At 41.7% G+C, this 57,671-nt stretch carries 42 protein-coding genes (2 of these 42 cut by a window edge); 20 read left to right on the top strand and 22 right to left on the bottom strand.

Annotation, left to right across the window (positions count from 1 at the left end):
- The 3 genes from ACQ2HE_RS15510 to ACQ2HE_RS15500 form a co-directional block, all read right to left on the bottom strand.
- Positions 1-450 carry part of the coding region annotated (locus tag ACQ2HE_RS15510; RefSeq protein WP_430902467.1) for a hypothetical protein on the bottom strand (this coding region is incomplete at its 3' end). Its footprint begins 679 nt before the window's first position, so 450 of the 1,129 annotated nt are shown.
- A gap of 80 nt (positions 451-530) precedes the next feature.
- A complete protein-coding gene (locus ACQ2HE_RS15505; protein ID WP_430902466.1) occupies positions 531-1,958 on the bottom strand; it encodes a hypothetical protein in 1,428 nt (475 codons plus the stop codon).
- Positions 1,959-2,354: 396 nt separating this feature from the next.
- Positions 2,355-3,404 carry a response regulator gene (locus tag ACQ2HE_RS15500; protein WP_430901027.1) on the bottom strand — a complete coding sequence of 350 codons (1,050 nt, stop codon included), beginning with the start codon at positions 3,402-3,404 and terminating at the stop codon, positions 2,355-2,357.
- Positions 3,405-3,553: 149 nt separating this feature from the next.
- Between ACQ2HE_RS15500 and ACQ2HE_RS15495 the strand changes: the two genes are divergently transcribed.
- From ACQ2HE_RS15495 to ACQ2HE_RS15460, 8 genes are all read left to right on the top strand, one after another.
- A complete protein-coding gene (locus ACQ2HE_RS15495; RefSeq protein WP_430901029.1) occupies positions 3,554-5,962 on the top strand; it encodes a heavy metal translocating P-type ATPase in 2,409 nt (802 codons plus the stop codon).
- 230 nt (positions 5,963-6,192) lie between these two features.
- Positions 6,193-6,360: a cbb3-type cytochrome oxidase assembly protein CcoS gene (ccoS, locus tag ACQ2HE_RS15490; RefSeq protein WP_430901031.1), complete on the top strand. Its 168-nt coding sequence runs from the start codon at positions 6,193-6,195 to the stop codon at positions 6,358-6,360.
- A 27-nt stretch (positions 6,361-6,387) separates the two neighbouring features.
- Entirely contained in the window at positions 6,388-8,547 is a 2,160-nt protein-coding gene (gene ccoN / locus ACQ2HE_RS15485; protein ID WP_430901033.1) for a cytochrome-c oxidase, cbb3-type subunit I, read from the top strand.
- A gap of 17 nt (positions 8,548-8,564) precedes the next feature.
- Positions 8,565-8,723 carry a CcoQ/FixQ family Cbb3-type cytochrome c oxidase assembly chaperone gene (locus ACQ2HE_RS15480; RefSeq protein WP_430901035.1) on the top strand — a complete coding sequence of 53 codons (159 nt, stop codon included), beginning with the start codon at positions 8,565-8,567 and terminating at the stop codon, positions 8,721-8,723.
- A 13-nt stretch (positions 8,724-8,736) separates the two neighbouring features.
- Positions 8,737-9,927, top strand: a complete 1,191-nt coding sequence (locus ACQ2HE_RS15475; RefSeq protein WP_430901037.1) for a cbb3-type cytochrome c oxidase N-terminal domain-containing protein — start codon at positions 8,737-8,739, stop codon at positions 9,925-9,927.
- Positions 9,928-9,939: 12 nt separating this feature from the next.
- Positions 9,940-11,388 (top strand): cytochrome c oxidase accessory protein CcoG, encoded by a 1,449-nt coding sequence (ccoG, locus tag ACQ2HE_RS15470; RefSeq protein ID WP_430901039.1) that lies wholly within the window; start codon positions 9,940-9,942, stop codon positions 11,386-11,388.
- Positions 11,389-11,400: 12 nt separating this feature from the next.
- Positions 11,401-11,844 (top strand): FixH family protein, encoded by a 444-nt coding sequence (locus ACQ2HE_RS15465; protein WP_430901041.1) that lies wholly within the window; start codon positions 11,401-11,403, stop codon positions 11,842-11,844.
- 2 nt (positions 11,845-11,846) lie between these two features.
- Entirely contained in the window at positions 11,847-12,548 is a 702-nt protein-coding gene (locus ACQ2HE_RS15460; RefSeq protein ID WP_430901043.1) for a sulfite exporter TauE/SafE family protein, read from the top strand.
- A gap of 62 nt (positions 12,549-12,610) precedes the next feature.
- Here ACQ2HE_RS15460 and ACQ2HE_RS15455 read toward each other — a convergent pair whose 3' ends face one another.
- Positions 12,611-14,158 carry a sensor histidine kinase gene (locus tag ACQ2HE_RS15455; RefSeq protein ID WP_430902465.1) on the bottom strand — a complete coding sequence of 516 codons (1,548 nt, stop codon included), beginning with the start codon at positions 14,156-14,158 and terminating at the stop codon, positions 12,611-12,613.
- 651 nt (positions 14,159-14,809) lie between these two features.
- Between ACQ2HE_RS15455 and trmD the strand changes: the two genes are divergently transcribed.
- Positions 14,810-15,487 (top strand): tRNA (guanosine(37)-N1)-methyltransferase TrmD, encoded by a 678-nt coding sequence (trmD, locus tag ACQ2HE_RS15450; RefSeq protein ID WP_430901047.1) that lies wholly within the window; start codon positions 14,810-14,812, stop codon positions 15,485-15,487.
- Between the two features lie 92 nt (positions 15,488-15,579).
- Positions 15,580-17,763: a carbohydrate binding family 9 domain-containing protein gene (locus ACQ2HE_RS15445; RefSeq protein ID WP_430902464.1), complete on the top strand. Its 2,184-nt coding sequence runs from the start codon at positions 15,580-15,582 to the stop codon at positions 17,761-17,763.
- Between the two features lie 141 nt (positions 17,764-17,904).
- Here ACQ2HE_RS15445 and ACQ2HE_RS15440 read toward each other — a convergent pair whose 3' ends face one another.
- Positions 17,905-18,576, bottom strand: a complete 672-nt coding sequence (locus ACQ2HE_RS15440) for a class I SAM-dependent methyltransferase (RefSeq protein ID WP_430901051.1) — start codon at positions 18,574-18,576, stop codon at positions 17,905-17,907.
- A gap of 213 nt (positions 18,577-18,789) precedes the next feature.
- Here ACQ2HE_RS15440 and ACQ2HE_RS15435 point away from each other — a divergent pair, with 213 nt between their 5' ends.
- Positions 18,790-20,223 carry a Gfo/Idh/MocA family protein gene (locus ACQ2HE_RS15435; protein WP_430901053.1) on the top strand — a complete coding sequence of 478 codons (1,434 nt, stop codon included), beginning with the start codon at positions 18,790-18,792 and terminating at the stop codon, positions 20,221-20,223.
- Positions 20,224-21,041: 818 nt separating this feature from the next.
- Here ACQ2HE_RS15435 and ACQ2HE_RS15430 read toward each other — a convergent pair.
- The 4 genes from ACQ2HE_RS15430 to ACQ2HE_RS15415 all read right to left on the bottom strand — a co-directional run bounded on the left by ACQ2HE_RS15430 (position 21,042) and on the right by ACQ2HE_RS15415 (position 28,954).
- A complete protein-coding gene (locus tag ACQ2HE_RS15430) occupies positions 21,042-24,173 on the bottom strand; it encodes a WD40/YVTN/BNR-like repeat-containing protein (RefSeq protein ID WP_430901055.1) in 3,132 nt (1,043 codons plus the stop codon).
- An 88-nt stretch (positions 24,174-24,261) separates the two neighbouring features.
- A complete protein-coding gene (locus ACQ2HE_RS15425; protein WP_430901057.1) occupies positions 24,262-27,354 on the bottom strand; it encodes a WD40/YVTN/BNR-like repeat-containing protein in 3,093 nt (1,030 codons plus the stop codon).
- Between the two features lie 57 nt (positions 27,355-27,411).
- Entirely contained in the window at positions 27,412-28,122 is a 711-nt protein-coding gene (locus ACQ2HE_RS15420; protein WP_430901059.1) for a LolA-like protein, read from the bottom strand.
- A 28-nt stretch (positions 28,123-28,150) separates the two neighbouring features.
- Complete coding sequence (locus ACQ2HE_RS15415; RefSeq protein WP_430901061.1) at positions 28,151-28,954, bottom strand: LolA-like protein; 804 nt, start codon at positions 28,952-28,954, stop codon at positions 28,151-28,153.
- Positions 28,955-29,056: 102 nt separating this feature from the next.
- Between ACQ2HE_RS15415 and ade the strand changes: the two genes are divergently transcribed.
- The 3 genes from ade (at position 29,057) to ACQ2HE_RS15400 (ending at position 32,885) form a co-directional block, all read left to right on the top strand.
- The gene (gene ade, locus ACQ2HE_RS15410; protein WP_430901063.1) at positions 29,057-30,715 is read left to right on the top strand and encodes an adenine deaminase; all 1,659 of its coding nucleotides are present in this window, start codon (positions 29,057-29,059) and stop codon (positions 30,713-30,715) included.
- A 43-nt stretch (positions 30,716-30,758) separates the two neighbouring features.
- The gene (locus ACQ2HE_RS15405; RefSeq protein WP_430901065.1) at positions 30,759-31,373 is read left to right on the top strand and encodes a Crp/Fnr family transcriptional regulator; all 615 of its coding nucleotides are present in this window, start codon (positions 30,759-30,761) and stop codon (positions 31,371-31,373) included.
- A 69-nt stretch (positions 31,374-31,442) separates the two neighbouring features.
- Positions 31,443-32,885, top strand: coding sequence for an amidohydrolase (locus ACQ2HE_RS15400; protein WP_430901067.1), 1,443 nt, complete (start codon positions 31,443-31,445; stop codon positions 32,883-32,885).
- 368 nt (positions 32,886-33,253) lie between these two features.
- Here the strand turns inward: ACQ2HE_RS15400 and ACQ2HE_RS15395 are convergent, their stop codons facing one another.
- Together ACQ2HE_RS15395 and upp are read right to left on the bottom strand one after the other, a co-directional pair.
- Positions 33,254-34,276, bottom strand: coding sequence for a PorP/SprF family type IX secretion system membrane protein (locus ACQ2HE_RS15395; RefSeq protein WP_430901069.1), 1,023 nt, complete (start codon positions 34,274-34,276; stop codon positions 33,254-33,256).
- Positions 34,277-34,389: 113 nt separating this feature from the next.
- Positions 34,390-35,040 carry a uracil phosphoribosyltransferase gene (upp, locus tag ACQ2HE_RS15390; protein WP_430901071.1) on the bottom strand — a complete coding sequence of 217 codons (651 nt, stop codon included), beginning with the start codon at positions 35,038-35,040 and terminating at the stop codon, positions 34,390-34,392.
- Positions 35,041-35,125: 85 nt separating this feature from the next.
- Here upp and ACQ2HE_RS15385 point away from each other — a divergent pair, with 85 nt between their 5' ends.
- Positions 35,126-36,208: an anhydro-N-acetylmuramic acid kinase gene (locus ACQ2HE_RS15385; RefSeq protein WP_430901073.1), complete on the top strand. Its 1,083-nt coding sequence runs from the start codon at positions 35,126-35,128 to the stop codon at positions 36,206-36,208.
- Between the two features lie 178 nt (positions 36,209-36,386).
- Here the strand turns inward: ACQ2HE_RS15385 and ACQ2HE_RS15380 are convergent, their stop codons facing one another.
- From ACQ2HE_RS15380 to ACQ2HE_RS15365, 4 genes are all read right to left on the bottom strand, one after another.
- A complete protein-coding gene (locus ACQ2HE_RS15380) occupies positions 36,387-37,760 on the bottom strand; it encodes a RagB/SusD family nutrient uptake outer membrane protein (protein ID WP_430901075.1) in 1,374 nt (457 codons plus the stop codon).
- Positions 37,761-37,784: 24 nt separating this feature from the next.
- The gene (locus tag ACQ2HE_RS15375) at positions 37,785-40,748 is read right to left on the bottom strand and encodes a SusC/RagA family TonB-linked outer membrane protein (RefSeq protein ID WP_430901077.1); all 2,964 of its coding nucleotides are present in this window, start codon (positions 40,746-40,748) and stop codon (positions 37,785-37,787) included.
- A gap of 179 nt (positions 40,749-40,927) precedes the next feature.
- Positions 40,928-42,448, bottom strand: a complete 1,521-nt coding sequence (locus ACQ2HE_RS15370; RefSeq protein ID WP_430901079.1) for an SLC13 family permease — start codon at positions 42,446-42,448, stop codon at positions 40,928-40,930.
- Positions 42,449-42,454: 6 nt separating this feature from the next.
- Positions 42,455-43,081 carry a DNA-3-methyladenine glycosylase gene (locus tag ACQ2HE_RS15365; protein ID WP_430901081.1) on the bottom strand — a complete coding sequence of 209 codons (627 nt, stop codon included), beginning with the start codon at positions 43,079-43,081 and terminating at the stop codon, positions 42,455-42,457.
- 72 nt (positions 43,082-43,153) lie between these two features.
- Between ACQ2HE_RS15365 and ACQ2HE_RS15360 the strand changes: the two genes are divergently transcribed.
- Positions 43,154-43,915: an EI24 domain-containing protein gene (locus tag ACQ2HE_RS15360; protein WP_430901083.1), complete on the top strand. Its 762-nt coding sequence runs from the start codon at positions 43,154-43,156 to the stop codon at positions 43,913-43,915.
- A gap of 10 nt (positions 43,916-43,925) precedes the next feature.
- Complete coding sequence (locus ACQ2HE_RS15355; RefSeq protein WP_430901085.1) at positions 43,926-44,633, top strand: SAM-dependent methyltransferase; 708 nt, start codon at positions 43,926-43,928, stop codon at positions 44,631-44,633.
- 6 nt (positions 44,634-44,639) lie between these two features.
- Here ACQ2HE_RS15355 and ACQ2HE_RS15350 read toward each other — a convergent pair whose 3' ends face one another.
- Entirely contained in the window at positions 44,640-45,035 is a 396-nt protein-coding gene (locus ACQ2HE_RS15350; RefSeq protein WP_430901087.1) for a hypothetical protein, read from the bottom strand.
- 33 nt (positions 45,036-45,068) lie between these two features.
- Positions 45,069-46,439 (bottom strand): M28 family peptidase, encoded by a 1,371-nt coding sequence (locus ACQ2HE_RS15345; protein WP_430901089.1) that lies wholly within the window; start codon positions 46,437-46,439, stop codon positions 45,069-45,071.
- Positions 46,440-46,548: 109 nt separating this feature from the next.
- On the opposite strand from ACQ2HE_RS15345, the gene bshA reads away from it, so the two are divergent.
- Positions 46,549-47,682, top strand: a complete 1,134-nt coding sequence (bshA, locus tag ACQ2HE_RS15340; RefSeq protein WP_430901091.1) for an N-acetyl-alpha-D-glucosaminyl L-malate synthase BshA — start codon at positions 46,549-46,551, stop codon at positions 47,680-47,682.
- Positions 47,683-47,900: 218 nt separating this feature from the next.
- Here the strand turns inward: bshA and ACQ2HE_RS15335 are convergent, their stop codons facing one another.
- The 5 genes from ACQ2HE_RS15335 to porU all read right to left on the bottom strand — a co-directional run bounded on the left by ACQ2HE_RS15335 (position 47,901) and on the right by porU (position 55,577).
- Positions 47,901-49,166 (bottom strand): murein hydrolase activator EnvC family protein, encoded by a 1,266-nt coding sequence (locus ACQ2HE_RS15335; RefSeq protein ID WP_430901093.1) that lies wholly within the window; start codon positions 49,164-49,166, stop codon positions 47,901-47,903.
- Between the two features lie 121 nt (positions 49,167-49,287).
- Complete coding sequence (gene lolB1 / locus ACQ2HE_RS15330; RefSeq protein ID WP_430901095.1) at positions 49,288-50,118, bottom strand: lipoprotein insertase outer membrane protein LolB1; 831 nt, start codon at positions 50,116-50,118, stop codon at positions 49,288-49,290.
- Positions 50,119-50,234: 116 nt separating this feature from the next.
- On the bottom strand, positions 50,235-50,714 hold the full coding sequence (ispF, locus tag ACQ2HE_RS15325; RefSeq protein WP_430901097.1) for a 2-C-methyl-D-erythritol 2,4-cyclodiphosphate synthase: 480 nt from the start codon (positions 50,712-50,714) through the stop codon (positions 50,235-50,237).
- A gap of 93 nt (positions 50,715-50,807) precedes the next feature.
- Positions 50,808-51,971, bottom strand: coding sequence for a type IX secretion system outer membrane channel protein PorV (porV, locus tag ACQ2HE_RS15320; RefSeq protein WP_430901098.1), 1,164 nt, complete (start codon positions 51,969-51,971; stop codon positions 50,808-50,810).
- A 180-nt stretch (positions 51,972-52,151) separates the two neighbouring features.
- Positions 52,152-55,577: a type IX secretion system sortase PorU gene (gene porU, locus ACQ2HE_RS15315; RefSeq protein ID WP_430901099.1), complete on the bottom strand. Its 3,426-nt coding sequence runs from the start codon at positions 55,575-55,577 to the stop codon at positions 52,152-52,154.
- A 167-nt stretch (positions 55,578-55,744) separates the two neighbouring features.
- Between porU and ACQ2HE_RS15310 the strand changes: the two genes are divergently transcribed.
- On the top strand, positions 55,745-57,322 hold the full coding sequence (locus tag ACQ2HE_RS15310; RefSeq protein ID WP_430901100.1) for an SUMF1/EgtB/PvdO family nonheme iron enzyme: 1,578 nt from the start codon (positions 55,745-55,747) through the stop codon (positions 57,320-57,322).
- A 101-nt stretch (positions 57,323-57,423) separates the two neighbouring features.
- Positions 57,424-57,671, top strand: the start of a protein-coding gene (locus ACQ2HE_RS15305; RefSeq protein ID WP_430901101.1) for a UDP-N-acetylmuramoyl-tripeptide--D-alanyl-D-alanine ligase. Its footprint extends 1,030 nt past the window's final position; the window shows 248 of its 1,278 coding nt (coding positions 1-248); its start codon is at positions 57,424-57,426; its stop codon lies off the right edge, out of view.

Raw genomic sequence — 57,671 nt, 5'->3', positions numbered from 1 at the left:
ATTATAGTTCGCGAAGAGATTATCTGTAGAAGGCAAATTCCAAGAATTATTTCCTGTGTAATAATTACCAATTAAATCCGGATTCCCCATCACACTCCGCGTAACAACACCGCCTGCTGAAAACGTCCAGCCCGCACCAGCCCATGTAGGAATATCTTGCGGTTTGAATCCAGAAGCACTGTACGAGAGACTTACTCCCACGCTCAACGATGCACCTTTCAAATCATCTAATGGAACGCTTATTCTCGGTGTACCAGTAAACAAACTTACAGGTACATTACCAAACTGCCCAAGCGCAGCGGCTTCAGGAGCGGGGGGCACTACCCGCTTCGCTTTAAACTCCATTTTTGAAACCGCTAATGCGTGATCCGCATCAGACCATGTGTTAGATTGAGCGAAAAGCTGTCCGCTTAGCAATAGAGCCGCAATAAATTGAACTAGTTTTAACATGATCTATATTCTTTAAAATAAACGCTTCTTACCTAAATAAGCGATAAAGTAACCTCCAAGTACTTCCTAATACGCTTATATCAAAAGGAATACCCTACCCGAAACAAAATTGGCTGCGTTTCGGGAACGTGTTGTCTGTATAAAAAATCAAATAACAATTTAATATCTGTCTTCATTTTCTTCTTTACAGCGATCTTCTTCGATAACCCCAATAACCCACTTTGTTGCCAGTAGTCGGTCTGTTTTAAAAGACTAATGTTTTCAATTCGCTGTCTATAATTTTGCTCATAACCTCCCGACAAATAAAAAGATCCTTTCAACCTCCAGTCAATGTAGGAGCGTAACCCCAAACCTTCATGTGTTATTTTAATATTACGAATATCCCTTCCCCACCCCAACTTATAACTAGCACCAAGTCCAATAACACTTCGATCATTTAGTTTAAATCCAAGTCCTAATCCGATATCTGAGGTGGTAGGCCAAAAGGGGGTGTTCCTCGTTGACTGAATATTAGCATTGTATTCAAGTCTTTTTGCAAAGGGTTTTCGGCGCATCGAATTCGGTGTAAAATCCGGTACTTCCATTTCAGAGTTACCCGATGTCATTTGACTCAATTTCTGTTTCAATTGCTTCAACTCTTGCTGAGCCTGTGTAATCTGTTGCTGAAGAGCGTTTATTTGAGCGGTGCTGGCACCTTGCAATTGGCCCTGGATCCCTTGCCGCACCATTGCAGTGGTTTGCAGACCTACTAATCCGGCGGCGGTCCCGATATTTCCATTATTAGGGAACAAAGAAGCTAGTTCAGAATGCTTGGAAAAAAACTCCGAAAACATCGGAACTTTTCGAATCACCTTTAACACCAACTCTTGTTGCTTTAATGGATCGTTCAATACCTGTTTGTAGTCTGCTACCATTTGACCATAATAATAATAGTCCTTGCTTAGCTTCTTTAGTTGTCGATCTAAGCCAAACTTTGTCGAATACTGCTTGAGCTGATTTCGTTGCTGCTTTAGAAATGCACCAACAGACCCGGCATCTTTATACGATTGCTTCAGTGATGAAATACTCTTAATTCCATTAGAAATGCTAGCCAACTTTTCATTAGATGAAATATCAAAATTCTTTGTAATGCAGGCTAGACCGGTTTCAAGGCTGTCGAGTTTAGTTAAGTAGTTGTCGAGTCCGAGTGTTTCAAGCCTTCCGGAGCGGAGTCTACTCTTCATTGCTGCATACTTCTCCTTGGATTCTTTGAGCAGCGAGTTTCCAAGAATAGAGTCCTTCAAAGCAATCTTACGCAGTGCCTTTTTTTCTATTCTTTCAAACTTATCTAATTGCTTTTGTGATTTTTTGTGAAGCTTCGATGCTAGCTTATCGGCTTTCGAGGAAAGCTTATCTATGGCTTTGTCGGAGAGACTTGCCAGCGTTGAATCAGTCTTTGCCACCTGGGCAGTAGATATCTGACTCAACAGCACCATGCATACAATTGTAAGCAAATGCCTGATTCGCATAAGAAGCTAGTAAAAGGTTTAAGGTTATTATATAACGTTACCGTTATAACTCAAATATACAAACGATACCAATACAAAAATCAACTAAATAATTTATTAACATTTGCTAATGGTTAACACTTATCGAGTGAGTTAAGAAAAGCTTGTTTTGAGTTGTCTAAAAAAAGAATTCCCACCGAAATAGCCATCAAATAAATGCCTTGAATTAAAATAAAATTGAATATTACTTTACACTTTAAGAATCCTAGCCCAGTCTTGGTCTTCGGAATCTAGAATACTTGCTGTACTATAAGGAAAAGATGTCTTCATTTACGAAGTATAAGATAAATACCTAAGTCTTAGTTTTAAATTAATCCGAAACTGTAATGTAACCAACTAAGAAAATCCTTCTCAATCCTAGTACAAAAGGTTCTTCAGTTTCTCCTCATTCGCAATTCGAATCTTTCCTTCTTTAATTTCAACCAATCCCTCTGATTTGAAATCGCTGAGGGTACGGATAAGAGACTCCGTGGCTGTGCCCACGTATTGGGCAATGTCTTCGCGAGAAATATCAATTTGTTGGTGCCCACTGGCTTTGTTGAATTTTTCATGAATGCTCACCAGGGCTTTGGCTACCCTTTTGCGGAGCGAATCGTAAGCTAGATGCAGAAGACGATCTTCTTTTTCTTTCACATCATGAGTAATGAGCTTAATGAACTTGCCCGCAATAGAAATATCTTTATAAACCGCATCTAAGAAATCATCTTTAGGAATAGCCACTACCTCTGCATCTTCCAATACTTCAGCACTGTCTTCATAGCTGGAATTCTCCAACAAAGCAGTATATCCTAAGAAGTCGCCTTCACTGTATAAATTGGTAATGTATTCCTTCCCGTCTTCATGCACTTTAAAGGTTTTCACTTTCCCTGCTTTCACGAAGTACAAGAACTTTGGTCTTTTAGTTTCTGAATAAATCAATTGCTTTTTTGCATGGAAACTGCTGTCGTACTGATCGGGATTGAGCGTAATGATGCCGCTTTCATTCAAGTTCTTCAACAAGTTATTTACCGAACCTGCTGCACTGGCTTCTTTCAATAAATCGGATTTCTTCAATCTGATTTCAATGGCATTCAACAATTCAATATCATCAAAGGGTTTTGTGATATAATCGTCGGCTCCCATTTCCATACCTTTTCTAAAATCGGAACGTTCTGTTTTAGCAGTAAGAAAGATAAATGGAATGTTCTCTGTAGCGCTGTTCTTTTTCAATAAATGGAGGACTCCGTAACCGTCGAGATCCGGCATCATGATATCACATACAATTAAATCGGGCTGGTCTTGCATGGCCGATTCAACGCCTTTTTTCCCATTGGGAGCTGTGGCTACTTGATAGCCTGCTAACGTTAAAATTTCGGCTGTGTTTTCTCTGATGTCTGTATTATCGTCGATTACTAGAATTTTTCGCATAACAGCTATTTATTATATTAAATCCGATCTCTTCAAAATTAAACAATATTTCCTTTGCCCTCAGTAAATTGACGAATATCAAGAATTGGTTTGACGTGGCTCATTTCTTTCCCTTTTTAGGAAAAATACCTTCGCCCAAACTGATTTTTATGGCAAGTGTTACGGCCGGCTCTACTACAACCTGCGCGCATTGCGGCGAATCTTGTACCACCAACGATTTGATGTGGACAGACAAACATTTCTGCTGCGATGGATGCAAAATGGTGTATCAACTGTTGCAAAAGAACGGATTGTGCGAATACTACTCACTCAATAACAACCCGGGAATCAACCAACGTAAGCAAGTACGTTCAGGGAAATTCGCCTTCCTAGACGATGCCGAAATCAGTAACAAATTGATTCAATTCAAAGACAGCAGTCAGGTTCATGTGAACTTCTATCTCCCACAAATGCATTGCAGTAGTTGTTTATACTTATTAGAACACCTGCACCAAATGGAACCTGCCATCATTCAATCGAAAGTAAATTTTGTAAGCAAAGAAGTGGTGGTGGTATTTGATCCTTCTCAATTCAGTATAAGAAAAACAGCCGAATTGCTTACTGCTATTGGGTATGAGCCTTATATCAGTTTAAACGACCTAAAAGAACGCAAATCCAAATTCAACAAAGCGCTGATTTATCCATTGGGCGTAGCCGGATTTTGCTTCGCCAATATCATGCTTTTGAGCTTTCCGGAATACCTTGGGTTGGAAGACGCGGAGAAACAGCTCCAGGGCATCTTCCGATTGATTAATGTATTGCTCTCACTTCCGGTAGTATTCTTCAGTGCTACCCCATTTTACAAAAGCGGTTGGAAAGCGCTGCGTCATGGCTACTTGAACATCGATGCTCCTATTGCGCTGGCAACCATTGTAACGTTCATCAGAAGTATGTACGAAGTGACTACAGGTACCGGTTCCGGCTACTTTGATTCCATGACAGGAATCGTTTTCTTCATGCTCATTGGTCGGGTGCTTCAAGACAAAACCTACGAACAACTTTCATTTGAAAGAGATTATACCAGCTATTTCCCCATCGCAGTAACAGTTTTAACGGAAGAAGGAGAAAAACCAACTTCTTTACCCAATATTAAAAACGGCGACACCATTAAGATCCACAACGAAGAACTGATACCGGCCGACGGTATTTTAACCCGAGGCAAAGCGCTGATTGATTATAGTTTTGTGACAGGGGAAAGCGTGCCTGTTTTGAAAGAAATGGGAGAAATCATCTACGCCGGTGGCAAACAAACAGGTGGCGCCATTGAGCTATTGGTGATCAAAGAAGTGACCCAGAGCTATCTCACCAAACTTTGGTCGGGTGATCAATTCAAAGAAACAGAAACCTCAAAACGTCATTCTTTTGTAGATGCCTTGAGCCGCTATTTCACGGTGGGACTGTTTTCTTTGGCAATTGGAGCCGGCATCTATTGGTGGTTGAATGATCCTACAAAAATGTGGCATGTGATCAGTTCTATTTTGATTGTGGCCTGCCCCTGCGCCTTACTGCTTTCCAATACGTTTACCAATGGAAATATCTTACGCATTATGGGGAGAAAGAAGATGTACATGCGCAATGCCATGGCCATTGAACAACTATCTGAGATCACCCATATTGTATTCGATAAAACCGGCACCATTACCAATCCAAAAGAGCAGGAAATACACTACACCGGAAAAGAGCTTTCACACAACCAGATCAAACAATTGATATCCTTGGCTGCTCAATCGAGTCACCCGCTAAGCAAATCCATTGTTCGCTATTTTGGTCAGTACAGTCCAAACATGTCTGTGACGGGCTATCAAGAATTACCCGGAAAAGGCATAGAAGGATTTGTAGACAATGAATTGGTAGCCTTGGGCTCTAAAAGTTACATTACCGGTCAAAACGATAAATACGACCCAAGCACCCAAGTGTGGATTGCATTCGAGAATACTGCACTTGGCTATTTCACCATCCAAAACAAGTATCGTGAGGGCTTGCCGAAACTAATGCAAGATTTGGGCAGGAACTATAAAATATCAATTTTATCCGGTGATCATTCCGGAGAAAAAAACAGATTGGAAAAAATGATCCCGAAGGGCTCTCATTTATTGTTTGAACAAAGTCCACAAGACAAACTGAGCTATATTCAGAGCCTTCAATCGAAGGGAGAAAAAGTAATGATGATTGGCGACGGACTAAACGATGCGGGGGCCTTAAAGAAAAGCGATATTGGCATCGCCCTCACCGACGATAGTAACAATTTTACTCCAGCCAGCGATGCCATTCTAGAAGCTTCACAATTAAAAGCGTTGCCTCAATTCATCAAGCTCAGTATTGCCAATAAAAGAATTGTGTGGACAGCCTTTATTGTAAGCATTATCTACAATTCCATTGGTCTTACCATTGCAGCTAAGGGACTTCTCTCTCCAATGGTTGCCGCTATTCTTATGCCTGCCAGTACTATTAGCATTCTGCTGATCACATTCGGCTTGAGTAATGTGGCGGGGAAGAGGCTGTTTACTAACCACAAATAATTAAGTTTTTGAGTGGTTTAGTTGTTGAGTAGTAAAAACTCAAAATATTGCTATGTTATATAAAAGGCTCTTGATGCAAGAGCCTTTTTTGTTTGATACTAAAGAACTAAAAACTAAACAACTTAAAAACTTGTCTCTTAACTGACCAAAGTCATCTTTTCCTTTGAGACCTGTCATTTATCAAGCCGGCATCCATAGATAGCTTTACACCCGATTCTAAATTTCAATCTATGAGTGCTATCATCATCCTACTAGTCGTCAGTATATCGGTTGCCAGCCTCTTCCTCTTTGCGTTTTTGTGGAGTGTGAAGTCGGGGCAATACGACGACGAGCTTTCGCCTCCACTCCGAATGTTATTCGATGACAAACCCAAAGAATCCACTTCCACCAAGCAATAACCAATACCAACATAGAAACTAAATTGTATGCAATTAGAAAAGTTTTATTACGACAACAAGATTGTGAAAGCCTTTGGCTTTGCTACTGTTCTTTGGGGAATTGTAGGCATGCTAGCAGGGCTGTTGGTAGCGATCCAGTTTTACTATCCGGCCGCTACGTTCAATTTTGCCCCTACCACCTTTGGTAGATTGAGACCTGTACACACCAATGCTGTCATTTTCGCCTTCGTGGGAAATGGTATGTTCGCCGGTGTTTATTATTCATTGCAACGCCTTTGTAAGGCTCGTATGTTCAGCGACAAACTGAGCTGGCTTCATTTCTGGGGTTGGCAAAGTATCATTGTAGCTGCGGCACTCACCTTATTCGCCGGATTTACTACCGGAAAAGAATACGCTGAGTTAGAATGGCCGGTTGACATCATGATCACCCTTGTTTGGGTGGTATTTGGTATCAACTTATTTGGCACCATTATTAAGCGCCGTGAGAAGCACTTGTACGTAGCCATTTGGTTTTACATTGCCACTTGGGTTACCGTTGCCATGCTTCACATCGTGAACTCTTTTGAAATTCCTGTATCCTTATTCAAAAGCTATAGCATGTATGCGGGTGTTCAAGACGCCCTTGTACAATGGTGGTATGGTCACAACGCGGTAGCGTTTTTCCTTACTACTCCAATTTTGGGTATCATGTACTATTTCCTGCCAAAAGCAGCAAATCGTCCGGTTTACTCTTACCGTCTTTCTATCATTCACTTCTGGGCGCTCATTTTTATCTATATCTGGGCTGGCCCACACCACTTATTATACACCGCTTTACCCGATTGGGCACAATCTCTCGGATCAGTATTCTCTGTGATGCTCATCTTCCCAAGTTGGGGTGGTATGTTGAACGGTCTGTTCACATTAAGAGGTGCATGGGATAAAGTTCGTGAAGAACCCGTATTGAAATTCTTTGTGGTAGCTGTTACCTGTTATGGTATGAGCACCCTTGAAGGTCCCTTATTAAGTATCAAGAGCATCAATGCCATTTCCCACTTTACCGATTGGACCATTGCACACGTACACATTGGCGGTTTGGGATGGAATGGATTTATTGCCTTTGGTATGCTGTACTATTTGATACCAAAGATGTGGAACACTCCTTTGTACAGTAAAAAATTAGCAACCAATCACTTTTGGCTGGGAACGATTGGTATTGTGATCTATGCAGTACCGATGTATTGGGCAGGGTTTACTCAAGCACAGATGTGGAAGACCTTTACAGAAGAAGGTACCTTGAAGTTCCAGTTCTTGGAAACAGTAACGCACATCATCCCTATGTACATCACTCGTAGTATTGGTGGATTGTTGTACCTCGTTGGTGCATTGATCATGGTGTACAACCTAGTTAAAACTGCGAAACAAGGAAGCTTTATTGCAAACGAAGAAGCTGAAGCAGCTCCTCTTCATGACGAAGTACCTCACGGTAAACGTCACTGGCACAGCTGGATTGAAAGCCGCCCTCTTACCATGTTAGTATTCAGTTTGATTCTTGTAGCAATTGGTGGATTGTTGGAATTGGTTCCTACTTTCTTAATAAAATCAAACGTTCCTACCATCGCCAGTGTGAAACCTTATACACCGCTTGAATTGCAAGGAAGAGACATTTATGTGAGAGAAGGTTGTTATACCTGCCACTCTCAAATGGTTCGTCCGTTCCGCGATGAAGTAAAACGTTACGGTGAATATTCAAAAGCCGGTGAATTTGTGTACGACCATCCATTCCAATGGGGTAGTAAACGTAGCGGACCCGATTTAGCTCGTGAAGGAGGCAAGAACCCGAACAGCTGGCATTTCATGCACATGTTCGATCCACGTCAAACCGACGAAAACTCCATCATGCCGGCTTACGCTTGGTTATACAAGAATGATCTAGATATAGAATCTACCCCAGCAAAAATCAGAGCCATGCAAACATTAGGGGTTCCTTATGAAGCAGGCTATGATCAAAAGGCAACAGCAGAACTAGAAAAACAAGCAAAGGAAATTGAAAAAGACCTGAGTAGCGATGATAAAGTACGCAAGCTGATCCTTATGGAAAACATGCAGGATTTGCATAAGAAAGAAATAGTGGCATTGATCGCTTACTTGCAACGCTTGGGCAAAGACATCAAATTGGCTCCTAAAGCAGAAACCGCATCTAATTAACCATCAAAAACAGCAGTATGAAATTCGTTCATTATCTCGAAAAAATACGCCACGTTGATGTGTATGCGCTTAGTTCTTTTGCCATTTTCGCAGCCATTTTTTTGGCAGCACTGGTTTATGTGGTGAAAACGCCTAAGAAAACCTTCGACAAACTCAGTGAAATTCCTTTAGACTAAAAAACACAACACTATGTTGCTAAACTTCTTAAAACATCGATATACAAAACGGAGCTTTTTAGCCACCGTAGCAGCTGTGATCGCCTCTCCTGTTTGGGCAGCCGGTCCACCTGCAAAGCAAAGCATCTCTGATCCCGTAGTAATATCACTGGTGCTCCTAAGTCTTTTGCTTTTATTAGTTATTGGCATTCTTGCAAATGTATTGTTGGGTGCTGCCAAATACGAAGTAGAAGAATACAAAAAGAAGAATGTACCCAAAGTCGCTGCAGTACTTGCCATCGGCTTACTTACAAGCATTTCAAGTTTTGCCCAGGATACTAAAGACGCTGCAGCTGCAGCAGTAGCTGACGATGGCTTGATCGCCGGAATGGACAGCACTACTTTCTATTTGCTAATGGGAGTGCTGGCACTCGAAACTTTGGTAATCGTGTTTCTTTTGTTGCAATTGAAAGGCGTAATCAAACGTATCAAGTACAGTTCAGTAGTGGCAACAGAATCAGGTGAAGTAGTAGAAGCTGCCGGCAAAAAGCCCGGTCTTAGCTGGTGGGATAAATTCAACAGCTTCCGTCCGGCAGAACAGGAAGCCGATATCGACCTCGGCCATGATTACGATGGTATCCGTGAATTGGACAACCGTCTCCCACCTTGGTGGTTGTGGGGATTCTACATCACCATTGTTGCTGCAGGCATTTACTTATACCGTTATCACGTTGCACACAGCGCTCCTTTGAGTGCCGAAGAATTGGCAATTGAAATGAAAGCAGCTGATGCAAGACAAGCGGAGTATCTTAAAAAAGCCGCTAATAATGTAGACGAAAGCAATGTGAAAGTGTTGACTGCTTCTACAGATCTCGATGCCGGCAAAACCCTGTTCATTCAGAACTGTACCGTTTGTCATGGTAAGAACGCTGAAGGAATGGTTGGCCCGAATCTCACTGATGATTACTGGATCCATAGCGGTAGCGTTAGCGATATTTTCAAATCAATAAAATATGGCTGGCCCGATAAAGGGATGAAAAGCTGGAAAGACGATCTAACCCCTAATCAAATGGCGCAGTTGTCAAGTTATATCCTCAGTTTAAAAGGAACCAATCCTGCGAATGCAAAAGCACCTCAAGGAGAATTGTATAAAGACGCGCCTGCTATTGCAGACTCGGCTGCGGGAGCAAAAGATACTGCTTTAGCTCCGGCCGTAACAAAATAAATTCCTTGCAAAATGCAAACAACCAACTCAAAAGATCAACTTACTCAAAAAGCACCTTCTCTTCAATTTGAAGAGGAGGTGACTTTTCGTGATAGAATTGCAACTGTAGACGAAAAAGGGAAAAGAAAATGGCTCTTCCCTCAACGTCCCAAAGGCCGATTCTATACTACCAGAACTATTGTCAGCTATTTGTTCTTCATTATTTTCTTTACTATACCCTTCATTTATATCAACGGGAGACCGCTCTTTCTTTTCAACGTAACGCAAGCTAAATTCATCCTATTTGGAAAAGTGTTTTGGCCTCAAGACTTTTTCATCTTCGGACTTACTATGATTACGTTCATCGTATTCATCATCTTATTTACCGCTGCTTTTGGTCGATTGTTCTGTGGATGGGTATGTCCTCAAACTGTTTTCATGGAAATGTTCTTTAGAAAAATCGAATATTTCATTGAGGGCGATGCAGGGAAACAAAAAGCAATGGCCAATGGTCCTTGGGATACCGAGAAAATTCTCCGCAAAGGTGCAAAACATCTAGTGTTCTTTTTAATGAGCTTTGTGATAGCCAATTTCTTCCTGTCGTACATTATTGGAGGAAAAGAACTTTGGAAGATCATAACAGAGCCTGTTACACAACATATTCCGGGACTCATGAGTTTGACCATCTTCTCTTTCGTTTTCTATGGTGTATATGCCTATTTCAGAGAGCAAGCCTGTACAGTAGTATGCCCTTATGGTCGTTTACAAAGTGTATTGCTCGATAAGAACTCAATGATAGTTGCTTACGACTATAAGAGAGGTGAACCAAGAGGAAAAGTAAATAAAAAGGAAGAAAGAACGATTGGGGATTGTATTGATTGCTTTCAATGCGTAAGGGTTTGTCCAACCGGAATTGATATCCGTAACGGCACCCAGTTAGAATGCGTTGGTTGCACTGCCTGTATTGACGCTTGCGATAATGTAATGGATAAAATCAACAAACCTAGGGGTTTGGTTCGTTACGCATCTGAAAACGGAATCGCGAATGGAGAAAAACTCCATTATACAACGCGAATGAAATTATACACCGTTCTCTTAGGAATATTATTAACCATTCTCAGCTTCTTGCTTTTTACCAGAAAAGACGTAGACGCTACTGTAATGAGAGCCCCAGGGCAATTGTATCAAGACCGTGGGCAAGACAGCGTGATGAATTTGTACAATATCAAAATTGCTAATAAAACCGTGGAAGAAGTGCCACTTACAATCAGAATTGAAAACATGGGTGGTTCAGTGGAAATCATTGGCTCCAAACATATAATTCCGGTTAAGAAAGAAGGTCAGGGTTCGGGCTCCTTCTTTGTCATTCTTCCAAAGCAATCCATCCGCGAAAGAAAAACTGAAATAAAATTAGGACTATACGAGGGAGATAAACTGATTGACGTGGTGAAAGCCAATTTCCTTGGTCCTGTTTCAAGATAAAACCTATTTGTTATGAGTATTAGTTGGGGAAATAGAATATTATTGACACTTATTGTTTTTGTAAGCTTAATGGGAACACTTGCTTACAAGGCTATCAACACTACCTACGAACTAGTGTCGCCTGAATATTACAAGGATGAATTGGCGTATCAAAAAACCATTGATGCCAATAACAATTCCAATCAACTCACAGAGAAATTACACTTTAATTTAACGGATGGTGCACTGCAGCTTGTTGTTCCAAGCGAGCAATCCGATAAAGCATTTACTGCAACAGCGTATTTCTATTGTGCTGATCATACCGCCTTCGATAAAACCGTTACCATTAACTACCAACCAGGTCAACCATTTAGTATTCCTGCTACTGAATTAAAAGGAAGCTCATATACAGTTAAATTGAACTGGACATTCAATAACACTGCCTATTACAACGAGCAACAAATTCGAATCAGATGATTATGCAAATCATTATAGCAGGATTTGGGCTAGGCCTCTTGAGCAGCTTTCATTGCATCGGTATGTGCGGGCCACTTGCGCTAGCATTACCAATACACCATTATTCTCCCTTAAAAAGAATGTTGGCTTTAACGCTTTATCACAATGGGAGAATACTCACTTATACGACACTTGGAATTGTACTGGGCTTGAGCAGTAGTAGTTTAATATTGGTAGGTTGGCAACAAGCTATTTCTATTATCTCCGGAATCTTTATCCTTATTGCCACCGTTTATTACTACTGGATCAGCAAACGATGGCAGCCATCTTTTATGAACCGCTATCATGTATTGGTACAAAAGATGATGAGCTCATTCTTGAAATCCGAGCACCCCCTTGCTTTCCTCGGGTTGGGCATGGCAAACGGCCTATTGCCTTGCGGAATGGTGTATGTAGCCATTGCAGGTGCTCTCACAACGGGAACCGTGTTCGGTGGTGGACTGTTTATGTTTAGCTATGGATTAGCCACCGTGCCTGCTATGATTTTACTTACCTGGGCCGGACTCAGAGTAGATATAAGCGTTAGAAATCAATTAAAAAAATTAATGCCGGTAATGATCAGTGCTGTTGCCATTATTTTAATACTAAGGGGATTGAATTTGGGAATCCCGTTTATAAGTCCGGCGCTAGCCTCTCATCAAGGAGATGCGATTTTATGCCACTAAACCCAAAACACATTTCAAGCCTTAGAACTATAGCCATGCTTTCAAAAAAAGTGTGGCTTTTTTTATACCGGGATAATGATTCTTATAGTGGTTCCTTTTTCTAATTCACTTTCGAGCTGCACTTCACCCTTCAACAGATCTACGTAACGTTTTACAATATGCAAACCCAATCCGGTACCTTGAATATTCTCTACATTCCGTCCTCTGAAGAAACTGGTGAATAAGTGTTGCTGATCTTCTTTGGAAATACCAATACCCTGATCGGCCACAGACAAATGTAGTTGCTGGTCTTTCACAAATGCCCCAATGGTTACTGTACTATTAGGATTGGAAAACTTGATTGCATTGCTGATAAGATTGATGAGAATATTTTTAACCAATTTTTTATCACTGTTAATAGCAGGAAACTGGGAACATTCAGCTTGAATTTTAATTCCATCTTTTAGCAACACTTTCATTTCTTCCATTACATCTTCTAAAAATTCTTTCATTTCAAAGGGAGCAAGCGTTGCTTCTATCCTTCCTTCTTCAAGGCGACCTAAACTTAGGAAGTCTTCCAACAAATCGTTCAGGTGTTTAACCGAATCTTTGATTTTAGTTATATGTCGATCTCTATTTGCTTGTTCTTCTTCTTTCTGATACTTTCCAATAAGTGAAGCGGAAGAAAGAATGGAGCTCAATGGTGTTCTAAATTCATGGGATGCCATTGACACGAAGCGAGATTTAATTTCACTCAATTCCTTTTCTTTACTCAATGCTTCACTTAGGTCTTGTTGCGACCGTTCCAGTTCTTGCAATGCTTCTTGTAGAATCAGCGTGCGTTCTTTTACTTTATTTTCCAACTGCGAATTCAAGATTCGAATTTCATTGGAAACGCGTTCCAACTCTTCTCTTTGTGCAATCATTCGCTTTTCAGCTTCTTTACGCTGAGTGATGTCGATCACAAAAGCAATTACGTAGCTTTCATTTTGAAGTTTGTAATGGCTCAAGCTGATCTCTACCGGGAATTCAACCCCGTTCTTATCAAGAGCGTACAAGTCGCGTCCATGTCCCATACTTCTGTTAGAGGGCGCTGCATGAAAATGATCGCGGTATTTATCGTGATTGGGAGTGAAACGCTTGGGTATTAGGTCCTCCACTTTCTTCCCGATCATTTCTTCTTTGGTGTATTTAAACAAATTTGCCCCTGCCGGATTCACCAAAATGATCTCACCTTTTTTATTGGTCAATAGAATTCCTTCCGTCGCAAATTCGAAAAGTGCGTTGAGCTGCAATTGCTCTCCTTCCATAGCGCGGTACAATTTCTTTACATACAGCACTGCAATTACTGCCAACAATATAATAATAGCTGAGAATAAATGCTGCATTATTATTTGCTGGTTGCTCATGCCTTCATGCTCGTAAAAGGTGGCTACAAAAACCAACACAATTGCCGCCACTCCAAAAGCAATGGTATAGCGATCGTCTTTTAGAAAAACAGTCAACATGATAACGGTAATCAAACCCGAATCAAAAAAGCTAAAGTTGGGCTGAATGAATTGTAACACCCCTGTGCAAATCGTAACAATTGCACAGAATAAGAAGACGGTTAATGGCTTTTCTTTGAACATAAGTGGTAGGGCGAAGGTAAGAAAGAAGAAGGGAGGTAATTAATAATTAATAATGGAGGAGATACAAAGAAGGAGGAGGGGCAGGAACAGGGGGAATACAGGAACGAGGATAAGAGGAAACGAGGAGACGAGGTAAAGAGGAAACGAAGAATACTCTTTGCGACACCTTCGCGGACTTGGCGTTCTTTGCGGTGAACAGAAGATGCAAGAAAGAACAGGAAGAAGAGCAGGGGGAATGACAGGAGCGAGGATAAGAGGAAACGAGGAAATACAGGACGCAAAAAATGTTTATCAATATACGAAATGATTGTAGCTGAGGTCCGCCGTCGATTTATCGCGTTGAATGAAAGACATGATACGTATGTACTGCTAACGCTGCGTTATCGCTGCGACCGCTGCGCCGGTTCCTGAGCTTGTCGAAGGACGCCGCGGTGAACAGAAAATTTATAGAAAGAACAGGAAGAAGAACAGGGGGGAATGCAGGAGCGAGGATGAGAGGAAACGAGGAAGCTAGGAAAACTCTTTGCGACACCTTTGCGGACTTGGCGTTCTTTGCGGTGAACAGAAAACTCTTTGCGACACCTTTGCGGTCTTGGCGGTCTTTGCGGTGAACAGAACTGACGGTTACCACGAATTAGCTATTTTTGCAGCATGCGTATTGACATCATCAGCGTAATGCCGGAATTAATGGAAAGTGCTTTTTCTCATTCAATCATGAAAAGAGCGCAGGAGAAAGAACTGTTGTATGTTCATACCCATCAATTGCGTGAGTGGGCGGTGAATGAATACGGACAGGTAGACGACTACCAATACGGTGGTGGTGCCGGAATGGTAATGATGTGCGAGCCCCTAGCCAAAGCCATCGAAAGCCTGAAGAGCGAACGGCAGTACGATGAAATCATTTACATGACACCCGATGGCCAAACCTTTGATCAACCCATGGCCAATCAACTTTCGCTGAAAAATAACCTCATGATCATTTGCGGACACTACAAAGGCATCGATCAACGCATCCGCGACCATTACATTACAAAAGAAATTTCCATCGGCGATTTTGTGTTGAGCGGCGGTGAATTAGCCGCAGCAGTAGTTGTAGACGCCATTGGACGAATTATCCCGGGTGTACTCAACAACGAAACCTCTGCCTTATTCGATTCTTTTCAGGACAAGCTCCTGGCCTCGCCCGTTTATACCCGCCCTGCCGATTTCAACGGCTGGAAAGTGCCCGACATCCTTTTAAGCGGAGATCTTAAAAAAATTGATGAGTGGCGATACGAACAAAGTATAGAGCGTACAAAGCAGCGCAGGCCTGATCTTCTCGACGAATAGTCGGATTTTTTTTAATATTTTCGAGGGCCTTAATCAACCAATCAACTCGAAAAACACCAATGTTTTGTAGAAAGCTGACATGGCTGCTCATAATGCTATGTCCCCTCATTAGTATAGCCCAGTCCACTCCTTCTTATCAGGATCAATACCAACTCCATATTAAGAAGGCATCTAAACCTGTTAAAATTGATGGGGTGCTCGATGACGCCGCTTGGGCTGAAGCAACCGTTAGTTCCGACTTCATTCGCAAATATCCCAACGATCTCGTAAATGCAAAACGCAGAACTGTTGCCAAAGTAAGCTTTGACGACAATTTTATCTACTTTGCTTTCATCGCCTATGATACTTCTCACCACGTTGTTCAAAGCTTAAAAAGAGACGGAGGCCACGAAACCAATGACGCCGTAGGGATCATTCTCGATCCTATGAACCAACGAACCACCGGCTTCTTTTTTGTTGTGAACGCATTCAATACTCAAACCGATGATCAATTAGATGGTACTTCTCAACCCTTGAGTTTGAGTTGGGATAACAAATGGTTCTCCGCCACCAAACGCTTGGCCGATCATTGGATCGCAGAAATTGCCATTCCCTTTAAAACCATTCGCTATTCAAATGAAAAATTAAAATGGGGATTGAATTTTCTTAGAAGTGATTTGAAAGAAAATGAATACACCACCTGGACTCGAATGCCGATCAACTTTAAATCGTATGATTTAGGTTATACGGGAAGTTTGATTTGGGACAATCCTCCTCCCCCTACAACAGGGAATATCTCGTTTATTCCCTATGTTACCGGCGGCGCTAATGAAGATAAAGAAAATGGCGAAGCCTTGAAAGGAACAGCCAATGCGGGTTTCGATGCAAAAATTGGACTCACTTCTTCTTTGAATTTAGATTTAACCGTAAACCCCGATTTCTCTCAAATTGAAGTAGACCAACAAGTAACCAATCTAACACGCTTTAATATCTTCTTGCCTGAAAGAAGAACCTTCTTTTTGGAAAACGCTGATCTTTTTGCAGGATACGGCATTCCTCCCATTCGACCTTTCTATTCAAGAACCATTGGATTGGACAACAATGGCAATAGAATTCCTATCTACGGTGGAGCTAGAATAAGCGGGAACATTGCTTCTCGAACACGCATCGGAGTTATGAACATGCAAACAGGAAGAAAAGATGAATTTGCATCTCAGAACTATACCGCAGTATCTGTAAACCAAGGATTTTTTAAACGCTCCTTGTTTAGAGCCTACTTCTTGAACCATCAAGCATTTATGACAGCCTCTGAAAAGGCCATCAAACCAATGGACCAATATGGAAGAAATGCCGGTTTCGACATGAACTTTGCGAACCTCAAAGGAACTTGGAGCGGCTGGATTTCTCACAATCAAAGCTGGAAACCCAATATCAACGACAAATCGGGCTATTCCTCTTTTGGTTTTGAACACAATACCGCCAATTTCGGTTTTGTATTGGATGCCACTAATGTGGGCACCAATTATTATACAGATATGGGCTATGTGCAACGAATCGAAAACTATGATGCATTAAGAGATACTTCCATCAGAGTTGGGTTCAAACACTTGTTTACGGAAATGACCTACCGAATTAATCCAAAGCAAGGCAATATTCTGCGTCATACATTTCAACTATCAAATTACAACGTTCATAATCCGAACAATACATTCAATGAGAACAATACGGAATTCAGCTACCGCTTTGAAATGAAGAACACTTCGGGTGTAGAATTGTCAGGGTCGCACACTATTGTAGACTTGCTGTTCCCAATTAGCTTTACAGACGCTACACCTATTCCGGCTCAAGTTTACAATTACAGTCAAACAAAATTGACTTATAGTTCTGATATCAGAAAAAAATTCAATTTTGCTGCGGGAGTTGGGGGCGGAACCTTATTCAATGGTACCTATCAACAAATTGTAACCAAGTTTGTTTTGCGTTCTCAGCCCTTACTTAATTTGAGTATTTCTTTCGAGTACAATAAACTGAAATTTCCCGGTAATTATGGTAGCACTGAATTATTCTTAATTGCGCCCCGAGCGGAAATCAATTTCTCTACCACTCTTTTCTGGACCACCTTTGTTCAATACAACACTCAACGAAACAACTTTAATATCAACAGTAGGTTCCAATGGCGTTACAAACCAATGAGTGATCTGTTCATCGTTTATACCGACAACTATTTCACTGATCCTTTCTTCAAAAACAAGAACCGTGCAATTGTATTCAAGTTGAATTATTGGTTGAATCTATAAAAACAGGAAGAAGAGAGTAATTAAGAATTAAGAGTTAAGAATTAAACAGCCCTATACATGTGCAAGGACGAGGGTGAATATTAGGGATGAATCAACTCAATACTTACAACTTATTACTTTCAACATATTACTTCAAACATACTACTTACCACTCCTAACCTCAACATATTCAGCAAATCCCAACAAGTCCCAGAATACATTTCCGGTAATGGGTTTGCCCCGCAACAGTCGGAGGATGATTCGAGCGGGTGTGGCTAATAAATAGAACCAAGATCTGCGAGTACCGCCCTTTAAAACAGTTGCGCCCACTTCTTCAAACACAACCTTGAGCTCTCTTACCGAGTACAATCGAACATGTGTAGGATCGTCATTGAAATTAAGTGATCCTTTCATGTGTGGAAGTTTTAGACTTCTCGGACCCGGATATTCTACATACAACACACCCCCGGGTTTTAACTTCGGCAACATCCCTTTTAAAACATCGGTTCCGTTGTGCAAGTGTTCAATCACATGAACAATTAAGATGGCATCAAAAAAATTGTTGGGGATAGAATCAAATTCCAGTTTTGTAAGGTTCATTTCGAAGAAACCTTTCATACACACAAAATCGGAGTTGTTGTTATTATAGTCTTTGTGAAGATCTAATCCATAATAGGTGCATTGAGGAAACAGGTTCGTTGTTTTGGATGCGGAGCTGTTTCCTGCGCCAATATCCAATAACACAAACGGGCGGTCTCCAAAATGTGAATGAAGAAAAGCAAATTTTGGATTCTGCCTCTTGATCCAATTGACAAGCGGACTTAACAATGACATGGTCTCCGAATGTACTCCATTTCCGGAGAATCGGTCATTCTAATACGTTAAAGTCATACACTTGCTTTCCACAAAAACGATGGTGTTTGTAGAAAGTCAACAAAAGGCGGGTCGCCGTTAACAAAATAACCGTCCGCAAACGTTTGAGCGAATTTTACGAAAGCACGCCCCGTATGGCTTTATTAAGGATATTGCAACCACAAAATTGCCAACATGAAATCGAATAGAAGAAACTTCTTGCGTTATTTGGGAATTGGGACCGGCACCTTGGTTACTGCTAGTCCGGCCATTGCCCGTGTAACAACAGACGAAGCCGACCGTCTCCCTTTTGAAGGCCCTGAATTTCAGGCACAGCCTTTTAATATGTGCGGCTATGCTGCTCCTAAATTACCAACTGTTCGAATTGCTGTAATTGGCTTGGGAATGAGAGGAAGCGGGGCCGTTGAGCGCCTGTGTTACATCGATGGAGTTGAAATCACCGTGTTGTGCGATAAAGATCCAGAACGTGTTGCCAAAATGCAAGCTCATTTGGCCAAAGTGGGCCGCCCCAAAGCCGCTGAATTTTCTGGAGAGGAAGGCTGGAAAAAAGCATGTGAACACAAAGAAGTAGACCTCGTATATACTCCAACTCCTTGGCACCTGCATACCCCTATTTGCTTGCATGCAATGAATAATGGAAAACATGCTGCAACTGAAGTGCCTGCGGCATTAACTGTAGAAGATGCCTGGAAACTAGTGGAAACTTCAGAACGCACTCGAAAGCATTGTATGATGCTCGAAAATTGCTGTTATGATTTCTTCGAGTTGTTAACCCTGAATATGGTGCGCAACGGATTGTTTGGCGAAGTGGTGCACGCTGAAGGTGCGTATATTCATGACTTGAGCAAAGAGTATTTGTTCAATAAGAATGCTTATACCGACATGTGGCGCCTGAAGCAAAACATGAAACACAATGGCAACCTATATCCAACACATGGACTTGGACCTATTGCACAATGTTTGAATATCAACCGTGGCGATAAAATGGATCATATGGTTGCCATGAGCACCAATGATTTCAGCTTAGGCATCATGGCAAACGAATTGGCAAAAACCGATGATTTCTTCAAGCCCTATGCGAATAAGAAATACCGTGGCAACATGAATACCACACTTATTCGTACCAATCTTGGGAAATCGATGATGGTTCAACACGATGTGTCTACCCCTCGCCCTTATTCCAGAATTCATTTGGTAAGTGGAACGAAAGCGGTAGCGCAAAAATGGCCCGGCCCTGAACGCATTGGCTTTGGACACAGTTGGATCAAAGATGCAGAGTTAAAAGAATTGTATGCAAAATACAGCCCTGAAATCGTAAAACACATCGGTGAAATTGCGAAAGAAGTAGGTGGTCATGGAGGAATGGACTTTATCATGGATTGGCGTTTGATCGACTGTTTGAGAAACGGGCTTCCACTCGACCAGAACGTTTACGACGCCGCAAGTTGGAGTGTAGTAGTTCCTTTAAGCGAACAATCAGTAAACAATAGATCAAAAAGTATTGACGTACCCGATTTTACAAGAGGTGCGTGGAAAAAGAACAAGCCGCACGATATTACATTGGCGGGTGGTGGTAACACCGGGGTTCGCAAAATAGCGAATCAATAATCTAGTAGTTACACTGTAAAGATAAAAGGTCAAGGTTCTGAAAAGCAACAGGAGGCTGTCTCTAAAAGACAGCCTTTCTTTTTGGGAAAAACAGTCCGAGGTTGGCATAGGACAGCCTCACTGCATGCTTACAGTTAAGAAAAGAAAAAGCAGAACCGAAATCAAAAAAACAATTAAGCAATAAACAGTATTGCGAATATCACAACTGTCAATAGTAAATTGATCAGGTAACTAGTAGTCAAGGTGTATTTCATATGATATGGATTTAATAGTCCTGAAAACACACTTGATAGCCGGGGTTAGTTAGAACGGAAGGGTGCTAACAAGTTGATCGCTTCAACAGTAATAAAGCTACTGCTGTTTATAAAGAATGTCAAGCGTAAATTAACTAGAAGGAGCTGCGATTTGTCCGTTCTGCGATGTGGGAAGTTTTACTTAGTGTTTGGTGGGAAGATTATGGGGTTCACCGCAAAGTGCGCAGAGAACGCAGAGGAGCCGCGAAGATTGTTTTTTTTCTTTCACCGCGGCGGCGCAGCGTCCTTCGACTGTGCCTTCGGCCCGCCCTTCGACAAACTCAGGAACCGCTCAGGACAAGCTCGCAGCGGTTTCGCAGCGCTCCCTCCTGCTCATCTTCCTGTTCCTTCTCTGTTTTTCCTCGATTCCTCGTTCCTCGTATCCTCGCTCCTGCATTTCCTCGCTTCCTCGCCCCTGTATTCCCCCCCTGTTCTTCCTCCTGTTCTTTCTCTGTATTTCCTCATCTCCTATAAAAAAAGCCGCACGGTTTCCCATGCGGCTCTAAACAATGATTGTATTAAATTTTACTTACCACTTAAACTAATTACCGGTAAGGCTTTCTCTCTCACTAGATCATTAAATGCTTTCACATCTTCAGCCATCACTTTTTTCAATTTTGATAATTGCTCATCGCATTGACCCGCCAATACTGCATACACTTCTTTCGCTTGCTTGGGTGGCGCCATATTGCCGCTATTGGCCATATCGAAAACGCCTGATAATTTATCGTTCAAACGAATAGGGAAGTTCAATACGTCTTGACCGCTCTTTGCCTTGGTTTGATACAATACTTCTTCAATGGCAGTTAATTGTTTGTTCACTGCCTCGCCTTTCTCCTTTACTTCTTTTGGACAATCTTTTCCTTGCTTCGCTACAAAATCATTGATTTGATTGCGAACTGAACGAATGTCTTTAATCGCTTTTTGAACCTCATTGAATTTACCCATTACTTTATTCAGGAATTCAAATTGAGCCTCATAATCGGCCTGAGAACATTTATAGTTCGGATCTGCTACAACGGTGAACTTCCCTTGTATTGAATCGCCATCAACTTTCAATACATAATCGTAATCGCCCGGAGGTGCAACAATACCACCCGGAGTACCATTCCACAAAATCATTCCATCAATAGTTTCTGCTTCCGGATAATACAAATTCCAAACAAACTGGTTCATTCCTGCCTTCACTTCTAATTTGTCTTTTCCACTAGTACTAAACGTCTTAACCGTTGTTCCCCATTTATCCTTAATAGCAATAGAAGCCTTGGTACTATCCGTTACTGCTCCCACCAAATAATTGATCACAACTCCATTTGGAGGATTTGCTCCGGCATTTACAGGTGCCCGTAATGGACCGAAACGAGAAACTACTCCAGGGATTCTGAATGCAGGATTCACCGGAAATACATGTATTTTTTTTGCGGCGATACCTGTTTCGTATTGTTGAACTGTGGTAAGATCATCAATGATCCAAAACGCACGTCCTTGCGTAGCTACTATTAAATCATTGTTTTTGATCGTTAAATCGGTAACAGGCACAATGGGTAAGTTCAATTGGAATTTTCTCCAGTTGGCACCGTCATCATAACTGATATACATACCGTATTCTGTACCTGCATACAACAAACCGGGGCGCTTTTTATCGGCACGCATGGTTCTAGTAAAATGCATTTTATCAATGCCATTTACCACTAGCTTCCATGTTTTTCCGTAGTCTTCGGTTTTATAAATATAAGGAGTGAAGTCATCTAATTTATAACGTGTTCCTATAACATAGGCGGCTCCTTTCTTAAAAGGATCCACTTCTATGCAGTTCCACATCATCCATTTTGGGCAATCTTTTGGAGTTACGTTCTCCCAATTCTTTCCAGCGTCTTTACTTACACTGAGCACACCATCGTCACTACCTACCCATAACAAGTCTTTTTCAACCGGACTTTCAGTAGCAGTGAAAATGGTACAGTAGTATTCAACCGAGGTATTGTCTTTCGTAATAGGACCACCGCTCGATACTTGCTTGGCTTTGTCGTTGGTAGTAAGATCCGGTGAAATTTGTTCCCAGCTTGCACCTTCGTTCTCTGTTACAAACAAAGCATTGCCTGCACAATACAAACGCTTTGGATTGTGGGGAGAGAAGAATATAGGGAAGTTCCACTGGAAGCGGAATTTTTGAACATCCGCTCCTGCGCCCATGGGGTTATCAGGCCAAACAGAAATGGCTCTGTTCTCCCCGGTTTTATGATCCAATCTCGATAGATAGCCACCATAGTTTCCGCCATAAACAACATCCGGGTTCAACGGATCGGCTACTACATATCCACTTTCACTTCCGGCAGTAACATCCCAATCGTCGTTGGTGATGGCCATTCCATAAGTACGGTGTTTGATACGAATGGTGCTATTGTCTTGCTGTGCTCCCAAAATTCTATAAGGGAATGAATTGTCGGTTGACACACGATAGATTTGAGAGGTAGGCTGGTTTTCGTACGTGCTCCAATTATTTCCTGCATCGAAGCTTATTTGAGCACCACCATCATCTGCCACAATCATTCGTTTAGGATCTTCCGGATCGATCCACAAATCGTGGTGATCTCCGTGAGGAGTTCTCAACGATCCAAAAGTTTTGCCACCATCTCTACTTACCATGAAGTTTACATTCGGGCAGTAAACGATGTTCTCGTTTTTAGGATCAACAAACACTTTAGTATAATACCAAGCACGTTGACGAATATTATTATCGCTGCTGGTGAGTGTCCATGTTTCACCACCATCGGCGCTTACAAACAAACCACCACCGGCATTTTCAATGATTGCATAAATTTTATCCGTATTAGAAGGTGCAATGGCAACACCAACAATACCCCAAATTCCTTTTGGTAAACCTTTTTTAGCACTGATGTTCGACCAAGTTTCGCCGCCATCGGTACTTCTCCACAAGCCACTGCCTTCACCACCACTTTCCAAGCTATAAGGTGTGCGAATCAATCTCCAAGTGCCTGCATACATTATGGATGGATTATTGGGGTCTAAAACCAAATCGGAAGCGCCGGTTTGACTGTTCACAAATAAGGTTCTTTTCCATGTTTTACCGCCATCGGTTGTTTTATACACACCTCTCTCTTCGTTTGGTCCAAATAAGTGACCCATTGAAGCTACCCATACCGTATTGGGATCGCGTGGGTGAACAATGATGCGAACAATATGACGCGCATCTTTCAATCCGATGTTTTTCCAAGTTCGTCCACCATCTTCACTCTTCCACATACCGCCCAATCCTTCTGCCACATTACCTCGCATGGTATTTTCACCTTCGCCCACATAGAGGATGTTTTCATCTGATGGAGCTACCGTAACAGCACCCATAGTACCTCCAAAGTATTTATCACTGATGTTTTTCCAATTGCTTCCACCATCTGTAGTTTTCCAGATACCACCACCGGTGGCACCAAAATAGAAGGTGTTTTTACTCTTGTAGCTTCCTGTTACGGCGCCACTGCGGCCTCCGCGCCAAGGACCTACCAAGCGATATTTAACATTTGAAAACAACACCTCATCGGCATTCGGAGGAGGTGGAGGAGCCTGAACGGCTGATTTTTTCTGTGCTACTGCAGAAGAAACTGCCAGTACCACTAAGCAAAGCATTAGTAATTTTCTCATAACCAAGTTGGAATTAGTCATGAAAGTTAACTAAAAAAAGAACGGGTGCCGAAAAATCCGACACCCGTTTATATAAAATATTTCGCTACTATAATTTCTTATTCTCCACTTTGGGTTTATCGTCTTTCAACAAACCTTCTTTAATTAAAGCAGCTTTTACCTTTGCATCATATTTGGCCACAATGGCCTCATTCGATTGAGCAGCGCCATCTACCTCGCCTTTTAACACGCCAACTCTTTGAAGTTGAAGGTTAGAAGGGGCAGATTCTTGCATTGCAACTGCCATGTATAAATCGGTAATGCGCTCGCGAATGCGTTCTTCGTCGGCAAAAACCGATTTCATCTTGGTTGCCAAACAATTTGCTCTCAATGCTTCCAATTGATCGTAATATTCTTGCAAAGTTACTTTGAGTTTCTTGTTAGACGTACTATCCATGTACTTTTTCAATTGCTTTTGTCTTCCGCTGATATCGTCCACTACTTTAGCCAGCGACTCATGCAAACGATAAATATCCATAGCAGTTTTGTATTGCAATTGACGATCTTCTTTGCTGAAATTAGGATTCTTGTCGTCGTGTTGCATTACAACAGAAGAACTCAATTCTTTCGAACCCGCTTTTAATTTTACGGTGTATTTTCCGGGTAATACCATAGGAGCGATAAACCCACCGTAGTCCACTTTCGATCCGCCTGTTGCGGTTTTAGGTGGTTTCATGCGTTGGTTCCAGTACACTTTATTCAAGCCTTTGCGATTGCTGGCAGGAATGCTTTGCACCAATTTACCACTGTCGTCGTAAATTTCTACCACTACTCTACCGCTGTTCAAACGATCTTTTAAGTAGTATTGGATTGGAGGAATAGAAATCGGATTCCCTGCATTCCATCCACCGGTTCCGGGGAAACCGCCATTGCCCCAATCGCCATTAGTTAAACGCATGGGTTTGTTTTCAAACAAGTACACATCTTTCTCTGCGATGTCTTTTGTGATCAATCGCATGGGGCTAATATCGTCAATTACATAAATACCACGACCATGTGTAGCAATGAGCAGGTCATTTGTTTTAGGATGAATTTGAATATCGCGAACCAGAGCCATATCGGGCACTTTATTTTTCATTCGAAACCAAGTAGTACCTGCATCTGTTGAAGCAAACAAACCCATTTCAGTTCCGATGAACAACAGGTCTTTGCTCACCAAATCTTCTTTGATCTTATGCGCAAAACCGGTAAACTCATCACTTTTAAACATCGTCCAAGTTTTGCCTAAATCGGTTGATTTTGCAACATAGGTTTTATGATCACCATACATATGGTTCTCAAAACTTGCGTACACCGTATTCTTGTCAAAACGAGACGGCTCAATACTACTTACCCAAGTTTGTGCAGGAATACCGGATGCAGCATAATTCTTCGCCACATTCACCCAGTTCTTTCCTCCATCTATTGTGTATTGCAAATTGCCGTCATCAGTTCCAACCCAAATCATGTTTTCATCTAAGGGACTTTCTGCAATCGTAAAAATGGTAGTATGATTTTCTGCAGAGGTATTGTCAGCACTCAAACCACCACTGTTTTCTTGCTCTTGCTTCTTTTTATCATTCGTAGTTAAATCAGGTGAAATTCGTGTCCAGTTTCTCCCTTGATCCGTGGTTTTATATAAATATTGAGCGCCAATGTATAGGTTCTTCTTATTGGCTTGACCAATTACAATAGGCGTATTCCAATTCCATCTTAGCTTGCTTTCACCTACACCTTGTTGTGGTTTAATTGAAACAGATTTTAATGTACGAGTATCAATTCTTCCTACATTTCCACCTTGACTTTCAGCATACACAATGTTTGGATCTACACCGTCTGGTTGCACCCAAAAACCATCGCCACCAAACAAGGCAACCCAACTAGAGTTGGTTACTCCACCCGGTGTAGCAGAAGGGGCTATCCAGCTTCCGTTGTCTTGCAAACCACCCATAATATTGTACGGTTCCTTTGCATCAACAGCTACATGATAGAATTGTCCCACAGGCAAATTCTGTAAAAACATCCAAGTAGCACCTTTGTCAACACTCATGTAAACTCCGCCATCGGAACCTACATACATGTGACTTGAGTTTTGAGGATTGATCCACAAAGCATGCATATCACTATGCAACCAACCACCTTCACCGCTTGACTCGGCGAAAGAATATCCGCCATCAACAGAATAGGAGAAAGTATAGGCAGGTCGGTATACGCGTTTGGGATCTTTAGGGTCTACCACAATGGTGCTAAAATAGAAAGGTCGAGCAACCACATTCAAAATTGCCGATTGCTTTTTCCAAGATTCGCCACCATCATTTGAAATGTACAAACCGGTTTCGTTCGACTCCACAATCGCAAACATATTTTGCGGCGCACTGGGTGCCAACGTAAACGCAATTCTACCAAATGGTTTTGACGGCAATCCGTTGGTCAATTCTTTCCAAGTTTTACCACCATCGGTACTTTTATAGAATCCACTTCCGTTGCCTCCTGAATTGAAGAGATAAGGCAAGCGTCGGAATTCCCAGGTAGAAGCATATATGATGTCAGAATTGGTGGGATCCAAGATCACTTCGGCACAACCTGCTTTTTCGTTGATGTAAAGTATTTTATCCCAAGTTTTACCGCCATCGGTACTCTTGTACAATCCACGATGTTTGCTGTCGCTCCACAAAGGTCCGGGCGCAGCCACATAAATGTTATTGCTGTTTTTAGGATCTACTACAATGCGAGCGATGTGCTCGGTACTGTCTAATCCAATTTTCACCCAGTTATCTCCTGCATCGGTGCTTTTGTACAATCCGTCTCCAATTGAAACAGAGTTTCGCATGTTGCTTTCGCCGGTTCCGGCGTATACTACTTTGCTATTCTTTGGATCAATGGCGATAGCGCCAATTGACTGACAGTATTTATCAAAAATAGGTTTAAAGGAAGCACCTCCATTGGTGGTTTTCCAAATTCCACCACCGGCAGAACCCACATAAATGATTTTAGGGTCATCTGCAACTCCTTCAATGGCAGAAATACGACCACTCATGGTACCGGGACCTAAGGCTCTTGCCTCCATCATCCCGAATGTGTTTGAATTGATAGCTGTTTGTGCAAATCCGGTTTGAACAATTGCCATCGATATTAAAAAACTATATAACAGTATTTTCTTCATAACAGTATAATTAAAAACCCGGCTGTTAACCGGGTCTTTATAAAAGTAAGTTTGAAATTAACCTCCTACAGTAAAGATTTTTTCATCAACAGCCTTGTTCACTTCAATCTTGGTAACAGTCATATCACCTTGACCAAATGCACCACCAATTGTGTGCGCGAAGAAAACGCCGTCTACTGCTTTGTAGTCGCCATAGCTAACAGAAACTTCTTGCTCTTGTCCCATAACAGTGGCTTTTGCTGTCATGCGAATGATAAAGAATGTTTTTGCATCAATAAAATAAGTGCGTGTTTTACCTGCCTTTGTTGTCAATTTAATTTTGAAGGTAGAAGTACCATCAATATCTTCTTTACCCAACAATTCAACAGTGCTTCCTTTTTCTTTGTAGTTAAACAAAGCGCCGTTCAAATCCAATTCTTCAGCACCTTCTTTTACTTGCTCTTCAGGCATTGCTTCAGGAGCTGATTGACCCATAAAAGGCATATAGGTCCAGCCTTTTGTTGGAGTCATGATCATGTAACCATCCATACCCATGGCAGAGATGTCTACGCGCTGTCCAACATTGTGTACTTTAGTAGTCACAACTGGAATGTCCATTCCTTGTACACTTAAATTACTTTCCATTCTTACAGATTTTAGCGTGGCAAGCTTAGCCGCACCACCTAACGCCTCGATGTTCTTAGCGATCACCTCATCTGCAGTTTGAGCGCTAGCAGACAAAGAGAAAAGGGATGCAACTAGTAAGAATGTAAAACGAAACTGTTTCATTGTATTTTATTTAAAAGTTAAAGTGAGATTATTCAGGTTTATATAAACGTTCATCAATTTTTTTATTGATCAAAATGGTTTCGATGGTTGTATTCATGGCTCTTCCCCCCATACCCGGTCTTGAAATAGTAGTTGGGAACCAATATCCGTCAAATTGTTTGAAATCGCTATAATCAATATTCACACCCATGTCTTGCGGGTTAGGTCTATTGCCACCACCTTGTTGGCCACCGCCCTGTTGACCTCCGCCTTGACCGCCGCCTGGTCTTCCACCCCCACCAAACATTCCCATTCCGGCACCTCCCTTCATAGAAGTTCGAACTACCATCCAAGATTTGTTGTCGATAAAGTAAGAGACGCTTTTACCCGACTTAGTGGTTGCTTTTACCACGTAACAAGTAAGATTATTAATGGTTTCAGTTCCGGTCAATTCTACCGAAACGCCCTTGGCTGCATAATCAATGAGTAGAGAATTGCAGTCCATTTCAGCCATTTGACTATTGTAAGCTTCTGCAGGCATGGCTTCAAAGGCACCACTGTTCCTTGGATTAGAGAACCAGCCACCTTTCTCAGTAACAAGAACGGTGAAATTCCCCATACCAAAATCAACCTGTTGACGGTATAATTTTCCCTGTACTCTAATAGTAGTGGTGGTGATTTCACTTCCATTTGGACCTACCGCAACCCCTTCCATTTGAATGGTTTGGAGCGCTTTTAGTTTTTCAATTCCGCCCATCGCCTCCACATGCTTTGAAATAACATCTTCTGCTGTTTGCGCAAGCACTGTTCCTACAATGAAAAGTGATAGTACGGAGGCAAGTATCTGTTTCATACCTTTTTGATTAAAATAATAATAATAGACCAAATTTAATTTCTTCCTTGATACAGGCCTTGTGTTTTATCATTAATTTTCCGAATCAGAATTAATCCCTATATGAGTCGATTTAGCGAGCAAAAAGTTACAGGAAATTTGGTAAATATTTTAGAAGAAAGAATCGTTCCTGCCACTCTACATATTAGGGATGGAAAAATAGAAAAGATTGAGGAAGAAGCCATTAACACTCCCATAAATCCCCAATTACCTTTTATTACACCGGGTTTTGTAGATGCCCATGTTCATATTGAAAGTTCCTTATTGGTTCCTTCTGAGTTTGCCCGCATGGCAGTTCTGCACGGAACGGTAGCTACCGTAAGCGATCCGCATGAAATAGCTAACGTATGCGGCGTAGGAGGGGTTCGTTTTATGATTGAAAATGGGAAAAAAGTGCCCTTTAAATTCAATTTCGGGGCACCGAGTTGTGTGCCTGCCACTACTTTTGAAACTGCCGGAGCCGAGGTTACCGTAACAGATGTTAAGGAACTACTGGCGCTCGATGAAATCAGATACTTGAGTGAAATGATGAACTTTCCCGGAGTTATTTACAATGATTCTCAGGTTCATGAAAAAATAAAAGCAGCTCATGCTGTTGGGAAACCAGTTGATGGTCATGCCCCCGGACTGCGTGGAGATGATCTCAAAACTTATTTCAGTGCAGGCATTAGCACCGATCATGAATGTTTCACCTACGAAGAAGCAAAAGAAAAGTTGGAACTGGGAATGAAAGTGTTGATTCGCGAAGGCAGCGCTGCAAAAAATTTTAACGCACTTATCGACCTTTTAAACGACTATCCCGATGATATTATGTTCTGTAGCGATGATAAACATCCCGACAGTCTTGAAATCAGCCATATCAATGCGCTTTGCGCGCGTGCTGTAGAAAAAGGAATCCCTTTGTTCCACATACTAAAAGCAGCATGTATCAATCCGGTGCAGCACTATCAACTTCCGGTAGGATTGTTGAAAGAAGGAGATGCGGCCGATTTCATTTTGCTTGAGGATCTCAGTTCCTTTAAAGTAATAAGTACATATATCGACGGCGAATTGGTGGCAGAAAATGGAAAATCTTTTATTGAATCTGTTCCCGTTCAACCATTGAATCAATTTGATTGTTCTGAGAAAATTCCATCCGATTTCGAATTGAAAATAAATACCAATGCTACAACGCATACTATTCCGGTGATTGAAGCATTGGAAGGTCAACTGATTACATTGCGCCAAGATCACGAACTCCCAATAATAAATGGTGTTGTAACTTCTATAACAGAAAAAGATATTCTAAAAATAGTGGTAGTTAATCGTTATTTTAATGCTCGGGTAGCGCATGGATTTATCACTAATTTTGGATTTAAAAAAGGAGCCATTGCCTCATCGGTGGCGCATGATAGTCATAACATAGTTGCTGTTGGAACATCTGACGAGGCCATTTGCGAAGCTGTGAATGCTGTGATTCGCGAAAAAGGTGGATTGAGCTGTTTCGATGGGAATAGTACCGAGGTATTAGGGTTGCCTGTGGCAGGATTGATGAGCGCAAAAGATGCTTACGAAGTATCAAGTGCTTATACCCGCCTTGACCAGATGGCAAAATCGCTAGGAACCAATCTGGCAGCACCTTTCATGACACTGTCATTTATGGCATTATTGGTAATCCCTAAGTTGAAACTAAGTGATAAAGGGTTATTCGATGGTGAAAAGTTTCAGTTAATTTCGTATTAGAGTCAGTTTTGTATAACCTAAAACTGCCTTATCCTAGACATGCATGAACGTAGAAAAAAACCAAACTAGTTCAGTAGAAATTGCCGGCGCATTTTCAGCTATGGTAAACGCCATTTACCCTGTCAGTAAAGAGGCCCTTGATTATGTCACAAAACGAATGTCGCCCGTGTACATTCAAAAAGGCTCACTTCTTGTTAGTAGTGGGCAACATTGCGACCATCTTTATTTTGTGGTGAAAGGTGTTTTGCGCGGCTACGTGCAACAAGGCACCAAAGAAATTACCACATGGATCACTGCAGAAAATGAATTGGTAACCTCTATTTCCAGTTTCTACCAGAAAGTTCCAAGCATCGAGAACATTGAAGCATTGGAAGATTGCACATTGGCAACCATTCACCGTGATGATCTCAACTACATGTACACTGCATTCCCTGAAGTGAATGCCTTTGTACGCATCGTTTTGGAAAAGTACTACCAAGATGCAGAGGAGCGTGCGTATATTGCCCGACTCACTGAAGCAACCGGGAAATACCATCGCTTCATCAATACAAAAAGCCATTTATTGAATCGAATACCTTTGAAATTCATTGCCTCCTATTTAGGAATGACCTTGGAAACCTTGAGTAGAATCAGAAGCAAGATCACTTATTCTCGATAGAAAGCCTCCTTTTGTTAACAGCGATTTCTGCGTGCTTTTTTTTCTGTAATTTCCAAAAAACAACCACGCATGAAATGTATGCCCCTTCTTGCTTTTTTGTGCCTTAGCTTTTCTGCGATCGCACAAAAAGCAGCCCCTGTTCCCGCTAATAAACAAGCGGTGTTACAATCCATTGCCAAACACGAAGCCGAATTAGTAAAAATTAGCGACCAAGTTTGGAGCTTCGCTGAAATAGCCATGGAAGAATACCAGTCGGCCAAAGTGCTTTCTGAGTATGCGGAAGCACAAGGTTTCAAAGTAACGCGAAACATTGCCGACATTCCAACTGCCTTCATCGCTGAATATGGCTCCGGTAAACCCATCATAGGAATCTTGGGTGAATTTGATGCATTGCCCGGCTTGTCTCAAAAAGCAAGTCCGGTAAAAGAAGCCTTGCAAAAAGGTGCTGCCGGTCATGGTTGTGGTCATAATATGTTTGGCGCAGCCAGCTTAGGTGCCGCCGTTGCCATCAAAGAACTTATTGCTAGTGGCAAACTAAAAGGCACCATTCGCTTTTATGGAACACCGGCAGAGGAAGATAAGGCAGGAAAAGTATACATGGCGCGCGCAGGAGTTTTCAATGATTTGGATGTGTGTTTAGATTGGCACCCGGCATATGAAAACTTAGCCAATTTGCAAAGTTCGCAAGCGGTGGTAGACTATACCGTTAGCTTCAAAGGCAAGAGTGCTCATGCGGCTGCCGATCCTTGGAATGGTAAGAGTGCTTTAGACGCAGCTGAGTTGTTCAATATTGGTATGAACTACATGCGCGAGCATATCAAGCCTAGTGTTCGCATTCATTATGTATACAAACAAGCCGGCAACGTTCCGAATGTAATTCCTGACGAAGCAAGCGTTTGGATCTGGATACGAGATTCCAAAAGAAGTGGAGTAGCTGAAGTAGAAGCACGCATGAAAGAAGTAGCAAAAGGCGCAGCATTGATGACGGGCGTAGAAGTAAATTGGAAATTGAACAACGGATTGTATGAAATTTTGGTATTGGAATCGGGTGCAAAAGCCTTGCATAAAAACATGCAGTTGGTAGGTCCAATTCAATATACCAAGGAAGAATTATCCTTCGCCGATTCTATCATGAAAGCATACGGTGCTGCTTCATTAGGAATAGATGGTAGCATAAAAGATTTAGAGCAAACACGCCCCGACCCCGATGGAGGTTCAACTGACGTGGGTGATGTGAGCTATATCGTTCCGGAAATTTCATTGAATGCTGTAACCGCTCCCTACAAAGCACCCTGGCACTCTTGGGTTGTTGTTGCCTGTGGTGGCATGAGCATTGGTCATAAAGGAATGTTGTTCGCCGCTAAAAGCTTAAGTGCAACCATGGTTGATCTTTTCGAAAACGAACAATTGCGTAAAGACATTCGTAAAGAATTCGAAACGAAAAAAGGTTCCGAAGTGTGGAAAGCGATGTTGCCTGATGGGCCGCCGCCGGTGCCGGTGAGAAGCAATTAATAGTGTTGAGTTGTTGAGTTTTACGCAGCTTCGCTGCTTGGAATTCGCAAAGGGGAAGAAGTTAAAAAAGGAACGCAAAGGGATTGTTCTTCTAAAATTCTTTTTTGACCACAGATAACGCAGATTTTCAATACAGATAGCACAGATTAGACTCTGATATTCATAGAGAAAAACAGAATACTCAGCCTCTAATCTGTGTATTCTGTGGTCAAAAAACCTAAAGCCTAAAGCCTAAGGCCTAAAACACAGAACTCAAAAGCTTAAAACTTGATCTAAAGGTAAATCCGTTAAAATTTGTGCAGATCTGTGGTCAAAAAGATACTCACCGCAGTAAAGAAGTGCGAAAAATTTAAAACAAGTAGTTACAACTAAAATCTTGGACAAGGTACAGGTTTGTAACCTGCCGGTCTTTTAATGTAGATAAGAGAGATTTCTAGGCCACCTCTGCTTTGAGAAGCCGTTTTTAAGCTAGAAATATTTACATCATACGATGCTCCCAAACGGAAGCCGTTGAATTCAAGGCCGATATACGGAATCACGGCATCGTTCACATTATTGATACGCGTCCAAATTCCGGCAAAGAAATTAGAAGGATTATCGGGGTCATCATTCAGCGCAAAACCTGCGGCACCACCGGCAACAAAATTGTAGGCACCTGCCTGTGTACTGTATAAGGAACTGAGGTAAATGGTTTTGGTAGCATCACCCAAAGGAATGGCTCCTCCGGCATGAACGGTGTATCGGGTGTTCAATGTATAATAAACATCACCGGCAAAAGATTCTCTTGGTTTGTTTAAGTGATAAGCCGATGCACCAATATAGTAGTTATTGAATCCGTCTGTTGATCCATTGAAGAGCACACCTGCACTCACATCGAAATAATTCAGATTGAGTTGTTGATCGTTGATGGTTTCTCCACTTGGAATGGTCCAACCGCCAAACTGATCCAACTCATCTTCAAAGTTCAACTTAGTACCATCAAGTCGTTTAGTATTGTAGGTAGCTTGAAATCCCACACCTATTTGGTTCATGCCATTCTCATCCAGCCCTTTGTGATAGGCAGTGGTGAGTGATAACATGTTAGTGGAAAGAATGCCATTGGCTGTTTTATCGCTCATGGCAAGAATACCAACACCCCAAGTGTCGAGATCCGATAGCTTTCCGCGAAGTACAGGAAAATCAAGCGATGCAGTAGAAGTTACAAAAGCTTTGCTAATGGCAGGCCATTGATCTCGGTAATTGCCGGCTACTCTGAAGTTTCCATTGAATTTTCCCGTGAGTGCCGGATTGAGGGTCAACGGCGACACAAAAAATTGAGAGAAATTCGGGTCTTGGGCCCGAGCACTCTGAAACAAAAGTAAGGCAGCTATGAAGGTAATAAGGTTCCGCATCCAGTAAAGTCTCTATATTCTTATAAGACAAGCAAAATACAAAAAATGCTGAACCAAACCTGTTATTTATTTATGATTCAGATAACTGATTAATAATGAATTTATTAAGGCAATCAAGACTGCATTTTGGTACCAAAAGCCAGGTCACCGGCATCTCCTAAGCCAGGTACAATATAGCCCTTAGCCGTAAGTTCATCGTCAATAGCGCCACACCAAATGGTTGCATCGGGTGCTTCTCTTTGAACGTATTCAATACCAACAGTGCAAGCAATAGCGGCAACCACATGTATTTGGGAGGGCTTTCCTTCATCACGTAAGTATTGAATGGTCTTCACCAAAGAGGAACCCGTAGCCAACATAGGGTCACTTAAAATAACAATCCGATTTTCTAAATCGGGTGAAGAGATATATTCCATGCTTATTTCGAAACTACCGTCGCGATGATGTTTACGATAGGCTGAAATAAACGCATTGTCTGCTTTATCAAAGTAGTTCAGCAAGCCCTGGTGCAAAGGCAAACCGGCACGAAGAATGGTAGCGAGTACCGGCTGTTCTGCCAAAACCCGAGAAACCGCAATTCCCATAGGTGTTTGAATTTCTTTTTCCACCGTTGGCAATCGCTTGCTGATTTCTATGGCGGCCACTTCTCCAATTCGTTCCAAATTGCGACGGAAACGCATCCGATCTCCCTGTATTGCAACATCTCTTAATTCTGCGATCCAGTCGTTTAGCAGCGAATACTGCTCACTTAAGTGTATTACCATAAAACAGCGTTTGGGTTTTTAAACAGCAAAGTAGAACTTCGCGCTACAAATCTATTGTGTACAAACAAAAAACAGAAATAATAATATGATCTACCGCGCGCTGGGATTAATGAGTGGCAGCTCTTTAGATGGGCTGGATATGGCTTTCGTGGAGTTTCACGAAGCGGGTGGAAAATGGACTTTTGAATTAAAACAAGCCGATTGCCTTCCCTATTCTAAGGAATGGGAAGAAAAATTAGCCCATGCTACCAAATTGAATGCAGGAGAATATCTTTTGCTGCACACGGAATACGGCCGTTACATCGCATCCCAAGTAAAACACTTTATTGAGAAATACGAACTTGATTATCAAGTTCAATTGATCGCTAGTCACGGTCATACAACATTCCACTTTCCTGAAAAAAACACAACCGGACAACTAGGCGATGGCGCTTCCATAGCCGCTTTAACTGGTATTGCCACTGTCACCGACCTGCGAGCAGTTGATATGGCATTGGGTGGACAAGGCGCACCTATCGTTCCTATTGGTGAGCGATTGCTTTGGCCGGGCTATCCCATTCTATTAAACCTCGGAGGAATTGCCAATGTTTCTATTCAAAGCAATGATAAACATGTGGCTTTCGATATTTGTCCGGCCAATAAAGTTCTGAATTTATTGATTCAAGAAACCGGAAAAGCATACGATGATGGCGGCTCTTTGGCTGCTCAAGGAACTGTAAATGAACCGCTATTGAGTGCTTTGAATGCCTTGGATTATTACAGTAAACCCTATCCGAAATCGCTTGCAAATGATTTCGGAATAGAAATCGTTTACCCGCTAGTTAAAAATGCGGGTCTCACTCTCCCGGATGCCTTAGCCACCTATGTAGAACACATTGCAGTGCAATTAAAGCAAGCTTTATTATCATTCAAATCGGAAGAACCTATTTCAATGTTGATAACAGGCGGAGGAGCACATCACCGCTACATGGGTAGCCGAATCAACTATCATTTGGCATCCCTCAATATTACTGCCGAAATACCTGATGCTTCGATCATCAATTACAAGGAAGCAATTGTAATGGCGCTAATGGGAGTACTTCGTTGGAGAGAAGAAGTAAATGTATACAGCGCAGTAACCGGAGCAGAAAGAAACAGTGTGGGTGGAGCGCTTTGGATCACCACATAAATTCAAAGAGATGAGTTTTGAGTAATTAAGTTCTTTAGTTGGGCTTCGCCTGAAATAACTGAACAACTCAAAAACTAAACAACTCAATTACTCCATATTAGTGGATATAACTAAAAAGAAAGCCCCCATTGCTGGGGGCTTTCTCAAAAACTAAATAATTGAATAACTCAACAACTCCTTAGTACCCTGGGTTCTGTACAATCACTCCACCTGTAGCATCCACTTCTCTTTGAGGAATGGGGAATACCAACAAGTTACTATTCCAAGCAAATGAACCGGTAGCACCTTGCAAGCGTTTGATATCATGGATTCGAACGCCTTCGAATGCCAACTCCAATCTTCTTTCGGCCAATACATCGGCCAAAGTAGGAGCAGCAATTACATTCAAATTGGTGCGAATGGGGTTTCTGATCTCCGCTAAATCGTTCGCAGGAGTATCTCCAACGGTAGTACCTAAACGCAAATTACATTCAGCACGAGTCAAGTACATTTCCGCAATGCGAATTACCGGTAAGTTCATGCTAAACGAGCGCCATTTACCACAATAAAAATTTCCCGGACGAGCGCCTGTACCAACATAATACCACTGATTGAAACGAAGGTCGTTTACATTATAGGTATTTAAGAAGGCAGCTACCATTCTAACGTCGGCACGACCAATACCTGGCAAGCTAGCATAAAAAGTAGCCATTCCATTGTTGGCAGTTCCTGCATTGTTTTGATCATTCTGCTGAATCTCCCAAATGCTTTCGTCGGTATTTTTATTATCGAATACCGCACGAACAGATGCATTCATGGCGTATTTACCGCTTTCAATAACTGCACTTGCAGCATCGCGTGCAGCGGCATAATTGCCTTGTTGTAAATACACTCTGCTTAAAAATGCCAATGCGGTGAATTTATCGGCGCGTGTTCCATTGTCTTCAGGAAGTTTATTGATGGCAGCGCCTAGGTCTGTAATGATTTGCGTATATACATCCGCTACTGTGTTTCTAGGAGCTTTGGCAAATGCCTGCTCTTCAGTAGTAGTGGGAGTGGTTTTAATAACGATGCCGGGTTGAGTATTACCGGCAACCGCACCCCAAGGCAAACCGAAATAACGCACCAATTCAAAATGCATGATGGCACGAGTAAACAAGGCTTCACCTTCCAGTTGATTTTTCAAATCAGCGTCGGTAACAAGGTTAATATTAGCCAATACAATATTGGCCATATTGATGGCTTGATAGGCCGATGTCCACAAAGTATTTGCTTCGCCATTGTCGCGAGTCATGGTTTTATTGGCAATTTGGCGTTGGCTTTGGAAGGTTCCTCTCCAAGAACAGTAGCCTTCGGCAGCTTGAAGATCTGCATCTAAAAACAAACTCGTTCCATACAAAGTGCCACTTCCCATAAGCGAGTAGCAACCGATAACGGCCGATTCTACATCAGAAGCATTCTGAATGGCCGTTGCAGCATCAATGCTTTGACGGGGTTCAATATCTAACTTTTTGTTACAGCTAACCATTACAGCTGCACCCAAAAGTAGACTTGCAATTATATTACGTTTCATAATTCTTTTGTTTGAAGTGATCAATTAGAAGCCAAGATTAAATCCTACACTAATCGTTTTGATTTGAGGAGGAGTATAGAAATCATGACCCAAGTTCAATGAACCGTTAGAAGCGGAGTTAACTTCCGGATCGTATCCATTGTATTTTGTAAAGGTGAACAGGTTAGACGCAGCAACATAAACACGAGCATTCTCCATTTTGTAACGTTGCAACATTCTACGTGGCAAATTGTAACCAAAGTTTACACTCTTTACACGCAAATAAGATCCATCTTGAACCCAGCGAGACGATTTACCGGCTCCATTACCATCGTACAAACGTGGCTGAGGAATATTGGTGATTTGTCCGGGCGTTTTCCAGTAGTTCATTTGGTCTACTGTTTGGTTATCGAAGTAGTCTCCATTTACGCTTTGGAAGAATCCGGCCATATTGTAGAGACTTCCGCCTTTTACAAACTGACACTGAATATCCAAATCAAATCCTTTATAAGAGAAATGGTTGTTGAAACCACCGTAATAATCGGGGTTTGGATTTCCGATTATGGTATCAACTGCTTGTGAGTAATCGTTTGTTTTAGATTTATCAGCAGCATAGTACAACGCGTCTCCGTTGTTGGGATCAACGCCTGCATACATTTTACCATAGAATTGTCCAAAAGGTTGACCTTCTGCCAAACGACCCAATGTTCTTGTTCCGGCAGGAACCGGCGCAACTAATTTGGTCACTTCATTTCTATACGTTGACACATTCACTGAGGCATTCCATTTGAAAGCTCCGGTTAAGATGTTTGCGTTGATTACAAATTCAAAACCACGGTTGGTCATGCTACCGATGTTCTTGGTAACGTTAGTAAAACCATTGACAGCTGGCAAGGGAACGTTCAATAATAAATCACGTGTATTCTTGTTAAAGTAATCTACTTCACCGGTAATACGGTTATTGAAAAATCCGAAGTCGATCCCGAAATCAGCTTGATCTGTTTTCTCCCAGCTCAATGCAGGCACACCAATTTGTGATGCAATGATACCGGCGATATCAGCATAAGCAGAAGCAGAGTACAAACTCAAAGAACTAAAGTTTCCGATTTCAGCATTACCTGTTCTACCATAGCTAGCTCTTGCTTTCAAGAAACTTACCACTGGAGAGTTCTTTAAAAAGTTTTCTTCGGAAATAATCCAACCAACGGAAGCTGCGGGGAAGGTACCGTAGCGATTGTCTTTACCAAAACGACTCGAACCATCTACACGGAAACTAGCACCTACCAGGTAACGATCTTTGAATTTATAGTTTGCTTTCGCGAAATAACTTAAGAAAGCAAACTGTGTTTCTGTAGAAGATCCTGCTTGAATTATAGCCGCACTGGCAATTTTGGTGAAACGACCATTCGGAAAACCAATACCGGTTACTGAAGCACCGCTGGTTTTTCCTCTTTGGTATTCAATACCACCCAAGGCATCAAAAGCATTGTCTTCATTGAACTTCTTTCTATAGTTCAATGTATTGGTTGTTGTAACAATTGCTGAAGTAACTTGGTTACTGAAGCTGTTACCTGTAGGGGCACCATCCAAAGTTTCTTTACCTTGGTATTGCTCTTCTTGCAGGTTATTGAAATCTACACCTACTTGGCTTCTAAACAACAAGTCGGGAGTAATCACCAATTCGCCATAAGCACTGCTGATTGAGCGGTAGGTAGTGTTTACATTGTTTGCATACACTTGATCCAACAAGTTGTTATAATACAAGGTATTTCTGTTGGGCGTACCATCGGCATTGTATTTTGCATGCAAAGGTGGCAATGCGTTCAACTGAAGTGGGTTAGAAAAGGCGTTATCACTGGGAACACGATAGTTACGACTCTTCGCCATTGATAAGTTCAAACCAAATTTCAAACGAGAGCTGATGGTATGATCAATATTTACACGACCGTTACCACGATCTAAACGGTTACCCAATAAGATACCTTTTTGATCGTTCCAGCTTCCGCTTACCAAAAACTTGGTTTTTGCATCACCGCCTGCAAGTGAAACAGTGTATTGAGAGATGCCTCCTTTTTGGAAAGCTGCATCAGACCAATTGGTATTATTGGTACTGTTCCAATCTGTTGTCCCGGTTTCAGCTTCAAATTCATCCGCAGCAACATAACCCATATTGTCAGCGGCTGCGCCAAACAATTCTTTATACTGCGTAGCATTTAAGAATTTTTGCTTTTTTGTTGGCTCACTCCAACCGGTAAAATAACCAATGTTGATTCTTGTTTTACCAACTTTACCCGATTTTGTAGTGATCAACAATACCCCGTTCGATGCACGAGCACCATAGATAGCTGCAGACGCCGCATCTTTCAATACTTCAATGCTTTCGATATCATCTGGGTTCAATGTAGCAAGTGGGTTGTCGCTTTCAGTGAAACTACCCAAAGATTGGGTTACTACAGGAACTCCATCAATTACAACAAAAGGTTGTTGATTGGCAGAGATAGAAGAAATACCACGAACGCGGATATTCAAACCCTGTCCTAATTTACCACTACCCTGATTAATGAATACACCGGGTGCACGACCCTGCAAGGCCGACTCGAATGAAGGCAAAGGCAGGTTTTGGAAATCCTTCGAAGTAACTCTCGCAATAGAAGAAGTTACTTCTCTTTTGATCTTGGTACCATAACCAACCACAACAACCTCTGACAAGGCTTTGTTTGAAGCTACCAATGGAACGCTCATAATAGCGTTAATTGGCAGTTCTAGGTCGGTATATCCAACATAAGAAAAAATGAGCGTAGAGGCAGTTGAAGAAACAGAAATTTTAAAGCTTCCATCCGCTAAACTCACGGTATTCGCCGTTCCGTTCTTCTGTTTAATGGTAACACCAGCCAGCGGGGTACCATCTTTAGAATCTGTAACCTTACCGGTCACTTCCTTCGTTTGTGCAAAGGCGTTCGTGCTGAGTAACAGCAAAAATGCCATACACCATCCATACATGTTTTTCATGCGTGTAAGATTTGGTTAATAAATTGTTCGATCTCGTAACGAGAAAAAGGACACAAAGTTCACAACAGTTGCTGCGAAAACAAATTGTTATAATTTAAACAGTCATTAACTTGTTTAAATGGTTTAATATGAAGGATAAATTTTCACTCTTGAAAGCTAGAAACCTCTCATGAGAAAATTTATTTAAGTGAAGGAATTAGATAAGGAATAATAAAATATGAGAATAGTGTGATCAAGATCAGAGAAATCATATTCATAACGAATCCTGTCTTAACCATTTGATTTAATTTAATATGTCCGCTTGCAAACACAATAGCGTTGGGTGGAGTACCCATAGGCATCATACTTGCACAACTTGCACCTAGCGTCATTGGAATACCTATTAACAAAGGATTAATTCCAAGTGCATCGGCAATACCGGCAATTACAGGTGAAAACACAATTACTTGTGCAATATTACTCATCACTTCACTTACAAAAAGTGAAACAAAACTCACTATTAATACCAAAACAAAGTGATCGGTGCCTGCAAAACCGGCTACCCATTTTCCCAGCATCTGAATCAATCCTGCTTTCTCCAACGCACTTGCAAGGGCAATTCCTCCTCCGAACAACAATAATATACCCCAAGCCATTTTTGAAGTATCACTCCAATCCAATATTTTTCGAGTAGCAGGTTGATGAACTTCTTCCCCGGAAGGAACTACAAACAATGCGAGTGCTCCTAACAAGGCAATAATGGTGTCATCGAGTTTAAACCCTCCGAGTGTAATTGAGCGCCCCACACCAAAACTCAACTTCACCATGTTTTCCGCTAGTAGATAGTTAAGAAGATCCTTAAATATCCACAAGAAAGCAGTGCTACAAAAAATGATCATTACACGCTTTTCAGCGGTATTGATAGGGCCCAGTTGTTGAAGCTCGTGTTTAATGTGTATTCTAGTAGCTTCATCAGATTTCAATTTATTAGGGTATAACCATTTTGTTGAAACCCAATAAAGCGTAACTAAGAGTAAGACAGCGATAGGCAAACAAATCAGCATCCAATCGAAGAACGAAATAGCGTACTTATACTTTTCTTGAATAAAGCTTACGAATGCAACATTAGGAGGTGTTCCTATAATAGTAGCAATACCACCAAAATTACTTGCATACGCGATGGCCAACATGATCGTTAACGCAAAATTCTTAATATTGCCTTCGCCCTTATGATTCTCCCCTACTACTTTAATTACCGATGCTGCGATCGGAAACATCATCATAGTTACAGCTGTATTACTCAACCACATACTTAGGAAGCCGGTAGCTAAAATAAATCCAAGTACAATTCGATCGCCGCTTGTACCCGTAATGTTTACTATGGTTAGTGCTATTCTTTTGTGAAGGTTCCACTTTTCAATTGCTAGACCCAACATAAAACCACCCATGAATAGGAAAATTATAGAGTCGCCATAGCCAACTGCTACTTCTTTTATGGGCGCAATTTTCATGAGAGGAAATAAAACCAAGGGTACCAGCGCTACTGCGGGCATTGGGAGTGCCTCACTTACCCACCAAAAAATCATCAATACGGCCACCGCAAGAACTTTAGCTGCTTTTTCATCAACGCCCAGTGGATTGAGGGTTAGAAACAACACAAATAGAAAAATTCCAATAAAGAATAAGAGAAGTTCTTTGGCTGTAGCAGATAACTGTTTCAAAGCAGGTTATTTTTTCGTTAGCGACTTGGTTTTGCTAACATAAGGATTATTTTTTAGAATAAACCGGTAGAGCCACCGGGCATGTTCGCCGGCATAGTCAACTCCAATTCTTGGTGTTGCCAACACTGCTCCTTTTTTAACCTGAAACCCATCGTCTTCAATTCTTATGATTCCCGAGACCAGATCCACTCCATTGTGAATTTTTGAGAGTCCCAAGGCTTTACACAAATTCCCGGGGCCCCTCGTAATCGTTGGATCCCCTAATTCTTTACCCGTTCTCTTAGCCATCAACTCCTCTCCTTCCAAGGGTTCTACGGCTCGAATCAGCACTGCGTGAGGGTGCTCTATTTTATTGGTTACTACATTAAACATGTGGTGCAATCCATAGCATAAATAAATGTACACTTTTCCGCCTTGTCCAAACATAATTTCAGTTCTCGCGGTTCTTCTATTGTTCCAAGAATGAGCTGCGCGGTCGGTAATTCCTTCATAGGCTTCGGTTTCTACGATGCGCCCAACGGTCTTCCCTTCCGGAAGTTCTGCAACCAGGCGCTTGCCCAATAAGGATTTTGCAACGCTTGTTACATTGGGGTTTTCGTAAAAAGATCGGGGTAATACAGGAAAGCTTGTCACAACGCAAATATTTACCTAAGTTTGGCGGCTTCTGAACCCGAAAACTACGCTAAATCAACGAAATTTACCGCCGTGCTGAAAGAAATCGTAATTGCTATTGAGGCTTTTTTCAGAGCGCATCGTTTTATCAAAAAACACAAGCTCTGGCGCTGGATCTTGATTCCGGGACTGCTTTACATGATCTTATTCATGGCAGGCATGTATTTTTTCTGGAAATCGAGCGATAGTGCCATAAGCTATCTTTCCAATTTAATTGGTATCAGCAAATGGCTGCACGCTTTACACAATCAGTTGATCAGTTTCCTCTTTACAATGGGAGAACTGATGCTCCGCTTGGTATTGTTGTCTTTCTATTTTTCATTGTTCAAATACTTATTCCTCATCATTGGTTCGCCGGTATTCTCTTATTTGAGTGAGAAAACCGAAGCAATTATTGAGGGTAAGACTTACGATTTTTCCATGGCGCAACTATGGAAAGACATGCAAAGAGGTATCAAGCTTTCGGCAAGGAACGCTCTTTGGCAAACCGTGTACGTGATTTCGCTGATCATTCTTAGCTTAATACCGCTCGTAGGGTGGATCACTCCCGTTATTCTACTTTTTATTGAGTGCTACTACTATGGTTTCTCAATGCTCGACTACAGCTGCGAACGCCATCAGCTGTCGGCGTCGAAAAGTGTAGAGTTCATTGGCAAACACAAGGGCTTGGCTATTGGAAATGGGATGGTGTTTTACCTTATGCATCTTGTTCCGTTTGTTGGATGGTTGCTTGCGCCAGCTTATGCGGTAATTGCTGCCACTATTAGCCTTTATCATTGGGAAGAACAAACCTAAAATTAACATCGTGAGTGCAACGCTTTATCTCATTCCTTCTTTACTGTCAGAAAATGGCGTAGAAAGTATTCCTCCTTCCATCAAGAACACAGTGGAGAAGTGTCAGGTTTTTTATGTAGAAAACGAACGTACAGCTCGTCGTTTCTTGAAAAAGATCTGGAAGGAAATGAATATTGACAGTTACGAATGGGTACTCGCCAATAAGGAAACCATCGCCACTCATGAATTGATCAAACAGTTTCAACAGCATATCAAAGAAGGAAAACAGATTGGAGTGCTCAGCGAAGCCGGATGCCCCGGTATTGCAGATCCCGGACAGGTATTAGTAGAAAAAGCGCATCAGTGGGGAGCGAAAGTGGTTCCGTTGGTAGGACCCAGTTCTATTTTATTGGCTTTAATGGCCAGCGGATTGAATGGCCAACAGTTTACCTTTCATGGTTATTTGCCTATTGATCCAAAAGAAAGAGAAAAAGCAATTCGTGATTTAGAAATGCAGTCGGCCAAATCAACCGGCACCCAACTCTTTATTGAAACTCCTTATCGAAACAATGCGTTATTCGATACGCTTGTTAAAACACTCAGGCCTACTACAAAGCTTTGTGTTGCAGCAAACATTACCGACACAAACGAATTCATTCAAACCCACACAGTAAAAGACTGGGCACAAAAAAGACCGGAACTGCACAAGCAGCCGGCCTTGTTTTTATTTCAAGCATAGCCGAATCTAGTTTCCGGCCTTCTCTACTTTGTAAACAAAATAACGGGTATCGCCCCAGAAAGATACTTTCCAAATCTTTTCTTTGTAGTATACTTTTACTTTATAACCCAGAGCAATTGCTGAATCAATTTGCTTTCTGGCTGTAGTATCATTTTCACGAACGGAAAAATCCCACAAGCGAGTTGCTACCCCTGTTCCTGTGCCATTATCGTCTGAAGGCGCTAAAAAACCTTGATCCAATTGACCTTCCCAGGTTTTAAACAGATAGCCTTTGTGACTTAGCTTGATCACTTGTCCTACGCGATAGCCATCGCTATAGTTCCAATAATAAGCCATCAGAACAATTACCATAAAAACCAGTGCAATGATACAGCCTACCCAAAGAATGATTTTTCTTACCATAGTATTGGTTTGAATAAGGTTTATTTATGAGTCTTACAATCCGTATTTATCGATCAAATAAATAAGTGCGGCCATGTTAACAGCACCCAATTCCAATTCACGTTTGTTTACGTTTTCGAACACATCGCTTTTAGCGTGGTGAATGTCGAAATAACGTTGTGAATCGGGAACAAAGCCGGCCAGAGGAGTACCTAGCGCACCCTTCAATGGACCGATATCGGCTCCGCCACCACCATTTGTCAATTCAAATACACCATAGGGCTTGAACAAATCGGCCCATGTTTGCACTTTTTGCAATTGAGAAGGATTGGCCAATGAAAAACCGAAGCCACGTGGTGTAAATCCACCTGCGTCGCTTTCCAAGGCGAAAATGTGTTTCTCACCTTTTTCTTTTGCTTCTTTTGCATAGGCCGTTCCGCCGCGAAGTCCATTCTCTTCATTGGCAAAAAGAACAATGCGAATGGTGTTTTTGGGTTTGTATCCGATGGCTTTTAATACGCGTAAAACTTCTATAGAATGAACACAACCAGCACCATCATCGTGCGCCCCTTCAGCCGGATCCCAACTATCGAGGTGACCACCAATGGTGATGATTTGTTCCGGGTGTTCAGTTCCAATTAATTCACCAATTACATTATGGCCCTTTTCGTCGGGTAACATTTGTGCATTCGTTTTCAAAAAGCCACTTACTTTTTTGTTAGCAGCTAATGCAGCGGCAAGTTTATCTGCATCTTCTAATCCAACTGCGGCAGCCGGAATTTTCGAATAGGTTGTATCATAATTCATCGCTCCGGTGTGTGGGTGGTTATCGGTAGAATGACTCATAGAGCGCACCAAAACTGCGAGTGCACCATATTTAGCGGCTCTACTAGCGCCGGTACCACGATAGCGACTTGCATCGCCATAGCTTTGAAATGTTTTTACAAATTTGGAATTGAACTTGTAGTTATAGAATACAATTTTGCCTTTGATTTCATCTTTCCTTTTTTCTAATTCTTCGAAAGAATTAATAAGGATGATAGGAGCGCTCACGCCTTTGGGCCCCGACCCCATTGAATTTCCGAGTGCCAAAACGTTTAAGGCAATCTTCTTTCCATCAATCAAATAGTAAGCTTCTTCTTTCGCACCCCTTACCCAATGAGGTACCATACATTCTTGCAACCAAACCTTATCGGCTCCGGCAGCTTGCAGCGCTTTTACGCCCCAAGACTCTGCTTTTAGCATTTGAGGGGAACCGGCCACACGTCCTCCCACTGTTTTACATAAAACGCGGAGGTTTTCATAAGCTTTTCCATTCACTAAAATTTCATCAGCTATGTTTCTAATCATCAGCGAATCATCGCTTTGAGCCATGGCCGATCCGGCCAGTAATGCAAGAACAGGTGTAAACAATTTTCGAAGCATGGGTGTTAATTTGGCTTAAAGGTAATCAATTTGGCCGCTCATTTTCCCGGAACGGTAAACCCCGGTTCAAAAAATAAGGCTACCTTCGAAAACTTAATTGTTAGCGTATATGAGAATTGGCATTGTTTGCTATCCAACTTTTGGCGGTAGTGGTGTTTTGGCAACGGAATTAGGAAAGGCATTGGCCGACAAAGGACATCAAGTACATTTTATTACCTATCAGCAACCCGTTCGATTGAGCGAGTTCAATGCAAATATTTATTATCACGAAGTATTGGTGCCTACTTATCCATTGTTCGACTATCCCCCTTACGAAACTGCCTTAGCAAGCACCATGGTTGATGTAATTGTAAACAACAACCTCGATTTACTGCATGTTCACTATGCCGTTCCGCACGCTTCAGCCGGCTATATGGCCAAAATGATATTAGCAAAACAAGGCAAACACATACCCGTTATCACAACTCTTCACGGTACCGATATTACACTCGTAGGAAAGGACAAGACTTTCGCACCGGTGGTTACCTTTTCCATCAACGAATCAGATGCCATTACAGCGGTATCTGAAAACTTGAGAGATGAAACTTATAAGAATTTCGTGGTTGAAAAAGAAATTCAAGTAATTCAGAACTTCGTAGATTTTAAACGTTTCCGTAAAAAACCAATTGATGCGTTCAGACGAGTAATTGCTCCAAACGGGGAAAAGATCGTGATGCATGCATCTAACTTCAGAAAAATAAAAAGAGTAGGTGATGTAGTGAAGATCTTTGAAAAAATTTCGAAAAAAGTACCCAGTAAATTATTATTCGTTGGTGATGGGCCCGAACGTGCAATGGCAGAGGGAATGTGTAGAGATTTAGGTTTGTGTGATGATATGCGCTTCGTAGGTCGACAAGAGCAAATGGAAGATATCTTAGCCATTTCTGATTTATTCCTCCTCACTTCTGAATATGAAAGTTTTGGATTGGCTGCACTTGAAGCAATGGCTGCCGGTGTACCCGTTATCAGTACCAATGCGGGTGGATTGCCTGAAATTAATGTAGAAGGAGTTACAGGCTTCCTAGGCAATATTGGTGATATCGATACCATGAGTGAAGCAGCCATCAAACTATTGTCAAACCCTCACTTGCTGCAACAGTTCAAAACCAATGCAGTGAATCATGCCGAAAAGTTTGATATCGATAATGTGGTGCCTATTTATGAGGAATTGTATATGAAACAACTAGAGGCAATTAATAATTAAGAATTAATATTCAAAAAGAGAGGCCCGTTGCTGCGCAACGGGCCTCTCTTTTTGAATAATTTTTTTCGGTATAGGATCTCATTCATCTTCGCAGAATTGGCTTTCGCTTTTTCTTCTATTAATACGCTGCCACACGAATCATCACATCAACCAATTCCCACATTGATCTACCGGGCTGTTCAATTATTAATTCTTAATTATCAATTATTAATTTCTCCCTATCGTCTCTTAATCCACGCTTCCGGATCCACGTTGGTACTTTCTCTCATCAACAAGAATTCGATTTCACCCGATCCGTCATTGTTAGTTGAAGCTCGTCCTAAAGATTGGCCTGCCGTTACTTTTTGTCCTTTACTAATAGACACATTCGCCAATCCGCCATAAGAAGTAAAGTACTTACCGTGCTTTACCAATACAGCATAATTTCCTTCTACATCGAACACCGCAATTACTTCACCTTCAAAAATCGACTTCACTGAAGCATTCACATCCGTTTCAATGGTAAGGCCGGGGTTGTTCCCATTAACTGTTGTATTCTCGATGGAATAAGTTCCAAACCCAATTTTGATTCTTCCTTTGTCAACCGGCCATGGCAACCGGCCTTTGTTCTTTTCAAAATCGGCCGAAATGATGGCGCCTTCCGGAGTAGATTCCAACACACTATTGCTTCTAGATTTCACTTTTGGAGCGGTTGCCGTTGTGTTTCCCGATGCTTTGTTAGCTTCATCTTCTTTTTTCGCAGCGGCAGCGGCGGCAGCTCTTGCTTTCTCTGTTTCACGTCGGATGGCGGCCGCAATACCATCTCTTAATTTTTTATCCGCTCTCGCTTTTGCTGTTATTTCTCTGTTGATTTCTTTTTCTCTTGCTTTCAGTCCTTTCACCACATCATCCTTCTCCTTTTTTTCTTCTTGCAACACCATTTTTTCCTTCTCCTGCTTACCCAACACTTCGTCTTTTTGCTTTCTGGTTTGCTCCAGCATGGCAATTTTTTGTTGCAACTGATTTTGTGTGGTTTTAATGTTCTCCGCTTGCTGTTGACGGAAGTTGCGATAGGTTTTCAAGTATTCAACACGCTTTACCGCGTCGTTAAAACTAGCCGCCGAAAAAACGAAATTCAGAAAATCGTAGTTGCTCCGATTCTTATAAGCGTACATCACACTTTTCTCATACTGATTCTTGAGGGTATCGAGCTCCATTCTCAACTTGTTGATCTCTGAACGACTTTGATTGATCGTTCCCTGAATCATATTTATTTGAGCACTAATATTGTCGATGGCTTTTTGGCGCAATCGCAGCTTTTGTTGCACCAGTGCTAACTGACCTAAACTGGCCTTCTTATTCTTTTGAGTTGCTCTAAGTGTTTCTTTCAGATCATCAATCTCTTTCTGGATTTCTGCTTGTTGGCGTCTAAGCTCATCTGAACTCTGGGCATTGGCCATCATTCCAATTGCGATAAAAAAACAGAGGAAGAGTAGTTTGCGCATGCGATTGTTTTTTCGGTTTAATCTATATACTGGATGAATGAAACTCTTATTTGCACAGATTATTTTAAGGTTCGGCCTACTTTAACGTGATGCTAACGCAAACCTTAACACAATCTAAAAATTATTGCTTTTTATAGTTTCTGGGAACGCTGAACGGAAAACTCAAGTCTTGATCGAAATCGAATTGTTTGTATTCCATTTCAATATCAAGCTTGCTTTTCTCTTGCACGGTAATTTTACGGAAAGTTGAAAAAGGTTGATTGTTCTTTTTCTGGTATTCCCCATAAATTACTAAGCAGGTTCTAGCGCGGGTAGGATCTATATCGTCTAATTTACAATTTTGCAGCGTATAATCGGCAGGGTTAACCGATAATAATTGTTTGAAAAAATTACCGAAGGAATACAAAGACAATGATTTATCGTCTTTTTTATAACTAACCACATTCGTATCCAGATAAACAGGATCTCCAATGATCAAATTTTGCAATTCCTTGAATCCAAAAGGTAATTGCGATAATTCTTGCAGTCCACTTACAGCTCGGTATTGAACCACTTTATCGAGCTTATTGAGCACTTTCACGCTGTCGGGAGTAACAATTACTCTAAACGCTTCAATTCCAAGTACAGCATCAATTTTGATCCATAGAATGCTGTCCTTCTTCAACCGTATAAAGGCATTGAAATCATTTTTTTTGCCGTCTTTGTCTTCAAAATTCACCTTTACCTTGGCGGAAAACGTTTTAAAGCCAACTCTATTACTATCGATTTTATGGATCGCTTCGCTTATGAATTTAATAGAATCTGCATGTAAGTCTACTTCAGGTGTTGGAGCTACTGCTACTACGGTATCTATCTTAGTAGTTATTACATTTTGAATCTTCTTGGTAGATCTACAACTGTACAAAACAGTGGCGACCGCTAGCAATATTAAATAAGATGTAATTTGTTTCATGAGTCAATATTTGCCGGCTTACTTACTGCTGCCGACATTTCGAATAGAACAAAATTAAGATTTGTTAAGCAGCGAACCGGTAGATTGTTGTTGAATTATTGCTAAAGAAAGGGCGATCACTTCTTCTTTAACAAGGCATTCGCATATGCCACAAGCCCCTCTTCTCTCCCCACAAATCCCATTTTCTCAGTAGTGGTTGCTTTTATTGATACATCATCGAGGCTTACTTCCAAAATGGCTGCTATGATTGCTCTCATTTCAGGACTATACTTTTTGATCTTTGGCGCTTCCAAACAGATGGCTGCATCCACGTTTACAATTTCATAGCCTTTCGATGAAATCAGATCATAACAATGCTTAAGCAAAATTTTACTATCGATGTCTTTGAAGCGTTCATCGGTATTGGGAAAATGAATCCCAATATCCCCTAGTGCCAAAGCCCCTAACAAGGCATCGCAAATAGCATGTAAGAGCACATCTGCGTCGCTATGTCCAAGTGAACCTTTATGATAAGGGATTTTCACCCCACCTATCCAAAGGTCTCTTCCTTCAACCATTTGATGAAAATCGATGCCAAATCCGATGCGATAACTCATGAGTTAGAATTGTGGCACAAAGATACTCCTCCTGAAAGCAAAAAAGCACCCTGAATTGAGATCAGGATGCTTTTTATTATTTAAAGAAGCTGCTTATTTCGCATCTCCATCAATATCGAAGATCATACCGAAACGTAAAGTATTAGACAATGGGTTTCTGTTTACACCCTGCCCTGAAGGAACCAAGTAAGAGAAGTTCAAGCCAAACACGTTATACTTGATACCGAAACCAACGGTAAAGTATTTACGGTTACCCTTGTTTTTGTCTTCGTAGAAGTATCCGGCTCTTACACTGAACTGATTGTTGTAGGTATATTCACCCCCAACTGATACAGTCATCTCACGAAGTTCTTCGCCAAAACCACCTGGAGCATCCCCAAATGAGCTAAACCAGCTGCTTACGATACTTTTGCTTCTATAACCTGCAATAGCTGTTGAATCGGTGGCATAGTCGCCGGTGAATTTAGGAGGTGTAGGAACCAATAATTTATGAATGTCTAAACCGAAAGTGATGCTATTGTTCTCATCAAATGCTTTGGTATAAGTAGTACCTAAACCAAGATCTGCAGGGATGTAATCTTTTTGTGTTGCATCGTTGGTGTAGCCAATTTTAGTTCCTAAGTTGGTTAATGCTGCACCAAAATTCCAGCCACTTCCTTCTGCATTGATTCCATGATAGTAGAATGAAAGATCACCTGCAACGGCATTACCTGCTTTATAGGTGGTACTTCCAATTACTTGGCCTGCTGCCAAATTTGAATAGATGTAGCGCAACGCTAAACCTATACCCATTTTACTGCTCAATTTACGAGAGTAACCGAAGTCGAGTCCAAATTCACGAGGACGACCCTCGCCAAAATCGACACCACTGATATCAGTAAACTGAATATTACCCAAACTAAAATAACGAACCCCCGCAGAAAGTGCTTGGTCATCATCTAGTTTGTAGTATCCTCCAAAAGATAGTAAGTATACATCGTTCAATCCAAGATCTTTCAACCATGGAGTGTATGTTAATCCGAAACTGGAGTTGTTTTTCGCGAAGGGTGTTTTTGCTAAATTGTAAAAACCCGAATTGGCGTCAGGCGAAGTAGCCATGGAAAGGTCTCCCATACCACCTGCGCGTGCGTCCGGTGAAATGCGCAGAAAGGGTACTGCAGAAGTCACCACATTTATTGTATCCGTTTGTGCCTTCAAGGTGTTCATTCCGGCCAATACGAATAGCAGGGCAGTCAACTTTACGATCTTACGTTTCATACTAGAGTTTGTCTTTTGTATGCTGCTCTTTAGATTCCTCGAATAATGATGCCTTTCAGGATGCGGAGATTCCTGTTTTGGTGAGAGGCTAAAGTAGCCAGCAGTATTGGTTTAAGGGTAAATTTTATTCGATAATCTAACGATGAGATGTGCTAAAATAAGGATTTTACATTAACAATTTTATAATAAATACAATTTTTCCCAAGTCTCGGCTATCTTACCATCAAGGGTTTTCACCCTTAATTTATAAATGTAAACCCCTCGACCCAGTTTTGAACCAAATTCATCACGGCCATCCCATTCTACTTCATCAGAACGATTTCCGACCGCAAATATTGTTGTTTTCAAGGTTTTTACCAGTTTGCCACCTACGGTAAAAATCTGAACGCTAATGTCTAAGCTCTCCCCCGGTCTGTTGTGTAAAAACCAAAATCCTGTTCTCGTACTAAAGGGGTTTGGGTAATTTAGAACACGTTCAATCGTGAACTTATCCGAACCAACCACCCGAAAACTCAACTCCTTTACACTCGAATTGTTCAATACGTCCCATACTTTGATACTGATCCGGTGCTCTCCCTCATCTAAAATCGGCAATAGATAACGCACTTCTCCTTTTTTATATTGATCCTTATCGGCAACATAATATTGATTCAAAACAAAAATTTTGGTTGGGTCGTCATCTATTTGAATTGTTATATCATGGCCAATTCCTGTACCAATGATGTTTATTCCTGATGAATCAGACAGTTTCAAGAGTAAAAGCGGGCGGTTGTTGACAATACCACCGCTTACAAATTTCTCGTCGTTCAAATAGGCCTTAATGGCCGGACCTTGCACATCAATCACACCACTGCCCGTTCCCCCAACTAACACACTGTCTGTTGCTCCATGCGCTTCGCCAATCTCACTGCTTGCATAAAACCGAAGCAAACCCTTCCCCAAAGCGTAATTGATGTCTTTGGGAACAATAAATTTCAAAGTAAATCGGCCGCTGCTCGCAGCTACTGAACCTTTGAACAATGCGTTGTTTTGGGAAACATAAGTAGTGATCGGACTACCCGGATCATTACCCAGCGTAGGCAGGTTTTGGACTTTGTCGTACACTGTGGCAAATACCGTTCCATTATAGCCGGAAAGCAGATTTCCTTGCTCATCACTAATGATTCCACTTATACTACAGGAATCAGTAGCCTTTAGGGTATCCAGCGCCAACGAGGGTTGTTTGCCATTCACTTCCGTTACGTGAACCTTGAACTTTGGAATCGCCAGTGTCAATGCCGGATCTCCCAAAAGCGTGAATTTTCGGTTGTTCACCAAATCACCAAAGGTTTGATATGTCAAGTTTTTCGCATCCTTCACTGCCTCACCCAAGCTTCGATAATTCCCATCCGTTTTTCGTTGCAAGGCAATATCCAAATAGTTTTTGTTCATGATTCGGTTGCTATAGGCAAAAACCAGTCGGGTAGTGGTCATTAACGCAATAGCACCTGTTTTGGGTCGTAACAATAAGTTCTCACCGATAGAACTGATGAGCGGATTGTCGAAAGGAGCTACATCGCAAGTGGCGGTAACAAAAAGAGGCAGTTTCCCCTCATTTTTTAGTTGGTTGATGATGTCTTGATCTAGGATTACTTCTTCGGTCAATCTTCGAAATCCACCGTGCCCGCTGAAATTCCAGATCAAAGTACCATTCGAAAAATTGTTTTGAATCGCTTGATTTACTCCCGGATAACGCTGGCCTCCCGCAAAACTTTCCTGCTTAAAAGCATCCAAGTAAATTTTTTCCGTTTGCAATGCCGGTTCTACTTGATTTGCGCTTGCTGCAATTAATTCTGCATCTTGCAAGTGCAGGTTGTTGTCTTCATCATCTGCAACAAAACTGATCGTGTTTTTCCAAGGACCATTGTTGCTATTGTTATGGTACGCCAGTATCTTATCAACTATTGCCGTGGCTTCTGCAATGGTAGCTGCAGGTATTCTTCCAATAGCAATATCAAGTAAAGGTGTACCGGGAGCATTGATATCTTCTCGATCATCTAAAAAACCGAAATAATCATCCGATGTATAAGTACTCAATGGATCAAATGAGGAACTACTTTGAAAACTCGGAACAAAATTCGTATTTCCTTTGATTCTATTTTTATAGTCGAAAGAGCCGTCGCCGAACAACAACAAGTACTTGGGACGTTTGGAAAGATCTTGACCTGCTCTATCGTAAAACATTTTTACAAAGTCTCGTAAAGCAGTAGGGTCGGGAGTTCCGGAGGAAAACTCTTCATAAACTTGATCAGTGGTTGCGATAAAAGAACTAAGTCCGTCTCTTTGCTGATGATAGGCAGCTAATCGAGTGGCTTGTGGCAAAAGCTCTTTCGAACAAACAATTATAAATGGAACAGTGGGAGCAGCATGAAGGTCTTGATTAGCAATAGCCCCTACTGCTTTTGGAATGAAATAACCAGAAGCAGTATGCGCAACAAATTCACGCAAGCTGTCGGCTTCTCGGGTGAACGTATATTCGCTTCCAACTAAAGCTCCGTTCATTTTAACAGGGCTTTCAGGATGTGTGACATCCCAAACTCCATTCAAAACATTACCATTAGCTACTTTGTAAGCAATGGCAACTCCTGGTTGAATAGGATCCGATACTCTAAAATTCAATTGTGAGGAAGCAGAAACAGTCAATAAAGCCTTCCCTTGTACTTCCCACCAATTAAGCCATGCCTGAGCGCCAAAACCACCGGGTTGTGCCTGTATGGTAAGAGTATTAGTGGACGCGCTCGCAGAAGCATTGAAACTACGTTGTTCTTCTCTGGCAAATACGTCGAATTGCCCCCCGGAAACGGCTGCCACGGAAAAACTACCTAAGGCAGTTCCATTGAGCAATAAATTTACATTAGTGGGCTGGCCAAGGGAACGCGCCACCAAAGCGGTTGTTAAACGTAAGGTAGAACCTGCAACAGCCGAAAGCCCTAGATCAAACGTTTTGGTCAACCCTCTGCCGGGTAATTCGGAAAACTCCTCTCCCACCCATTCTGCGCCGCTACTGAGAAAGTTGATAGAATCGAGTTCATAAAAGTTTCGAAAATCGTATTGACTAACAGTGGTTGTTGCCAAAGGGGGCAAGTTTTGCGTAGTAACGCGCTTGCCGGAACCCTGAATTGTAATATAATAGTAGGAAACATCGGAATAACGATTCTTGGAATGTGTAAACTGTCGGTCCGAATTGTTAAAATTCCATTGTTGAGGGCCGGGGGCATAAAAAAGACAATAATCCGACCCATCGAAATTGCCGTCCCCGCCATCAATAACTTCAATGGCCAATTCTTGGAGGTCGTCAACTAAATTTTTGCCTGCCTCAGAGGGGAGCATCCAACCATTATTTCCAAAAATTCGTAAAGAAGATGAGGAAATTGTTCCGGAAATTCCCAAATTTGCCAAAAGGCTTCGGTCTACTTTATAAATTCCCGCTTTATCGATTGAAATTTTATACCACTTACCGTTAGACAGCACACTATGGGGAGCATAGGTTCTCTGACCGAACAAGCCCAAACTCCCGGCCAAAAAACAGCATAAGAGAAATCCTGTATGTACAACCCTGGCCAACATAGGTTAAAAATAGGTCTTTTTTAACGTAACAATAAATGCACCTAAAGTGTTGTTTTACAGAAGTTACCTATATTCGTACCCGGTCTAAAAAACAAGTTCATTATCCGTACAATATTCGAAACAATTATCCGTTTATCATTATTGAACCAAAGGCAAAAGCTATCAAAATGAATCTGAAAAACCTTTTAATTCTCGCCGCATGCAGTGCTTCCCTGGCATCTTGTAAGATGTTTGGAAAGAATAAAACGGCGCAGTCTAGTGTTACCGGTTGGAACTACAATGACAAAAACATGGGTGGATTCCAGGTATCGCAAGAGAAAGAACAACGTACCGGTCCGGGCTTAGTATTCGTTGAGGGTGGTACCTTCACGATGGGAGCTGCGGAAGAAGATGTTATGGGCGACTGGAATAACATTCCTACCCGTAAAACAGTAAACTCTTTTTACATTGACCAAACAGAGGTGGCCAACGTTCACTATCGTGAGTACCTCTATTGGATCAACAACATATTCGATGGTGACGAGTATGCTGCCGTACGCGAAGGCGCTTTACCGGATACCCTGGTTTGGCGTAGCGAGTTGGCTTATAACGAGCCGCTGGTAGAATACTACTTCCGCCACCCTTCTTACAACTATTACCCAGTTGTAGGGGTAACTTGGAGACAAGCTGCTGATTTCTGTTTATGGCGTACAGACCGCGTGAACGAAAAAGCCTTGATCGACAAGCAATTCATCAACAAGAATACACTCAAAAATATCCAAGGTCAGGGTGCTGAGTCTTTCAATACGAAATCGTATTTGTTAGGTTTAACCACTCCTACTCCGGGTGCCGGCGCTCGTTCAAAAAAGAACCCGCTGAAAAACCCGAATGGTACTCCTCGTACTCAGGTAACTTTTGAAGATGGTATCTTGTTACCGGCTTACCGCCTTCCAACAGAAGCAGAGTGGGAATATGCTGCTCTTGCATTAGTTGGTCAAAACCCGAAGTCTTCTAAGAAAGAAGGTCAACGTGGTGAGGAATTGGTTACCAATAAACAAGTTTATTCTTGGAGTCAGAACGTAAACGGTATGCGTGATAGCCGCCGTGGAAGCTGGCAAGGTACTTTCCTTGCAAACTTCAAAAGAGGTAATGGTGATAACATGGGGGTTGCAGGTGGTTTGAACGACCGCGCTGTGTATACTGCTCCGGTTAACTCATTCTTCCCTAATGCTTTTGGTATTTACAATATGTCTGGTAACGTTAACGAGTGGGTTGCGGATGTTTACCGTCCTTTATCTAGTACTGATAATGACGATATCGCTCCTTTCCGTGGTAACTATTTCCAGAAAGACATTAAGAATAAAGACGGTGAATTCGAAAAAGATAGCTTAGGTCGTGTAAAACGCACTTTCGTTACTGATGAAGAAAGCAAAAACCGTCGTAACTATCAAAAAGGTAATGTAATCAACTACCTCGATGGTGACTCATTATTGGTAGGTATCGGTTACGAAACTGAAAAAGAAAGAGGTCGTGGTTATGGTATCACTACTTTGATCAGCGACAAGAGCCGCGTAATCAAAGGGGGTAGCTGGAACGACCGTCCTTATTGGTTGGCTCCTGGTGCACGTCGCTTCATGGAAGAAGACCAAACCAGCAGCACAGTAGGTTTCCGTTGCGCTATGGACCGCTTGGGTAGCCCAGAAGGTAATGGCCGCAAAACAGGTATTCACTACCAACAAAGAAGACAGAACACGCGCAAGCGATAAAATAAGTTGATCGTACTTTTAGAATCCCGAAGAGTTATTCTTCGGGATTTTTTTTGAATTCATTTTACTGTTAAATCCCAATTATTCGGCACTTTTGCTTTATGACAATTGCATCCCTCTATCAAATATTCCTTCAGTATCCAAACATTACCACTGATACCAGAAAGCTAGAAAAAGACACGCTTTTTTTCGCTTTAAAAGGACCCAGCTTTAATGGAAACAACTTCGCCAAAGCTGCATTGGAAGCAGGCGCTGCCTATGCCATTATTGATGAGAAAGAGTTTTATGTTAATGAACGCACTATTTTGGTGGAAGATGTTTTATCCACCCTTCAGCAATTGGCAAAACA

This window comes from Endoryza foliicola, from assembly GCF_050589245.1.
GTDB classification, from domain to species: domain Bacteria; phylum Bacteroidota; class Bacteroidia; order Chitinophagales; family Chitinophagaceae; genus Endoryza; species Endoryza foliicola.
The sequence above is the reverse complement of the archived record's forward strand: the minus strand, read 5'-3'. Positions and strand labels throughout refer to the sequence as shown.

What these genes read in the sequence shown, in the direction of transcription:
- ACQ2HE_RS15505 (WP_430902466.1), bottom strand. Translation starts at nt 1,958, where the DNA reads ATGCGAATCAGGCATTTGCTTACAATTGTATGCATGGTGCTGTTGAGT.
- ACQ2HE_RS15500 (WP_430901027.1), bottom strand. Translation starts at nt 3,404, where the DNA reads ATGCGAAAAATTCTAGTAATCGACGATAATACAGACATCAGAGAAAAC.
- ACQ2HE_RS15495 (WP_430901029.1), top strand. Translation starts at nt 3,554, where the DNA reads ATGGCAAGTGTTACGGCCGGCTCTACTACAACCTGCGCGCATTGCGGC.
- ccoS (WP_430901031.1), top strand. Translation starts at nt 6,193, where the DNA reads ATGAGTGCTATCATCATCCTACTAGTCGTCAGTATATCGGTTGCCAGC.
- ccoN (WP_430901033.1), top strand. Translation starts at nt 6,388, where the DNA reads ATGCAATTAGAAAAGTTTTATTACGACAACAAGATTGTGAAAGCCTTT.
- ACQ2HE_RS15480 (WP_430901035.1), top strand. Translation starts at nt 8,565, where the DNA reads ATGAAATTCGTTCATTATCTCGAAAAAATACGCCACGTTGATGTGTAT.
- ACQ2HE_RS15475 (WP_430901037.1), top strand. Translation starts at nt 8,737, where the DNA reads ATGTTGCTAAACTTCTTAAAACATCGATATACAAAACGGAGCTTTTTA.
- ccoG (WP_430901039.1), top strand. Translation starts at nt 9,940, where the DNA reads ATGCAAACAACCAACTCAAAAGATCAACTTACTCAAAAAGCACCTTCT.
- ACQ2HE_RS15465 (WP_430901041.1), top strand. Translation starts at nt 11,401, where the DNA reads ATGAGTATTAGTTGGGGAAATAGAATATTATTGACACTTATTGTTTTT.
- ACQ2HE_RS15460 (WP_430901043.1), top strand. Translation starts at nt 11,847, where the DNA reads ATGCAAATCATTATAGCAGGATTTGGGCTAGGCCTCTTGAGCAGCTTT.
- ACQ2HE_RS15455 (WP_430902465.1), bottom strand. Translation starts at nt 14,158, where the DNA reads ATGTTCAAAGAAAAGCCATTAACCGTCTTCTTATTCTGTGCAATTGTT.
- trmD (WP_430901047.1), top strand. Translation starts at nt 14,810, where the DNA reads ATGCGTATTGACATCATCAGCGTAATGCCGGAATTAATGGAAAGTGCT.
- ACQ2HE_RS15445 (WP_430902464.1), top strand. Translation starts at nt 15,580, where the DNA reads ATGCTATGTCCCCTCATTAGTATAGCCCAGTCCACTCCTTCTTATCAG.
- ACQ2HE_RS15440 (WP_430901051.1), bottom strand. Translation starts at nt 18,576, where the DNA reads ATGTCATTGTTAAGTCCGCTTGTCAATTGGATCAAGAGGCAGAATCCA.
- ACQ2HE_RS15435 (WP_430901053.1), top strand. Translation starts at nt 18,790, where the DNA reads ATGAAATCGAATAGAAGAAACTTCTTGCGTTATTTGGGAATTGGGACC.
- ACQ2HE_RS15430 (WP_430901055.1), bottom strand. Translation starts at nt 24,173, where the DNA reads ATGAGAAAATTACTAATGCTTTGCTTAGTGGTACTGGCAGTTTCTTCT.
- ACQ2HE_RS15425 (WP_430901057.1), bottom strand. Translation starts at nt 27,354, where the DNA reads ATGAAGAAAATACTGTTATATAGTTTTTTAATATCGATGGCAATTGTT.
- ACQ2HE_RS15420 (WP_430901059.1), bottom strand. Translation starts at nt 28,122, where the DNA reads ATGAAACAGTTTCGTTTTACATTCTTACTAGTTGCATCCCTTTTCTCT.
- ACQ2HE_RS15415 (WP_430901061.1), bottom strand. Translation starts at nt 28,954, where the DNA reads ATGAAACAGATACTTGCCTCCGTACTATCACTTTTCATTGTAGGAACA.
- ade (WP_430901063.1), top strand. Translation starts at nt 29,057, where the DNA reads ATGAGTCGATTTAGCGAGCAAAAAGTTACAGGAAATTTGGTAAATATT.
- ACQ2HE_RS15405 (WP_430901065.1), top strand. Translation starts at nt 30,759, where the DNA reads ATGAACGTAGAAAAAAACCAAACTAGTTCAGTAGAAATTGCCGGCGCA.
- ACQ2HE_RS15400 (WP_430901067.1), top strand. Translation starts at nt 31,443, where the DNA reads ATGAAATGTATGCCCCTTCTTGCTTTTTTGTGCCTTAGCTTTTCTGCG.
- ACQ2HE_RS15395 (WP_430901069.1), bottom strand. Translation starts at nt 34,276, where the DNA reads ATGCGGAACCTTATTACCTTCATAGCTGCCTTACTTTTGTTTCAGAGT.
- upp (WP_430901071.1), bottom strand. Translation starts at nt 35,040, where the DNA reads ATGGTAATACACTTAAGTGAGCAGTATTCGCTGCTAAACGACTGGATC.
- ACQ2HE_RS15385 (WP_430901073.1), top strand. Translation starts at nt 35,126, where the DNA reads ATGATCTACCGCGCGCTGGGATTAATGAGTGGCAGCTCTTTAGATGGG.
- ACQ2HE_RS15380 (WP_430901075.1), bottom strand. Translation starts at nt 37,760, where the DNA reads ATGAAACGTAATATAATTGCAAGTCTACTTTTGGGTGCAGCTGTAATG.
- ACQ2HE_RS15375 (WP_430901077.1), bottom strand. Translation starts at nt 40,748, where the DNA reads ATGAAAAACATGTATGGATGGTGTATGGCATTTTTGCTGTTACTCAGC.
- ACQ2HE_RS15350 (WP_430901087.1), bottom strand. Translation starts at nt 45,035, where the DNA reads ATGGTAAGAAAAATCATTCTTTGGGTAGGCTGTATCATTGCACTGGTT.
- ACQ2HE_RS15345 (WP_430901089.1), bottom strand. Translation starts at nt 46,439, where the DNA reads ATGCTTCGAAAATTGTTTACACCTGTTCTTGCATTACTGGCCGGATCG.
- bshA (WP_430901091.1), top strand. Translation starts at nt 46,549, where the DNA reads ATGAGAATTGGCATTGTTTGCTATCCAACTTTTGGCGGTAGTGGTGTT.
- ACQ2HE_RS15335 (WP_430901093.1), bottom strand. Translation starts at nt 49,166, where the DNA reads ATGCGCAAACTACTCTTCCTCTGTTTTTTTATCGCAATTGGAATGATG.
- lolB1 (WP_430901095.1), bottom strand. Translation starts at nt 50,118, where the DNA reads ATGAAACAAATTACATCTTATTTAATATTGCTAGCGGTCGCCACTGTT.
- ispF (WP_430901097.1), bottom strand. Translation starts at nt 50,714, where the DNA reads ATGAGTTATCGCATCGGATTTGGCATCGATTTTCATCAAATGGTTGAA.
- porV (WP_430901098.1), bottom strand. Translation starts at nt 51,971, where the DNA reads ATGAAACGTAAGATCGTAAAGTTGACTGCCCTGCTATTCGTATTGGCC.
- porU (WP_430901099.1), bottom strand. Translation starts at nt 55,577, where the DNA reads ATGTTGGCCAGGGTTGTACATACAGGATTTCTCTTATGCTGTTTTTTG.
- ACQ2HE_RS15310 (WP_430901100.1), top strand. Translation starts at nt 55,745, where the DNA reads ATGAATCTGAAAAACCTTTTAATTCTCGCCGCATGCAGTGCTTCCCTG.